The organism is Saccharicrinis sp. 156 (genome assembly GCF_050589685.1).
Classification (GTDB): Bacteria; Bacteroidota; Bacteroidia; order Bacteroidales; family Marinilabiliaceae; genus Saccharicrinis.
Map to the genome: position 1 here is coordinate 1 of NZ_JBNGOS010000009.1, position 57,671 is coordinate 57,671.

The window sequence follows — 57,671 nt, forward strand, 5'->3', positions numbered from 1 at the left end:
TTTTTTTGACGCTTTTTTGACAATTTATGAGCCTGAGGACAAACCGTTTTTTGGGTGGGTAAACTCCGTTTTATCTAGTAAATATTTTTGGGTAAATAGGGATCAGTTCACCTCGCTGGATAGACATCGTCAAATGAATCCGAAAATAAGTGTATATCCCAATCCTGTAAATCAGGATTATATATACATTAAAACAAGCACTAACATTAAAGGCAAAGCGACGGCTCAGGTTTTTGATACTAAAGGTAAATTATTTTTATATCAAAATCTTGAATTGTTAAACAATGGCTTGCCTACCAAACTATTAATGAATGATATTTCAAATGGAATATACATCCTGAATATTAAAGGTCGAGGTTTTAATGTTAATACGAAACTTGTAATTAATTAGTGTATGTAAACTTTAATCTTATTTAATTTTCAGAAACGGCTCCTTATTGTTGATGATAAATGATAAACATTTGGGAATACGTTGTTTTGCGCCTATAGAAGGAGCCAAACCATTGAACAAAGGGGCTTTATTTGTTTAGTTGTTGTGTGCTTGTTTTAATGATTTTTTATACTGAAGAGGTAATACTCCTTTTGCTTTTCTAAAAGAATTAGAAAAAATGGTTTGACTGCTAAAACCACACATGAAGCTAATTTCGCCCAGACTTTCGTATCCTTTATGGATTAACTCTAATGATTTGTTGATTCTGAAATTTGTGATATAATCTTTTGGAGGGGTTTCTGTGATATTCATAAACTTTCGATAGAAACTTGTGCGGCTCATGTTCATTTTTTCGGCTAATAGATGAACATTAAATTCTACAGATTTATAGTTTTCTTCAACTACAGAATTAATCTTTTTCATAAAGTTAACTTCAAATTGATTTACTGTATCTGTTTTATATTCAACCGGCATTGCATTTTTATAATATTCTTGAAGTGCACTTCTTTGTTTTATTAAATTTTGAATGCGGGCTTTTAAAATATTCAAATCAAAAGGTTTGGTAATGTATTCATCTGCACCATAATCAAAGCCTAATATTTTATTTTCAATTTCAGCTTTAGCTGTTAGCAAAACTATGGGAATGTGCGATATTAAATTGTCTTCTCTGATTGATTTACACAAAGTAATGCCATCCATCTCGGGCATCATAACATCAGATATTATAATATCAGGAAGTGATTTTTTTGCCAGTTTAAGCGCATCTTTTCCATCATAGGTGGGAATAACTTGAAACATTCCCGACAATGCTTTTTGAATAAACTTGTTTAGCTCAATGTCATCTTCAGCTAATAAAATCACTTTTTCGGGTTTATTTACTTTGTGCAAATCAGGTACAAGCTCTTCAGTGAATATTGATGTTTGTTCTCTTTCTTTTACCGCCATATCTTTCAATGCATAAACATGTGCATCTATTGGTAAAATAAAACGCATGCAAGTCAACACATTTTTTTCACTGGTAACCGCAATAGCTCCATGATGGAGTTCAATAAGTCGTTTGGTAAAATTTAACCCTATCCCAGTACTTGAGTAGTCCGGTTTGCTGTTGTTATTGTTATATTGAATGTATCTGTCAAAAATATGGGGTAACTGATCGGGTGATATACCTTTGCCATTGTCAATAACAGAAACCTTAATAAAGTTATTTATGGTATTGTCAACTTTAAATTCATGGGCAAGGTCTTTTGCGTTTAGTTTTTCAATGACAACTTTAATTTGACCGTTTTTTTTCGAAAACTTAAGAGAATTGGACAGTAGGTTGTTTAATATCTTCTCGTATTTGTCTTTATCAACAGGAATAATTAAGTCTTTGACTTTTGTATCAATTTCTATAGAAATATGTTTAAGCTTAGCCGTGTATTGAAACGATATAACCAGCTCTTTTGTTATTTCTATAATATCCTGATTTTTAATTTCTAAATCAAGCGCATCGTTTTCCAATTGGCGGAAAGAAAGTAGTTGGTTGATTAGTTTTAATAATCTGTCGGTACTGTTACTTAAACTACCAATAGAATTTAATGTCATTTTCTTCTCATTTAATTCTGATTTAAGATAATCGACATTTCCTTTTATTAAAGTTACCGGAGTCCTTATCTCGTGGGATATGTTGGTGAAGAATCTCAGCTTCATTTGTGAAACTTCATTTTCTCGAATTCGTTCGTTTTGTTCAACTTCAAGTTCTTTTTTGTAGTGTTTTATGTATAAAACAAACTTAAATGCACCCAGTATTAATAGAGCTAAAAACAAAATGTAGCCTGCTAAAGCCCATATTGTAAGCCAAGGGGCTGGTTTAATTTTAATATTTAGTGTTGCTAAGTTACTTGACCAGTTTCCGTTGTCGTTTTGAACTCTTGCTTTAAAAATATAATCACCGGGTTTTAAATTCTGATAACTGGCAAAAGTCCTGTTGTCCACATAGTTCCAATCCGTGTCAGAACCTTCCAGTATGTAGGCATATTTCATGTTTTTGGCGGAAACATAGTCAAAGCCTTTATATTCGATGCTAAAACTGGGATAATGATGTGATAAGGTTATTTCAGATGTAAGTGCCAGGCTTTTAGTTAAAATATTAGTGTCGTCATCGGGTGTTACCTGGCGGTTGGAAACTTTCAATGTTTCAAGTCGTATTTTGGGTGCTTGTTTGTTTTCAAAGTCAAAAACTTTGGGATTAAAGAAAGTAAGGCCAAAGTTTCCACCAAAGAATAGTGTGCCAAATTCATCTTTCAAGGTGGCTTTTTGGTGAAATTGAATATTCTCAAGTCCTTCGTTGTAGGAGTAGTTTATAAATTCACTTTTCTTGTTTAGCATAGACAAACCATAGGCAGTACTAATCCACATGTTTCCTTTTTCATCTTCAATGATACCCGTAATATCATTGCTGGGAAGTCCATTTTTCATGGTATAAATTGTTACCTCTTTTTTATCCTTCGATATTCGGTACAAACCAAATTTAAAATTACCTATCCATAGGTTCTCTTTCGAATCCAAATAAATGGTAACTATCTGTCCTAAATTTTTTAGGGTCGGTGCGATTATTTTTTGGATATTTTCACTCTGATTGTTTTTATAGTCATAAATAAAACATCCAACAGAATGTGCAGCAACAATTAGCTTACCATCTTTTTGCTGTAATATTTGAGTAACATTTTTATTAAACTTAGTTATTGTATCCAGTAGTTTACCATCAATGGAGAAAACAAGTAACCCTTGTTTGTCAGAACCTGCAAATATTTGATGGTCTGTTTCACAAAAGTTAACCAGACCATTGTTGGGTTTCGGAATTTCGATATTCCTGTGCTTACCGTTTTTTAGGTTTAAAATATGCAATTGTTTTTCTGAGCTTATCCACAGTTCGTTGTTGGAGCTCAATAATAAGCTTCTAATATTATTGTCTTTAATAAAACTGTTTTTCTCGTTTAAAACGGATGTTTTTTTTGTTTTTGTATTATATGTAAAAAGTCCGCTTAATCTGGTTCCTATATAATAATTGCCTTTGTAGTCGGTGCATATCGAAGTCACAAATTTGTCCTTTGTAAAATCCTGTAAGGTTAAATCAAAATTAAAGTTTTTACGACTTTCAAAAGCTATTTCTACCCCTCTGTCAAATGTACCTAACCAAATGTTATTGTTAATATCCTTGAAAAAGCAAGTCAGGTGATTCGAATTTAGTGTGTTTGAATCTTTTGTTTTGTGATAGTTTTTAAGCGATTGACTTATTGTATTGTATACGTAAAGCCCATGCGATTTTGTACCTATCCATAAAATGTTTTTTTCTACTTGCTTTATAAAACTAATTGTTGGTTTTGAATAGCAACTAAGCCACCATAGTTCTCATGTAAATCTTCAAATTGTTCTTTCTCTATATTAAATATTGAGATGTTTGTATTTGTAGTTATTATTAAGTGCTTTTGAATAAGTGAAAGGGTGCCACCAACTATAAGTGTGTCAGAATCAGGAAGGAAATACTTTTTGTAATCTGAAGTTTTAGGATTATAGTTTATGATGAATTGATTATTGATAGATTTCCCCCAGATTCCAGTCATTTCTTCACTTAGGAGTTCGTCTATAAGGTCATTCTTTGGGAAGTTTTCTACTTGTTTAATTTGTTTGTGATCGGTATTGTATTGATAAAGTCCTTTGGATTGTTTGGTTGAGTAAACCACAGAATCATAGTTGGTGAAGGACTTATGCCAGGAAACGATAGATTTCTTTTTTATTAGCTTTTCCTTTTCAATGCTATATATATTAATGCCTGAGCTTGTTCTGCAAAAAATATCTCCATTGGGAGCTTTGTGCAGCTCAATGATATTATCATGGAATAATGAATTTTCATCATCGTTGTAATAATAGTGTTTAAACGAAATCCCATCATATCTATTAAGTCCCCTGGCAGTACCAATCCAAATATATCCCAAATTATCCTGACAAATTGAATGTATAGCCAGGTTAGATAATCCATCTTTTAAAGATAGGTTTTGAAATTTTGGGGGGAGGTAAGTAAAATCATCTTGCGAATATAATAATGCAGTAGTAAATAAAGACAATGCAAATAGACACTTTTTTAAGCTTGTATTTATGATTTTAAAACTAATTGCATTAAGAAAGAAATAGTTCAGCATTTATGGATTGTCTTAAGTTTCAATTTGTCAATTGCAGAAGTAACGCAAAGTTAAATAAATATACTTTTTAAAGTTATAAAATAAGGCAAATATGAATCAAGAAAGTAAAGAAACTATTCGGTATGCTTTCTTGGTGTTTCAAAAGTGATAAAAGCTGAAACAAAAACGATAAAACAGACTTGTTACCGTTTCAAGCGGATGTGTTAAAGGTGGTGGTTTCTAAATAAATTAGACTTAATGAGGTCGGGATATTAATGTTTTTGCCTGTCGATGTATCTTTTCTGGTGGATGGATATGGGACAGTGATATTTCAAGGGTAACTGACGATTGCAACTTATTTTAACGAAAAATCGATTTATGGAGATGTTGGAACGGAATAAAGAAAACGAAGTGTAAATGTGAGAAAAATGCGATTGCACATCTAATACTTTAGCGGTGTTTTAAGTCTAATTAATAAAAATAATTTATGAAAAAATCATTGCTAATGTTTCTCTTATGCTTCATGTCGGTTTGGGGTATGTCGCAGCAACATTTGGTGACAGGACGTGTTACTGATGAAGCTATGGAGCCGGTTGTGGGGGCCAGCATAATAATAAAGGGAACAACACAAGGAACAATAACGAATTTTGAAGGAGTATATTCTCTTCAGCTAAGCGATTCCAATGCGAAGCTAGTGTTTTCTTTTATCGGGATGGAATCTCAGGAAATTGATCTGGATGGAAGAAAAAAGTTAGATGTACAATTAAAACCTGAATTTTCTGATATTGAAGAAGTGGTTGTAGTGGGATATGGTACACAGAAAAAAGAAAGTGTGGTGGCTGCAATATCTACTATAAGTAGTACTGATATTGTAAGATCGCCAGCAGCGAATTTATCTGTAGGATTGGCAGGTAAAATGCCTGGTCTAACTATCATGCAAACAAGTGGTGAGCTAGGAGCTGAGAATGTTAACTTATATATTCGTGGTCAGGCTTCTATGAATAGCACTAATCCTTTAATATTAGTGGATGGTATTGAGCGTGGAATAAACAATATCGATCCTTATGATATTGAATCTATTTCTATATTAAAAGATGCATCAGCAACAGCTGTTTATGGTGTACGTGGTGCAAATGGTGTTATTTTGGTTACAACCAGGCAAGGTGAGGTAGGGAAGGCCAGAGTTACTGCTAATGTGAATTATTCTATGCAAACCCTAACCAGGTTGCCGGATCCGTTGAATGCGATTGATTATATGAATGTGCGTAATGAAGTTGTTGCACTTGATAATCCGAACAACCCTGTTCCATACCCGGAAGAGGTGATAGATCATTACCGCAACGGTGATTTTCCTGAATATTACAGAGATAGAAACTGGTATGAGGAATTTGTGAACAAATATACACCCATGGTTAAAGGAAACGTAAACATGAGTGGAGGAACAAAAAAAACCAAGTATTTTGCCAGTTTAGGATATACCCGTCAGGGAGGGCCTTTTAAAACAGAACGATGGGATGAATATAATTATGATAATGAGCAACGATTAGACAGGTTTACTTACCGTGCTAACTTTAGTACACAAATTACACCTACGTTAAAAGGTTGGATGAATCTTTCTGGTTCGTTACAAGATAAAAATGACCCTATTATTAGAGGTGACCAGCCAAGTGCAGCCACCACTGCATCGTGGTACTATGTTCTATTGGCAGGTTTTGCCGACCGTGCCTCTATATTAAAAGGACCTAATGTAGATCCTGATGGTAATGTTGTGGATGGAATTTATGGTCAATTAAACAGAACCGGATATCGTGTAACAACAAATAATGATATTCAGAATACAGTAGGTTTTGAACAAGACCTGAAAATGATAACTAAAGGCCTAAAGGCTAAAGTAGTTGCGTCGTACGATACAAAAGATACACACATCAGAGGGTTTAGAAGAACCTATAGTTCATTTCGGGCAGAGATGCTAAAGGATGCAGCAGGGCAAGATTCAGCTGTTGTATACAACCAAACAGGTACACGTGAAGATTCTGAACTGATACCGGTATTAACACAAAGCAATTCTACACGTTTTAATTTGGATGCTTCATTGAATTATAATAATTCTTTTGGAGATCATAACGTTACCGGGTTGTTTCTGTATAACCAAACTCAAAGAATAGTAAATGGTGCAGTTCCGTATAAATATGTTGGTATTGTAGGTCGCGCAACCTATGGATACAAACAACGTTACCTCGGAGAATTTAACTTTGGTATGAACGGGTCGGAACAATTTGCTAAAGGACGACGATTTGGATTTTTCCCCTCGGTTTCATTAGGTTGGGTTATCAGCGAAGAAAATTTCATGAAAAACTCAAGCGCCATTAGCTTTATGAAACTTCGAGGATCATTTGGACAAGTCGGTAACGACAGAATGGGAGGAAGCCGATTTGCATATTTGGATAACTGGACACAAGGATCAAGTGATTTCTTTAGAGGATTAGGTGGTTATTCTGGTTTACCGACTCCTGTGTATGAAAAGTCTATGCCAAATACTTTGGTGACTTGGGAGGTAGCTAACAAAAGCAATATTGGTCTGGAAACAAACTTTATCAATGGGTTTGAATTAGATGTGGACGTGTTCTACGAAAAAAGGAGTTCCATCCTAATGAGTCAGGTACCAATTCCTGTGTATATGTTCGGACAAACAGCATTACCTAAAAGAAATGATGGGGTAATGACAAACCAAGGTATTGAAGCCTCGTTAACTTATAATAAAAAATTAAGCGATGATTTAAGGGTTTCTACTACATTGGGCGGTTCCTTTGCTCGGAACAAAATTATAAATGCAAACGAAGTTTCTTTGGGAGATGACTTTGCCTACCCATACCGCGTAGAAGGTTTTTCCAGAGGATCTATCTATGGTTATGACTGTTTAGGGTATTTTAAAGATGAAGAAGAAATAGCAGGATGGGCGTCTTATGAGAGTTTAGGAGCAGTACTTCCGGGAGATTTAAAATACAAGGATCAAAATGACGATGGAATTATTGATGAAAGAGATAAGATTAGAATGAACTACACAAAGGTGCCAGAATTAAACTTATCTTATTCACTTAAAGTAAATTATAAGGGATTTGATTTTAGTGCATTATTACAAGGAGTCACCAATTATACTTTTGATTTCTCTCAACGAGGAATTTGGGATTGGCATGGTAATAATATCGATGGACTTAAAAACTATTTTGGATTGCATAAATATGCCTGGACTCCTGAAAAACAAGCTAATAGTGGTGATATCCGTTATCCAAGAATGCATATCGATGGATCTTCAGTAAGCAAGCTACCTAGTAATTATTGGTTAATCGACATGTGGTATGTTAGATTAAAAAATGTGGAGCTAGGTTATACTTTTCCTAAAAGTATGATGAAGTCTATAGGATTAAGCAATGTTAGGATTTATTTGAATGGTTTAAATCTATTAACCTTTGATAATATGCCATTTAAATATTTGGATCCTGAGCTTACTAATTCTTTAAATCACCCATTATATGCAAATTATAATGCGGGTATTAACATTACTTTCTAGTAAAATAGACTTGTAAATCATTAAAATTTTAACGAATGAAAAAACGAAATAAAATATTTTGCATTATACCTTTTGTATTGTTATTGCTGCTCACAACAACAGGGTGCGAAGACGCTTTTGACAACGCTTTAGCAAGAGAAGCAGATTCAAGAGAATCAATTGAAGGAATGCTTGGGGATGCAACGAAAGTTAAAGGGATGTTTCATGCTTGTTACCAGGGCATACCCAAAAGTAGGGTTTATCTTTATTTCTGGACAACCGAAGAAGCACTAACTGACAACTGTTTTGATCAGCAAGCCCAGAGTATGGGAAATTGGCGTAACGGTAATCTGAGTCCATCCAATGGTGCAGTATGGGCCGGAGAAAGAAGTAATACCTATAGCCAACCCAATACCGGATCATGGTGGGGCAGATATTGGGGAGGTATTCATTTTTGTAATGTTTTTCTTGAAAATCTGCCCCAGGTTACTGTCTCCGATGAAGAATTGCCTCAGGCAGAAAGAGACCTTATGAGAGAAGAGGTCATAGCGCTTAGAGCTTATTTTCATTTTAAGTTAATCAGTATGTATGGCCCTCTACCGTTTATCGACTTTGTATTTCCATTGGAATATGATGGATGGAAAGATATGACACGGCCTACATACGATGAGGTAGCCAACAGGATTGCTGAGGAGCTGCAAGGCGTGATAGACCGAGGTATCCTTCCTATGAAACGCGATCCTTCTAATGTTACCGATAAATATCGTATGCCATTAGGTTTTGTATATGGGCTGAAATCACGTGTGTTATTATATAATGCCAGTCCGCTTAATAACCCTGATGGAGATGTAAATAAATATGAAAAAGCTGCAGCAGCAGCCAAACAGTTTCTTGATCTGGGAGCCTATTCATTAGAGCCCTGGGAGAATACTAAAAAGATGTATATCTCCGAATATTCTGTAAACCTGGAAGCAACAGAAGTGATTTGGAGGGCAAGAGATAGGGTGGCGCAACTGAGTAATGTACAGGGTATTAACCTGGGTAAGGCCGTGCCTAAAAAGTCTAATTTTACCATTGTTAAGTGCGGTGAAACTCCGACCCAGGAGATGGTAGACTGTTATGAGCTGAAGAACGGGGCCATGGTAGTACAGGAATATGATGCAACCCATGCCAATCCTACCTTTACACCTGAAGCGCTTGCCGCAGGTTACGATGATTATAATGCTCCTTACGAAAACAGGGACGACCGACTTTCCAGGGATATCATGTACAATGGAAACAATTTTGGACAATCCTATCAAATGGGGGCCATTACAGTTTGGACTTATAAAGGAGCGCCGGGTACTGGAACCAATGGTAATGTAACATCAGGCAGTCAAAGACAAACTTATACCGGTTATTATTATGGTAAAGACAGAGACCCATTGTTTTATGGGAAGGGATCAAAGGGTGCAGCTTTCGGACGCGTTAACCATCATAGCATGATGATGCGTTATGCAGAAATATACTTGAATTATGCCGAGGCACTTTGTGGGGCAGGTCATTTTGATGAAGCTTGTTACGCTTTAGATATGACTCGTGTAAGAGCCAACCAGCCTCCAATAAGCTCGGTGCCGGATTATCAAAGTGGCAATACAGATTGGTTGATGAGAAGAATCAGAAACGAACGTCGCGTGGAATTGGTGTTAGAAGATCACCGTTTCTATGATGTACGCAGGTGGGATATCATCAGCAATACACAAAACAACACTGTTAGTGGAATGTTAGTGGAGAAAGTTGGTGCTGCTTATACGCATACCCGTTATCAGACACCTTGGGTTTGGGCCTGCCATAACGAAAAATATAAGGTGCTCCCTATTCCTCTGGTCGACGGAAAATATTTACCAAACCTGGAACAGCCGGAAGCTTGGCAATAGCTAATATTCAAGAATTAATTCAAATTAAAACATATGAAAAACATATTTAAAAGATATATACTAATTGTCTGTGGAGTTTTTCTGGCCTCACTGGTTACCCATGCAGCTGCGGTAATTAAAGGTACAGTGGCAGATTCTAAGGGGGTGGTATTGCCCGGTGTAGTTGTTTCTGAAAAAGGAAACAACAATAAGGCGTTTACAGATATCGACGGTAAGTTTTCAATAGAGGTGGCAGAACTTCCGACTACGTTAATTTTTAAAAAGGCCGATTTCAAAAGGTTGCTTCAGGTTATTGACAAGACAACCGATGATGTTGAAATTAAGCTTGTAAAAGAAGATATGGAATATGTGGCATACGGTAAAAAAGCAAAGCATAGTATTACCAGCTCCATTTTTTCCATATCAGGTGAGGAATTATTAAGGAGCCGGTCTACTAATCTGATGATTGCATTGCAAGGCAGGTTGCCGGGATTAACTATTATCCAAAAGGATGGTGAACCAGGAAAAGAAACTTTTAACACACAAATCAGAGGGTTTGATTCTCCTAATTCTAATGGGGTAATGTTTGTTGTGGATGGAGTTGAGCGTTCGGCTGCAGGTATTGATATTTACGAAATAGAGAGAGTAACGGTGCTTAAAGATGCGGCAGCTACTGCAATCTATGGTATGCGTGGTGCCGGTGGTGTGTTGTTAATTAACACCAAGAGTGGTTTTGTAGGTAAATCAAAAATTTCGGTATCTCTGGATCATTCAATGCAAGCACCAACACGACTACCCTCTTTTGTTTCGGCTTATGATTATGCTCATTTGTATAATCAGCGACTGGAAAATGATTTTCTTTATAATGGTTCAGGAGGAGAACCTTATACTGAGCGAGAAATAGAAAGGTACATGCTGGCAGATTCAACAGGTTTTTATCCAGTGAGGGATATGGCAGACGAATTTATGAAGGATTATGCCAAGCAAACCAGGGTTAATGTAAACTTCCAGGGGGGATCAAAGCAGATGCGTTACTTTACTTCTTTAGGGTATAGTCAGCAAGGTTCTATTTTTGAACATGAACCATTTGATAAATACAGCTATGATGCTGAATCAAAATCAACCCTGTTTAATTTTCGTACCAATCTGGATATCACACTCAACCCACAGCTGGATGTTTGGTTGAATATTGGGGGAAGTATGGGTAAAATGAATGCGCCTTACGCTGGCGGATTAGGATGGAATAGTTTAATAGAAAAATTATATAAAACACCCAATAATGCTTATCAGGATCTTACCCCTGATGGTGAAGTAATCATTAAAAAGGACAAGTTGACTTTTAGAAACAACAATTCCATTTATGGTGATTTATACCGCACAGGATCTACCTTAGGTACGAACCTGAGACTTAACAATACTTTTGGAGCCAGACAAAAATTAGAATCAATAATACCTGGGCTTTCAGCCACAGCCCAATTGGCATTTGATGTTAACTCAAACAATTCACAAATCCGTAAGAGAACCTATGAAGGATATGAAGTACAGACTTTGTTAGATGTAAATGGATTGGACTCATTGGGCTATGTTAAAAATGTAGGTACAAAAAATTCAACACTCTCAGATTCTCGTACGAACTATTTCTATTATATGTACAATATGCGTGCTTCGTTAGATTATGATCAAACCTTTGGTCAAAAACATCATGTAACTGCCATGTTGATGGCTCAAAGGCAAATGCAGCAGAAAGAGATTTATCTTCCTACCAATTATATGGGATTGGCTGGGCGAATGTCGTACGCATATAATAACCGTTATTTTATGGATGCCAGCTTTGCGTACCAGGGATCTGAGCAATTCGCAAAAAGTAACCGATTTGGCTTTTTCCCATCATTCGCTTTGGGCTGGGTAGTATCCAACGAAGGATTCTTAGAGAATAATTCAACAGTAACATTTTTAAAGTTACGCGCATCGGCTGGTCAAGTAGGTAATAATGCGTACGCATATGGTAAGGATAACCAGTATCTATACCTTACGTCATGGAACTCAAATTCTACCGAAAATCAATTAGGAAATGAAAATATCCAGTGGGAAACGTCAACAAAATATAATGTAGGTATTGAAACAGAATTGTTTAATTCCTTATATGTAGGAGCCGATTTCTTTTATCATGATAATTCTGATTTAATCATCAAAGATATTGCGATACTTCCTGATGGAATGATGGGATTAGGGGGTGCTTCTTTACCACCTGCCAACCTTGGTGAATCAATAAATAAAGGATTTGAATTGGTAATTGGATACAACAAAGAAATTAATGAAGATTTCTTCGTGAATTTGAATGGTAATGTTTCTTATAACCAAAATGAAAAAACGTTTACAGCAGAAATGCCTTATGATCAAACCTATGCATATGCCTACAGAAGCCAAGGATATGCAGGGGGGTATCATTGGGGATATAAAACGGATGGCCTGTTCAGCTCAGACGAGGAAATCGAGGGTTGGGCAGACCAAACAGCACTGGGAGGGTCTCCAATACCGGGCGATATAAAATATATGGATTTGACAGGAGATGGTGTTGTGGATGAGAAAGATAAAGCACCGTTAGGCATAGGGCAAACTCCTGAAATAACCTATGGTGCTCAGCTGGCTGTAAATTATAAATGGTTCGACTTAACAGCTTTTGTTCATGGGACTGCAAATCGTAATATTTACATGAGCGGACTAGGGGTATCATCTAACCAGGATAATTTCACTGAAGTGATGAAAAAATCATGGACTGCTGAAAAGTTTGCTGCAGGCGAGGATATTAGTTATCCCCGGTTAGGTAAAGAATCAAGTAACTACATCAAGAGTGATTATTGGATGGTCAATGCTTCATATGTCCGATTAAGAAATATAGAGCTTGGATTTACCTTGCCAGATAAGTTATGTAATTTAATAAAAGCAAGCTCGATAAGGATATATGCGAATGGGTTAAACTTATTGACATGGGATCACTTGTCAAGTGATTACTTTGATCCGGAGTCGGGTAATGCTTCGCTGACAAATTATCCAATCCAAAAAGCCTATAACTTTGGAATTAATTTGAAGTTTTAAAGACGAAGAGTTAACGTTTTGAGAACGTCGAATCAAACCATTTTAAAAAAAAGAAAATGAAGAGAAAAAATATTTTTCATATAAATCTAGGGATCATCCTTTTTCTTTTATTGCTTAATTCTTGCGAAGAAGTATTGGAAGTAACACCTTCAGACAAGGTTAGTATAGATAGGTTATTAAATAAGGAAGACCCTCTAAGAGATTTCAGAGATAATTGTTACTTAAAGTTAAATAAGTCATTTACCGTACATAGTGATGGTGCTCCTCTTGAAGTATATAGTGATGATGCTTTTATGGCCGGTACGGGGAGTACTTTTGATTGGCATAATGCACAATTGAGTACCACTAAAACATTTATGGGTGTAAAAATATGGAACGATTGCTGGGAAGGGATCAGAAAGTGTAATTTGGCTATTACTTATATACCGAAATCAACAGTTCCTAAGGATAAACTGGATGATGAGACTTTAAATATGTGGGTGGCAGAAGCAAAACTGCTAAGAGCATGGTATCATTTTGAATTAATCAAAAATTTTGGTGCCGTACCATTTGTAGACAAGCCATTGGAGCCGGGTTTTGCCGGTTGGGCTGATCTTAAAAGACCTTCGTTTGAGGAGATTGCGTCGCGTATTGCCCAAGAGTGTGATGAGGTGATTGAAGATGATCACTTACCTTTAAGATATCAGGTGGCTGGTGAATATGGTTTGGTTAATAAAGCCGTAGCATATGCCTTAAAATCCAGGGTGCTTTTATATAATGCCAGTACCTTGAATAACCCAAATGAGGATGCCGAAAAGTGGCAAAGGGCAGCTACTGCAGCGCAGGAATGTTTGAGTGCTATAGGTAACGATTATGGTTTATTGTCCATGAGTGACTATGGTTTACTGTTTAGTGATTCATACACTACACAAAATAATGAAATAATCCTCGCTTCCAATACCAATAGTGCAGCTACATTAAACGAAAACAATGGAGTTGATTTAAAAGCATTAGGTACGGTAAAACAAAGTAGTAACTGCGGCGCAGTACCGACTCAAGAGTTGGTGGATTGTTTCGAGTTGACGGATGGTACCTTGCCGATAAGCGCTTATAATACTGCGGAGCATACAGACGTAACCTTTGCTGAAGGTTACAATGAAACAACCGGTGCGGATATCTATGCTAATAGAGATATGAGGTTAAGTGCCGCTATTGCCTATAATGGAATCAATTATGGCAGGTATCCGGGACAGCCTGCTGCTTCTTCAGACCTAGTCATTTATACCTATGAAGGAAAAGACGGCACGGGATATAACCCTAGTTTTACTTCGCAGGATGAGTTGGACAAAAGACGCAGTACAACGGGGTATTATAGTAAAAAGTTCCGCTCTGCTTCATATTGGGGTTCAACACCCGGTGGCACCAACTCATTTAAAATTTATTTCAGATTAGCAGAGATATATTTGAATTTGGCGGAAGCTCAATGTGAGGCAGGGAATTTAGATGCTGCAAAAATAGCATTAAATATGGTGAGACAAAGAGCTGGCCAGCCTGCTATTGCTGATGTTCCTGGCTTTCAGAATACCAAAGCGTTTATCATCAAAAGAATACGTAACGAAAGACGAGTTGAGTTTTGTTTTGAGGGACATCGCTTTTACGATCAACGAAGATGGAAAGTTCTTGCTCAAACCAATGAAGTTATTAGTGGTATGAAAATTACAAGCACAGGAGGTGATAATGGTCCTTTTTCTTATGAGAGGGTTAAAATCGATGTGCCTCGAAATGCAACATCTGACAGGTATCTGGTGCTCCCAATACATTTTGAGGAAGCAAGAAGATTAACAGGTATGGGGCAACCTGATGCATGGAATTAGAGATAGGCAAATACGGTAAGTAAAATTGTTTCTTTTTTCAGAAGGTCCATATCTAGGCATTAAGTTATGGACCTTGTTTCTTCAATAAATCATTAAAAAATGAAAGCATATATAAAGATTGAAAAAAGTACGCTATTTATCTTGAGCATACTGTTTTACAGTGTAGGTCTATATGGCCAGCAATACTTGTCATTGGATAATGACACTTTGCATTTAAAACTTGATTTAACCCGCGGAGGTGCCATTTGTTATATTTCCAAATCAGGAGGTGATAGAAATATAGTCAATATTCATGATGAAGGGCGATATATTCAGCAATCATATTATGCAGGCAAAAAGGTTAACCGACAGTCCGAAGGTCAAAAGTCAGCTTGGTCACCATGGTCATGGAACCCCATTCAGGTAGGGGACTGTTACAGGAACAGGGCTAAGATTCTGGAACAGAAACAGAGTGTGAATACCTTATATGTAAAATGCGTACCCATGTTATGGGATATGGATAATAAAGCTGCAGAGGCTGTGATGGAACAGTGGACTACTTTAAGCGGAAATGTAATAAAAGTACGCAATAAGTTAAGTTGTCATCGTACTGATAGCATTTATGGAGAAGAAGCCAATAATAACCAAGAGTTGCCTGCCGTATATCCCATATCCTCCTTGAAAAACTTGTATACTTATTTTGGAGATAAACCTTTTACGGGAGAACCATTAAGTAATCCGCATGTGAAAAATTTGAGGGATGGTTTTTGGGGGAAGTATAAAAACCAAATGGTTGCCGAAAACTGGATGGCTTTTGTTGATGATGATCTTTGGGGCATGGCAGTATATACGCCTATTTGTTCCAATTTTTTAGCCGGTATGGCAGGTAATCCCGGTTTTGAAGCCAACGATGCCGCAACCTCATACATTGCACCGGTTAAAAAGGCTATACTTGGCAAAAAATCGGTGTACGAATACGATTATTATTTGATTGTTGATGATTTGGAAAAAATAAGATCATCAATATATGAAATCCGTAAGAACATTCCTTAAACTGGCGAAAAATCAGTAATAAAACACGAAATCAATAAAAAGTAAAACAGAATAAATAAATTAAAGGAGTGCGATATAACATATTTGTAATGTTAATAATAAAAATTAGATATCTGTTTTATCTAAAATCTAACGATCTATTAATTAGGATAATGAAGAAATACTTTGTCGCGTTTAAAATAAGAAGTTTATCATTTCTTTTATTGGTGTTGATATCATGTACCAATACACCTGTAAAGCAAAAACCAAACCTGCTGTTCGTTTTTAGCGATCAGCAAGCCTTTGACATGGTAGGGTGTTATGGTAACAAGCAGATAATTACACCAAATATTGATAAACTGGCTACAGAAGGTCTGCGTTTCACCAATTGTTTTTCGAATAGTCCAATTTGTACTCCTTATAGAGGAATGTTGATGAGCGGGCAATATTCCCTTTATAATGGTTGTTTTACTAACGATCGGCCTCTTCTTCCGGGTAATGGTAAAAAGTTTGCCGAAGTGCTGCGTGATGATGGCTATTATACCGGGTATGTCGGGAAGTGGCATTTGTTGGGGGGGGATAGGAATCGCCCTATTCCGGAAGGGCCAATGCGCTACGGTTTCGACGATGTATTTTATTCCAATAACTGTCATGTTGATTTTAGACCGGGGAAATGCTTTTTCTGGAACGAAAACGATAAAAAGGAATACTTTAACGAATGGGAAGTGTATGGCCAAACCAATCAGGCCATCGATTTTTTAGAAAGTGTAAAAGACAGCGAAAGTCCTTTTGCACTATTTGTTTCGTGGCATCCTCCTCACGATTGGGGTAAGTTTAAAGGTGAAGATGGGAAAATGCATTACCGTTATGATGCCCCTCAGGAATTGATGTCCTATTATAATCGCGACAGCATTAAAGTACGCCCTGGCATTGAATCAACACCCGACTTGCGGCACATGTATCATGGACATATGGCCATGACCACTGGTGTTGATATTGCATTTGGGAATCTAATGAATAAATTAAAGGAAATTGGTGCCGATGAAAATACCATTGTTATTTTTACTTCGGATCATGGGGATATGTTAGAATATCAGAACGCTATTTATCCTAAACAATATCCGCACGACTATTCATTGCAAGTTCCGTTTATTATCAGCTATCCTCATAAAATTATTAAAGAAACAACCACCAGTTTGCTTTTTAGCGCGCTTGATATTATGCCAACCATACTTGGTTTAATGGAGCAGGAAGTTCCTAAGGAATGTCAAGGTAAGAATCTTTCCGAAGCAATTCTTTCGGGTAATGAGGATGCAGTAGATTTTCTGCCCATCTGGTTACACAACGAGAATGGCTATAGGGGCGTGATTACAAAAGAATATACCTATGCACGTTCAAAAGCGGGAGATAGCAAGTTGCATAACGTGCTTTTTGATAGAGTAAATGACCCATATCAACTTTCAAATAATTTTGATGATTCAAGCACCAATGTTATTAAAAATGAGTTATGGGGAATAACGCAGGGGTGGATGGAGAGTATAGGGGATGAGTTCTATCAGAAATCACAGATCGATTCGCTGGTGGCATTGACTGATTCTGCTAGTTATCAACAAAAAAGGCCTGTTGGGTTGTTTAACTGATCTTAAAAATTAACATTAATAAAAAATGATGATTAACCATATAAAAGTGCACCTTGTTAAGAATATTTTCTTTGTCTGTCTCTTGTTAGGTATAAGCGTGTTTTTTCAAGGGTGCAAAGGAGAGGAAAGTCAATTTGAAATCACATCTATCCAAACACAGTTTATTACAAATATAGATAACCATCCAGTTTTTTCATGGCAAACAAAAAGTAATGTAAGCGATTTTATGGAGTCTTCAGTTCAGGTAATTATTGCCAACAACAGGGATGACATTGAAAGGAATGTTGGTAATGTATGGGATTCAGGGAAAATAGAAACTAGAAATAATTCACGCCTAAAGTATAATGGACCGAAACTGGATAATGGTAGTTTGTTTTATGCCAAAATGAAAGTTTGTGATAATAAAGGCAATGAGTGTGCATGGAGTAAATCGCAACAATTTTGTATCCCAATAGAGTATCCTAAAGATTGGAACGCCAAATGGATAACATATGATTATAATATAGGAGATACTTTACCTGTTTTTAAACGAATAATAGAAATTCCTAATAAGAAGGAAGTTAACTGTGTTAAGTTATATATAGCTGCACCGGGCTTTTATGAGGCGTTTTTGAACGGAAATAAGGTTGGTGAGAATGTTCTTGATCCCGGGCAAACCAATTATGAAGATTATACCTATTACACGGTGTACGATTTAGATATAGATGTACATAAAAAGTATGACGTGCTAGGCGTTATGTTAGGTAATGGTTGGTATAACCAAAATGTTGTTTGGGGTAAAGGAATGAGGTATGGGCAGCCTGTTTTTGTAGCTCAAGTAGTTATTCATTATAAAAATGGAGTTAAAATAATAATAGGTAGTGATGAAAGCTGGACATGGAAAAATGGGCCTATTATTTTTTCGAATATTTATGCAGGTGAAACCTATGACGCGAATTCAGAAGTAAATGATTGGTTTGCTACCGAAAGTAGTGATGATGCCTGGAAGAAAGCTTCTTTGTCTGAAATACATCCAACTAAATTGTATGAACAGTTTGCAGAAACTATACAAAGAATGGATAGTATTCAAGCGAAGGGGGTTATAGCCAAAAACGATGGGAAGTATATTTTCGATTTTGGACAGAATTTTGCCGGTTGGGTAAAATTAGATATCGAAGGAAAAAAAGGGCAAGAGATAACTATGCGATGTGTAGAAGAGTTGGACGAAAATGGCGAAATAGATCCACGCTCTACCGGAATACGCGCAACAAAAGTTATCCAGACGCAAAAATATATCTGTAATGGCCAGGGGAATGAAGTGTGGGAACCCAAATTCACTTATTTCGGATTTCGGTTTGTAGAAGTTGAAGGATTAACTACGAAACCATCAAAAGATTTATTAAAAGGAATTGTGGTATACTCCTCCCTGCCGGTAAGCGGACAGTTTAATTGTTCAGAGATGAATATAAATAAACTTCACAACCTGGCTACATGGACTTTAAAAAGTAACATACATGGTATACCAACCGATTGTCCGCATCGTGAAAAATGCGGGTGGACTGGTGATGCGCATGCTTTGATTAATGCCCTTGCCTATAATTACGATTGTCAGAAGTTTATTAGCAAGTACATTTTTGATATGCGTTCTTCTGCTCGGCGAACAAATAATGAATTGTACTTTGGAACCAGCTTTCACGATCGCAGTATGATGAATAAACCTGTTGGTGTGCCTACAATGATTGTCCCTGGGAAACGCACCAGTGGAACAGCATCACCAGATTGGGGAACAGCCATGACACAGTTACCGTGGGCTATGTATATGTACTATGGCGACATGGTTATTTTGAATAATTTTTATCCGGATATGAAAGTTTGGGTGGATTATGTGAATGCAAAAAATGAAAACGGAATAATAACGCATGGTTTGGGAGATTGGTGTCCACCGGGAGGAAATCAAAATATAGATTGTCCGGTTCCTATAAGTTCGACGGCTTATCATATTCTCGATTTAAATATTATGGCTCAAACGGCTAAAATATTAGGTGTAACTAAAGATTATGAGCATTATAAGCAATTGCACAAAAGCTCAGTTGAAAGTTTCAACAAGCAATTTCTCGATACAACCAACTATACTTATGGCAGCCAAACTGCCAATGTTATGGCTTTAAGTATTGGTATTGTGCCTGAAAATAGCAAGCAAAAAGTTGCTGCTTCCATTGTGAGAAGTTTAAATGCTGAAAATAATGGTTTTATAAAAACGGGAATATTTGGATTTTCAAGATTATTTCAGGTATTAGCAGAAAATGGTTTTGAGGATGAAGTATATCGTCTAATTCATAAAAAAGGAGAAAATAGTTTTGCTTTTATGTGGGATAATTTTGATGCAACAACACTTTGGGAGGTTTTGCCAATTCGGTCATTGGATTCTGAGGAATTGTTTTATCGATCGCACAGCCATCCAATGCAAGCAGGTTATGATGCCTGGTTTTATAATGGTATTGGAGGGATTAATCCATCACAGGAGAAACCCGGCTTTAAGAAAATTGTGTTTAAACCATACTTAACAAAATATTTAAAAAATGCTGAGGCATCGTATAAATCTGCTTTTGGAATAATCAAAAGTGTCTGGTCAAGAAATAGCGGGAATTTTTCGTGGGAAATACAAATACCGGACAATTCAACAGGAGAAATATTTGTACCTAATTATCAGGAAAAAGTAGATGTAAGTATAAATGGCGAAGCGGTACAAATAAATGATTACTCTTCAGATTTTACTTCGCTTGGTGAGATGGGCTCGGGAAGTTATTTAATTAAAATGTCGGAACATTAAGAATAATAGAATATGATATTTAGAAAATTAAATTTATTATTAATAGCCGTAATAATTGTTGTTGCTTGTGTAAACGCAACAGCTAAAACAAAATCAAAAAAACAGAATGTAGTATTTATACTTGCTGATGATTTGGGTTGGAAGGATTTAGCTTGTTATGGATCCGATTTTTATGAAACGCCCAACATAGATGCTTTTGCTAAAACTGGAATGTCATTTACCAATGCATATACAGCCAGCCCACTTTGTTCTCCAACCCGAGCCAGTATATTAACCGGGCAAGAGCCGGGTCGTTTGCGTCTTACAGTGCCTGCTTGTCACCAACTAAAGGTAGTTCTTGATCCGAAGGAACAGTTTAATGCTGCACCACATTATAAAACGGCCATCCCTCAAACACGCACGCGTCTTCCGAATGAAGAGTACCTGACATTTGCCGAAGTTTTAAAGGATAAGGGTTACTCCACTGCCTTTATGGGAAAATGGCATTTAGGACGAAAACCTTATTTGCCGGAAAATCAAGGATTCGACCTTGTTGTGGGAGGTCGGGAGCATCCAGGCCCTCCGGGGCCAGGCAGGTTTTTTGCTCCCTGGGATTGTGAAACGCTTCCTGTTGTGCCTGACGGAACGCATGTGTCGGATGTATTAACGGATGAGGCTGTTAAATTTATGACATCCAATAAAGAGAATCCATTTCTTTTATGCTTATGGTATTATGATGTTCATGCCCCTTATCAGGCAAAAGAGGAACTTATAAAAAAATATAAGGCCAAACTAAACCCGAATCATATTCAACGTTGTCCTACTATGGGAGCTATGATTGAAACTATGGATATAAATATTGGCAGAATATTGAAGTCAATAAAAGATCTAAAATTGGAAGATGAAACCATCGTTATTTTTACTTCTGATAATGGGGGGAATATGTATGATGGCCCTGACGGAACCAACCCTACAAACAACTATCCATTGCGCGCAGGTAAGGGTAATAACTACGAAGGAGGGGTACGCGTTCCTTTGATTGTTCGGGTTCCGGGTGTGACTAAAGCAGGCCAAAAGTCACAAGTCGTTACTTCAACGGTCGATCATTATGCATCTTTATTGGAGTTGTTAAATATCCCATTTCCTGAAGAAGTTGTAACCGATGGTGTTAGTTATGTAAAAGCGTTAAAAGGTAAAGATTATGAACGAGCACCAATTTACTCTACTTTTTGCCATAATGTAATAGCTACAGGTAATCGTGCTAATATTTCAATGCGACAAGGCCCCTGGCGTTTTTACAAGTTTTATTATGATGGCCCAAACCAGGAACATCGCTACGAGTTGTATAACTTAGATATTGATATTAGTGAGACAAATAATTTAGCCTCGCAAATGCCAGAGAAAGTACAGTTAATGGAAAAAATGCTAGATGCCCATGCGAAGGAGACTGGAATTTTGTTGGCACAGAAGAATAAAAAATATGCTGGCAATACTGCAGATGCATGGATAGGTTCTGCAGATGCTAAAATAAGTGTTTTGGGAAATAGTTTACAGGTGGTTTCTTCAGGACCATTACCATGTATTGAAACTTATTACACCCCAAACATTTCAAATGAAACTTTTAAAATTGAATTTGAAATGAAATCTACAAGTAATGGAGATGGGAAATTGACATGGAAATGTGCAGGAGATAAGGTATACAAGGAAAGTAATTCAACTTCGATTAATGCTATACATGATGACGAATGGCATCATTATTCTATGGATATGAATTTAGGTAAGACTTTAAAAGTATTGAGAATTCAGCCTTCTTCATCTAAAGGTATCATGCAAATCCGTAATGTCAAATTAGTAACAAAGGATGGGTACTTAATTCGGGATTGGCCTATTAATTAGGCATTAAACATTCACATAAAAGTAGTTTGTAATTTTTTAATATCAAGTGAAAGAAATGAATTGGAGCTTCAGAGTTAAACAAAGTTGTATTAACCGGGTAGTACCTGTTATATTAGTGTTGTATATTGGTTTGCTGGGGTTCATTACGTTTGCCATACTAGTATCCTGGAAACCTCAAGAGCAGGTTCAGGTTAAAACATATGCACGTTTTGTGCCCGAACGGGCTGATGATTTTGCATGGGAAAATGATAAAGTCGCTTTTCGGGTTTATGGACCGGCTATGCGCAACAGGCCCGAAGATAGCGGGATCGATTGTTGGCTTAAGCGCGTGGACTATCCGATTATTGACAAGTGGTATTTAGGAAATGTAAATAAAAAGTCATACCACCGCGATCATGGAGAAGGCTACGACCCTTATCATGTAGGTTCATCCAGAGGATGCGGCGGTTTAGGCTTATGGATCAACGACAGTCTGATAACCTCGGATACTTATACAGAATGGAAGGTAATTAAAAGTGATATAACAGAAACTGTTTTTGTATTGACCTACGAGTGGAAATACGACGGTGATAATTATAAAGAAGAAAAACAGATAACGATAAGGTTAGGCGAACTTTTTTTTAGGTTGGAGTCTACATTCTGGAAAAACGAAAAGATAGCAACCAATCTTCCTATTGCAATTGGTGTAACTACGCATGATGGAAAAGCTAGTGCTTCAAAAGATTTATCTAAAGGATGGATGTCCTGTTGGGAAGATATCGATGGTTTTGGCCTGGGAACAGGTGTTTTGATAAAGCCATCCAGAATAAAACAATACAAACTTATTGATACTGATCAAAAAGATGATGGGCATGCTCTGTTTATCACTTCTACGGACAAATATGGGAAAATAGATTATATAGCTGGTTATGGATGGGAAAAAGCTGGCATAATAAAAACATCTAACAGCTGGAATACATATCTGGCAAATCAATTAAAACTTTAAGTAGATTAAAGAAAACACCATGAATAGAATTTATATATACTTTATTGGATGGATGTTATTAGGATTTAGCAGCCTTTATGCCGGTGTTTTTGATACGACAGAAATAGAAAACCGTATGATAAAGGCTGCGGATTGGCAATTAGAAAATCCAACCCGTTTTGGAGTTTTAGAATGGCATTGTGCACCGTTTTATATGGGATTGTCTGATCTGTATGAAATTACAGGTGATGAAAAATACCTGGATGCTGTAAAAAATACAGGAGCAAAACATCATTGGAATATTGGAAATCGCCGTTATCATGCCGATGATCATGCAGTAGGCTTGTCGTACGTTAAGATGTATCAGAATTTTAACGATAAAAATATGATTTCACAAATTCAGAAGGAATTTGATTGGATATTGGCTAATCCACCCGAGAAAACAATTGTAGGTGAAGATGGCAAAGTGAGGTTGCGATATAATCGGGAACGTTGGAATTGGTGCGATGCACTTTATATGGCAGCTCCAGTATGGGCTGGTTTAGGTGCCGTTACGGGTCAGGAAAAATATATAGACTATATGGTGCAAGAGTGGAAACAGGCGCACGATTGGTATTGGTGTGAAGAAGAAAGCCTATATTTTCATGATAGGCGCGATATAACAAAAGTTTCATTAAACGGTAATAAAGTTTTTTGGGCTAGAGGAGATGGGTGGGTAATTGCAGCATTAGTAGAAGTTCTTCAATTCTTGCCCAAAGATCATCCCGAGCGTAATTATTTTGAATCTATTTATAAAAAGATGAGCGCTAAGCTATTGGAGATTCAAAAGGTTAATGGAACATGGGCACCCAACTTATTAGATGAAAAGGATCCTGCTCAGGATGATATAAGTGGTTCTGTTTTTTATGTTTATGGTTTGGCATGGGGAATTAACAATGGAATTTTGGATAAAGAAAAATATGAGTCTTCAGTACTCAATGGTTGGAAGGCATTGTGCGATAGACAAAAAGAAGATGGGCGCTTAATCAATATTCAACCTGTTGGAGGATATCCGGTAGCTTTTGACCCTGATCATACTGTCATCTTTGGCATAGGTGGTTTTTTAAGTGCTGGATCAGAAGTTTGGAAATTGGTTAAAGTGGGCTACTAGTCTAATAATACTTTTAATCGTTGGAATTAACAAACCAATTTTATAAACAATAAATACCGAATAAAACCTGGCTAATTTCTGATATATCCAATTTGACCTATGCCTCTCTACTATAAGCGTGCTTTTGTCTATACTTTTTATAATGCAGTGCCGAGAACATAAGGGTTAAATTGGACGTATTTTACAAATATCAGCATAGGATAAAATATTACAGTAAATCCTTTAAAGATCAATATAAGACCAACTAAATGAAAAATCTGCGACTTTATATTTTAATATTTGGATGCCTTTTAATCCACAAGGAAATGCACGCTTTTAGAGTGTATCCTACAAGTGCACAAAACGAGTTAATGTTAGATAAAGCCAATTATCCCTTTATTGCTGAAAACGCAGATGGATTTAATTTGCAACACGATAGTTTTGCTCCCTTTTCCAGTTCACAGGTAGCCACCATTTTTAACCAGTTTACCAATAAAAATTTCATCAACCACGGCGTTTATCATGGAACTGATATTTATACGATGTCAACCATGACCAAAACTCCGAATTTTGCCAACGTTACGGCTTTTATGTTGTATAACGAAGCTCCCGCAATGGATGCAGATGAATGGACGGATGCATTAGGTCAGAATGTTACCTGGCCATTGATAACACACTGTCGCAGTTATAATGAAACTTCTACCCACGCTGAAATAAGAAGCCAAATCATGCGTACATCAGGTATTATGATGGAGTTTAAGGTAACAGATCCTGGTAAATATGATGATGCAGCCAAACTCATGAAATATTGTGTTGATAATGACCGTATGGTTGTGTTTCTAACTACATTTCAGGAAACGCCAGAGATTTTCATCTCTGCATATAAGGAATTCTATTATTATTTAAAAGAAAATCTGGATCCAAGCTACCTAAGTTCCGATCATGTCATATTTGTTCCTAATACTTATTCCGATGATCAGGTTTTTCCAGAAACACTTGGATATGGAAGTACATTTGGTGTAGCGCATTGGCTCATCGATCAGAAAAGCAAAATAAATGATGGTTATATTCAGCCAAAGATATCTTTTTCAACACCCTGCCATGGCGATTATTTTGAAAATCATAGTAATATAGATGTAAGTATAACTGTAACAGAAGCAACAGTTAGTAGCGCAAAGTTGTATATAAACGATGTTTTGGTTGGAGAGGATACCTCTGCGCCCTATAGTTGGAGTGGGGCAGAATTGACTGACCTTACTACGGGATATCATGAATTACGCGCTGTTGTGACAGATATTTCAGGTGTGGAGACACATAAATCCATAAGAGTTAAGGTTCTAAAAGATCCACCAGCAATACCTGGTTTCTTTTGGGCAGATAATTTAACGAGTTATCAGTTAAGGAATGATCCTCACCCTGATGGATATATTCGTCATGTGTATGGAAAAGAGTGGGTTGATTATAAGGTGGATGTGGCTCATACTGGTATGTATGATGTGGATGTTGACTTGTTTGTACAGCGCTCTAAGCAGTTTGGTGGAACTATTATTATTAAAAAAGGAACCCAGGAACTAGGACGTTTCACGACGGTGTTAAATGATCCGGCACAGGCTCCGATTAATGGTTTTACAGAAACACCGGTAGCTCTAATTAAGGATATTCCATTGTCGGAAGGATTGCAAACATTAAGGGTGGAATTTAAACACCCAAACGGAATAATAAAGCCTCAGTTTTACTTAAATAGTTTCAACTTTATGATTCAGGGAGCACCAGAGATTAATTTCATAACTCCACAAAAGAATGAAGCTGATGAGTATAATTATTACGATGCGCCTGCAGCAATCGAGATTGAAGCGGGTATTACTTCACCCAGAAGCAATGGGACAATAGCAAACGCTAAATTATACATCAACGATGTTGAAGTTAGTACTTTAACTGAAGCCCCATTTATATGGAATAACAATCAGGACGTAGAAGCTTTGTTAAACTTGCCAGAAGGCAGCTACACTATAAAAATAGAAGCAACAGACGATTTGGGTTATCGCTCCTTTAACGAAATTGACCTAAAAGTAATTGCCCGACAGCCTTTCAATACAAATCTTACTATTCCCGGTGTTATAAAGGCCTATGAGTTCGATTTAGGTAAAGAGGGTATCGCTTATCACGATTTTAACGAAGGCATTGAGCGAGGATTGGGTGGTGCTCAAAATCCACGATATACTAAAGCTGGCAACGAGGATGTTGAGATAGAGATGAGTGCTGGCAGTTATAGTGTTAGTGCGGTTAGAAATGGTGAGTGGCTAAGTTATACCATGTCAAGTGTTGAAAAAGGGATATACGCTATTTCTTTGAACACCTCAGCAAATGCCGGTAAAAGTGCAGATGTAAGGGTTTGGTTAAATAATAAGATAATTACCACAGTACCTATTTCAGAAACCGCAAATAGTGGATTTACTACCTATAAAAATTTTACCGTTTCATATATTGAGATTCTTGAAGATTTGGAGAAGGCAAATATACGGTTAGAGTTTATTAATCCTTCTATTAGTAATTATCTTTGCTTTTTTAAGGAGTTTGAATTTAAGAAGATAGCTGATGATCCGAAATCAAGTGATGGCACGGTTCAGGTAAATCTGACAAAACCAGGAGGTGATATAACTCGTGAGAAAGGTTATACCTTAGATGTTGCCGTAAATGCAAGCAGCTCAGCTGGAAATATCTCAGAGGTTATTCTATTCATTGATGGAGAAGAGGTAAGAAGAGATAATTCAGCACCATATGAATGGGGGCATGCAGATTCTCCAAATCCGCAGGAATTAAATGGTTTATCTCCTGGAGAGCATGAGATAAAGATTGTAGCCCTTGATGTAAACAATAATTTTGGAATAAGCAGTTTTAAGCTAATGGTTGAAGCCTCAACAAGTGCAGGATCTAACGTAAAAGCTACAGATATGTTCTCTGTATATCCTAATCCGATGAGTACGCATTTAACTGTGCAATTAAAACAATTGTCACAGGCCGATGTTTTTGTTTATAACATAGCCGGAAATTTAGTTTATCAACGGAAGAATGTAGTCTCACAATGTGTTATTGATAGAAATAAATTTTTAAACTCAGGCACCTATTTTATTCGCATCTATAATCATAAATATGGGTATCATACGCAAAAAATGATTGTTCATTAATTATCTTTAGAGGCTATTATAAATATATAGGTTTAAATAATTAAATGTGAAAAATGGATGGTATGATAATATAAGTACAATCCATTTTTATCATCCTTGTTCAAAGATCCATTCAACTCACAATATTCAAAAACGAAGTACTACTTTAAATACGATTTTTCTTTCTAAATTGTACTGGGGTTATTCCTACCTTATCTTTAAATAAACGATTAAAATAATAGTCGGACTCGAAACCCAAAGAAAAAGCGATTTCTTTTTGTGTTTTGTCAGTTTGTATCAAAAGCTCTTTTGCTTTCTCTATTTTAAGCTGTAGATAGTATTGCAATGGTGAGCTACCTGTTTGTTTTTTAAAATCGATACGAAACTTTGAGTAGCTAACGCCAAAGTCGTGGGCTATTTTCTGGAGGTCAATCGATTTATCAATTTTTTTATACATTAAATGTTTGGCATAGGCTACCATTGAGTTGAAGTAATCATCGTTGTTATTGCTTTGTTGAATATTGTATGCTTCTGCAACCAGTTGCATGCAAATGCCTGATGCCAGACGCTGATAACCGAAAGGCTCATTTTTGAATAACTTAAAAAGGGTATCGAAATAATTTAGAACAGATGCCCTGTTGCATTTGTGAATAATTGGTTGGTTGGGTTTGAAGAAGCCATTGTTCATTAGGTTTTTAGCCACATCTCCGGAAAAACCTACCCATTGTTCGTCCCACCCTGTTTTTTTAAAGGGTTTGTAGCGATGCCAAACGCCAGGAAATAAAATAAAGCCATCACCTGCCGATATCTTTTTAACACCAGTTTCCTTACTCTCAAAAACACCTTCTCCCTTGGTAATCAGTACAAAATGATACTCGTTAAGTATACGGCCTTTTTTCCATGAAAACATATAACTGCCTGGATGCCCTTTGGTTGGATAATCTGATCCTTTTTCAATTTTGTTGGCACCAATGTCATTTATATAAAAGCCCCACTTTTTGTCATTCTCAAATATCATCATGTACCTATGGTAGCTATTGTCTTTCATCTGTTTAAAAATTGGCAAAACCTTTATAATCAGTATGTATATTAATCTCCGAATCAGGTTCGGAGTAGGCTCTTGAGACTAGTTCGAAACAAGTTATAGGAGCTAAAACTGTGGGAAAAGTTTGGAGCTTGTTAATAGTGCCCCCAACAATGAATATTATAAATTTATTCATAGTGTTTTCATAATTCTTATGGCGAAACAGATCTATATTATAAACACTTCCACACCAGTTTTTATTAGCTTGCCAATCCATGTCTTGCACACTTATGTCTTGGTTTTCAAGTCTTTTTTCTTTTCAATTTAGGTTGTAGCCTCTTTCTCTTTTCTATACTTTGTTTAGAAGTGGTTCAACAATGCTTTAGTTCCGGCGCCCCTTAGATACGCCATAAAGTATAGTTATTCAGATAGTTTTATAGAGTCTTTAAAGTCCCAATGGTAACCCCAGTCTTTCATATACTCCGCTCCATCTAAAAACTGATCACCTCTTTTGTCTAGCATCTTTTGTAATTTAGCATCTAAATCTTCTTGCAAAGTTTTATACTCTATGTTTCCAACTAAATTATCTAACTGATAAGGATCGTTTAAATTATCATACAGTAACCATGGGCCGTTGAGGTCTTTGGCATAGGTGTATTTTTCAGTTCTGATTCCTCTGAATTCTTTGCCTCCTTTTTTATAATTCCATTGGTGAAAGGGTACCGGACATGTAATAAACGCACCATCAATATCCAGTTCTTCTTTTCCAAGTAGCTGTCCGGTATAATCGACACCTTCAACAGATTCCGGAATATGTAAATTACACATGCCTAATAAAGTGGGCATAATATCAGGGAAAGAGAACATTTTTGTCAGTTTTTCACCGCCTTTTAATTTTGCAGGGTATTTTAACATAAAGGGGACAAGGATTGATTCTTCCCAGGGTTTTTGCTTTTTTGTTTGATCGTGAGAATATAGCATATCGCCATGATCGGAAGTAAACACAAAAATGGTTTTTTCATCTAACCCTAATCTTTTAATCTCTGCTTGCAATTCAGCAACGCAATAGTCAAGTGCTGACATGTGTGCATAGTATCCACGAATAGCTTCTTTGGCTGTTTCTGATTTATCTTCTGGTACATTAGGGCGAAGTGAGATATCCATGTCCTTGTACATTTCTCTGTATTTTATAGGCGCTGAATTGTAAGGTGCGTGCGGAGGGCCAAATGAAAGGAACAAAACAAATGGATTTTCTTTATGGGCCTGCATATACCTGATACCATCTTTGGTTTGCGCAATGGCATCGTAACCGTCCCATTTATGTTTTGTGTCTTGTTCATCGAAATAAACCGAGTTATTATAATTATGCGTACACTCATGAACTTTCCAATAGTCAAAACCTTGACGACGATCAGAAGGTACTGGCTTAGAACGTCCATCACGATGACTCTCTCCTGGAGCATGACCGTTAATATGCCATTTACCTATGTATGCTGTCTGGTAACCATTCTCTTTGTATACTTCCGCAATACAAACTTCTTCTGACTTTAATGGTTTGTCGTTATAAAAAACGCCATGACTAAGCGGATATTTTCCAGTCATTAAAGATGCTCTGGCCGGAGTACATACGGGTATGTTAGAAATGGCATTGGTAAATACCACTGACTCTTTTGCTAGTTGGTCTATGGCCGGAGTTTTGACTTGTTCGTTGCCAACAAAACCTAAGTCCTGGGCTCTCCACTGATCAGTTAAAACAAAAACGACATTGGGTTTTTGAATTTCTTTATTGTTTTGTTGGCTACATGACATGAATGAAAGAGTCAGCAAAGCTAAAAATATTTTATGCATCAGTTTAATATTTTAATAATGTGTATGCTATTTTATTTACAACATTAAAAATGCCTAAGATTTGGATAATAGCAATGAAGTTTTTTGTCATTTTTTTGAATATATAACCCACAAATGAATTATTGTGTCATGGAGGTTCGTAAGTTCATGTGTTATATACAAGCTCCTAAAATGTCATAAATTATCTGATAATCCGGGCTAACTTTAAATTGATTTATTTGTGTTGTTCAAAATAACGATTAGATAAGATATTTGTATGCTTCAGAAGTTCATTTTTTTATTTGTCAACGGAAAGAAAACCAAAGTATATCGTATAGGATAATGGTTGAATCATAAGGAACAGATGACTTATCTTGACCTATTAGTTCAAGTTTTGTGTAAAATTTAAATGTTTTGCAACATAAGTTCTGTTGCGTCATGTATATAATTCCTTTTTTAACTCCAAAAGTTTACAATGCCTTAAGCAATGTAAAAATAGAATATGATTTTAAGGATATTGCTATTTTCAAAAGTAGTGTAACGCTTTAAAGAATTAAAAAATGAAGGATTCTAACTGTAAGACTTTTTTATGGCTAATGATTATTAGCCTTTCTATACCAACTATCGTTGCACAACGAAAAGTATTTTTATCTGGGCAAGATGCCGCAACAGCGATCGACTGGGAATTTAAAATCAGTGATGGACGTAATAGCGGTTTCTGGACCACCATACCAGTGCCATCCAATTGGGAAACGGAAGGCTTTGGTTACTACCTCTACGGGATGGATAAAATGGAGAAACGAACACCTCCTTTAGGTTATTACCGTCATTCGTTTTCTTTTTCCAAGCAAAAGGCTAAGCGTTACTTTATCACTTTCCAAGGGGCGATGACCGATACCAAAGTCACCTTAAATAATAAAGAAGTAGGCTTTCATCAGGGCGGATTTACTGAATTTAAGTATGAAGTGAGCGATGCACTGAAAGATGGCGAAAACCGATTGGAAGTAGAAGTGAACAGTACATCTACTGACGCTTCTCTTGCAGCTGCTGAGCGCTATGCCGATTTCTGGCTATTTAGTGGTATTTTTCGCCCCGTATTTATTGATGAGGTTCCTGATGAGTTTATAGAAAACGTTGCCATTGATGCCCAAATGACAGGCGATTTCAAAATGTGGGTGTATACCAATGGTGTAGAAGAAGCCAATACGATTTCGGCACAGGTCTATGATGCTAAAGGTCATAAAGTAGGTAAGTCATTTTCGGCAAAAATTCAAGGTGAGAAAACAGGGTTAGTTTCTGGTTTTGATGATGTTGGCCTTTGGTCGCATGAGTTTCCTCAACTGTATTCTGTCGAAGTTCAATTGAAGAATAAGAATAAAGTGCTGCATACTTATACCCAGAAGTTTGGTTTTCGAACCTTTGAGGTACGCGATCACGATGGTTTTTATCTGAACGGGAAACGCATTTTATTGAAAGCGGCTAATATGCACAGTTTTAGTCCTGAGACGGGCCGTACACTTGCTAAAGCTGATATGGAGGAAAACATCCGTATCATGCAGAATTTAAATATGAACTGTGTACGCCCATGTCATTATCCACCGGATACCTATTTATTTGATTTATGTGATTCTTTAGGTTTGCTTTGTATGGATGAAACAACGGGTTGGGTTAAACCGCTTGCTACGCCAATCGGAACACAAATCGTTAAAGAAATTGTGACGAGGGATGTGAACCATCCGTCCATCATCTTATGGAGTAACGGTAATCACAATGCACATAATCCTGAACTTGACCTGGTATTTCATCAATGGGACATTCAGAAACGTCGTCCGTTAAAAAATGCACCTAAAAATGGCGATATTTTCAGAGGGTATACTCCTGAATGGGACATTGTGAATACAACCTATTATCCTAATTACGAAACCGTAAAGTGTGCCTTGTTTGAGCAAGATCATATTTATCTGCCCAACGAAACTTTACATGCGCTATACGACGGTGGTGGTGGTGCCAACCTGAAAACCTATTGGGATATGTTTGAGGCCTCAGAAGTTGGGGGCGGTTTAACCATCTGGGCGCTGTTTGATGAAGGATTGATGCGCACAGATATGGGCTACATTGTCGATAACCAGGGAGCAAAAGCTGCAGATGGTATCATTGGGCCACATGGCGAATGGGATGGTAGCTCTTATGCGGTTAGAGAAATTTGGTCGCCCGTTGTGATTGGTAATAAAAATATCGGCGTTGACTTCGATGGTACCTTAGAGGTGCACAATAAATTCTCGTTTACCAACCTGAACCAATGCCACATAGAATGGAAACTGATTAATTTTGCCAACCCCGATGGTACACCCAACGGACACAGGACTGTGGCATCCGGAAAAATAGATGCAAATGTGGCAGCAGGAGAGAAGGGAACGCTTTCGTTCGAAATACCCGAATCGTATGTGAATAACGATGCGCTTGGCATCCAGGTGTATGATACCAAAGGGATCCAGGTGTATGATAAGCGTATGCCTATCACCACCTCAAAGCGACCTGACTTTAGAGGGTCATTTAACGCCGGCTACAAGCAGTCAAAGGTTGATGCCTTTACTTTCCAACGCTATAAAACGACCTTGAAGTTTGATCGTAATAGTGGGATTTTGTTATCGGTGTTGGATAATGGTAAGCTTACCAGTTTGGCCAACTTTCCATTCTTGACATTTGGTGAAGCCGATACTACGCTCGTCAATAGTTCTGTCAAAATATCACATGTCAGTGTGAATCAAGAGGGCAATGATTGGATTATTGAAGCTAAAGATACCAAAGGTTTCGACTATCTTAAGTGGACGCTGAAAGCCAACGGAGAAATAGCCTTGGACTACGCCTACACCCTTGATGAAGGCAAGTACCACTACGCCGGTATTGGTATCGAAGTGAGGGCTGAGGATGTCTTGCGTAAGCGCTTTCTTGGTCAAGGCCCTGAGCGTATCTGGAGCAACCGTAAAGAAGGAGGTGTCCTCGATGTGTATTCGGTAGAAAAACGAGTAAATATTCCAGGTCAAGTCTATAATGCACCTGCTTTTGAAGGCTGTTTTGCACCTTGGAATTGGGCCGTGTTTTATTTGGATAATCATCTAAATCTTGGCTTTAAAAATCAATCGGATGTGATTTTAGGTGTACTCAACCCGACCAATGCCAAAGATCCCAAACAAGCCCAATGGACTTATCCGACAAGAGAAGGTTTTTTCTTTTTCGATTATATCTCAGCTGTTGGTTCCAAATGGAAGAAGCCAACAGAGTTTGGGCCAGATGCACAACCTCATATGATTAACCAGCAGGTGAAAGGTTCCGTTTCTATGTTCATCAACTGGAATAAACCTACTGTAAAAGCGAAACGTGTGGATATGGAGCTGGAGTAAATTTAATATAGGATAAGTACTTATGAATAGTAGATTATTATATCGAAGCTTTGTCTTGCCTATTGCTACCTTTTCGTTGGCGATGAATGCCCAGCGCAAAATATATCTTTCAGGCGAAGATGCTGCCACTGCTGTCAACCGGGATTTTAAAATCGATCATGGCGGCAGTGGTGTTTCCCGGACAACCATTCCTGTACCCTCTAACTGGGAGGCCGTAGGTTTTGGGTTTTTATGAAGATTGAAGATTAGTAATGAAATTAAAAGTTAATATTTATGTTTATGAATTATTTGAAGATGAAGTTTATACGAGCATTAATGTTAATGCTAAGCTTTTCCGCTTTCTTTGTTAAGGCGCAAGAAGCAAATTTAACAAATGCGATTGTCGGTGAAGATGTCGTTTTTGAAGAAAAAGCAGGTCTGGTAGCAGTGGAGGCCGAGTATTTTTATAAACAAAGCCGTACGGATATCAGGCAGTGGTACCGTTCCTCAAAATTCGAAGAGCCAAAAGCAGGCCGTGATGAGGATACCTTGCATGTCTACGGTTCTAGTAAAAATGCTTATATCGAAATTTTACCTGATACCCGCGTGACTCACGACGACCCGCTGGTAAGAGGTGAAAACTTTAGTGATATTCCTGGTATGATGGCTACAGTTCACTATAAGATTAAATTCACAAACCCCGGACGTTATTATGTTTGGGCACGGGCGATGAGCACAGGAGGCGAAGACAATGGTGTACATGTTGGCTTGAATGGACAATGGCCGGAGCATGGACAACGCTTACAATGGTGCATAGGCCGAAACCGCTGGACCTGGAGTAGCAAGCAACGGACGAAAGAAGTACATTGTGGTATTCCTTATGCCATTTACCTGGATATTGAAAAGCCAGGTGTACATGATGTGCAATTTAGTATGCGCGAAGATGGTTTTGAGTTTGATAAGTTCCTGTTAACAAAGGATAAGTATTACAAACCTGAAGGTAAAGGCCCTGAGGTGCTTGCCAATGCTATGCTCCCCGCTGCATATGCTTCTGTACCTGCACCCGTCATCCGAAAAAATTATTTCCAGTTGGTAGCGGAGGCATTGCCTGAGAATAAATCCATAGCAGCACAGAAATTTCCATCAGTCGGTACCGACTTTTATACCCATGGTAAAAACTGGATGGCCATTAACCCCAATACCCATAAAGAAGCCACTACCAGCACTGCATTCAACTTTGAAAGCGGGAAATACGATATTGTATTTATTGGTGTTGGAGAGAATGATGGACGTTCGACCTTTCAACTATTGGTGAATGGTAAAGAAGTGGGTACCTACCATCCACAGCCGACCGAAAACATGTTTGAAGAAGGTAAAGATTTTAATGCACTCTGGAAAAACATTGAATTAAAAAAAGGTGACAAGCTTACGGTACATGCCAAAGTAGGTACAGATGGAAAGGAATTTTGTCGTGCACGATGGGCCGGCTTGGTGTTTGCGCCCGTGGGAAAAGGGGAAAAAATCCAGAATTTTCCTTCAACCTTCGATCCTAACTAACATTTGATATTACAGAAAAACAAAGCATTATGAATAAAATAGCTCTATTAATAATCGTCCTTTTTACTGTTTCAACAACAGGTTCAGCTACTGATATTAACCCACCTGCCGGTCGTATTGCCATTGTGGCCGATGGTAACTCTCCGGATCCGGATGATCTGGGAGGGACTGCCGTAACCATAGCCTTGTTAAGGGCTGCAGGTCTTGAAGATAGATTGGTGCACTATTCCCACAGTTGTGATATTGTTAGAAGTAATAGGATATCGGAAGAAGCGGAGAAAGAGCGCCATTTAATGATGCAATTAACCTGCGACGGAACAGCAAGACGCTGGGGAGGTTTTGAGCACATCGACTTTATTGACGCAAAGCGGAACTTAGATCTTGCCATCAAGGATTTGGCCAGTGCTATTAATGCATCAAGTGCCGACAATCCATTGTGGATTGTCGAAGCAGGAGAACCTGATTTAATTGGTTTTGCATTGGATGCATCATTAAGGGAGAGACACGAATTTGTAAAAGTGATAACCCACCATCCGGCCAATGACCAAACGGGCGAGTTTTATATGTGGGAGGAGATTTTGGAATTTAACGTTGAAGAGGTGCGTATTCCAGATCAGAACATCCTGCTAAAAGTAGATGAAGAAAAATGGGATTGGGCAAAGGACCATCCAGATCATCGTATGCAGTGGGTGTGGCTGATGGGAAAAATGGCCGAGGTGGATGATGTTGTTAAATTCCAAAAAGGGAAGTGGGACTGCTCTGATGCCGGTATGGTGTATTACTGGATAACAGGTGCAAATGTTAACAAAGGAGAGATTCAGCCTGCAGTATATGATATAAAAGCAATGCTACTAAATTATCTTGAAAAAGAAGTAAGATTGAATCATTAGTAGAGCGTTCTAAAAATTCTATGGAACGGTTTTGTACCCAAAGGTCTTTATGCAGAATCGTTCCGTAATCCCTCAAAATAAAAGATCCCATTAGATCACTAATTCTTTTGTTTTCTATTTCTTTCATACTTTCTATATCAAAGTATCCACTAGAGAAAACATTATATGGTTCAACCTATGAAATTATTACTGAAACAGAAATTCGTTTAGCGCAATATAGAGCAGGAATGTATTTGTTGGAAGTCACTACAGAACAAGCTAGATCTGTCAGGAAAATTATTCTTCAGTAAAGTAGATATTCATTTTAAGTACAGGAGCATCACAAGATCGGCGAAGTCAATGATTGGAATTTTTGAAGAGTTACATCAGGTAGCTTAAAATCATTAAATCAACTGATTCGATTGAGATAATTGATAGAAGTAAAAACCAACCTAACGTTCAGCTCAACCTGTCTTTTTGTGGGGTTTATATCTGTGCTAAACCCCATAAATAAGTATAAAACCATCCTCGTTTAAAATTCTCTTTTTATCGGTTTTCTTCGTCTCAAAAACACCTCCACTTTCGGTAAATGGAACAAACTGAAGTTCTTTTAGCACGCACACTTTTTCCCACGCAAACATATAGCTCCCCGGATGACCTTTGATAAGATTAGAATCACCCTTATTGATTTTTGCACTTCCTAAGCTGTTGACACAGAAATCCCACTTCATGTCGTGTTCAAATGATATTAAGTACTTCCGGTGATTATCCTACAAACCCATGTCATTTCATATAATAAAAATATCAGATTGTCAATATTAAATGGTGTAATTTTTAATGAACTTCATATCCGTAAATTCAGAAAGCAAAGATTAATGTTTTCATAAAAAGGGAGTTTGTGATCTAAATAATATTCTCAACAAGAAAAAAAGAATGTTGGTTGTTCAATGCTAACACTTCTTTTTTAAGTTAAAATGTGCTTTTATTGATATTATATAAATAATAAATAAGTTAAATAAAACCATGGTCATGAATAAAGCTAAAGAAGATAGTTTTATAACGATGCAATTTGTTTTAAGTGTTTGTTTGGCAGTTGTGCTTTTTTCAGCATGTAGTCAATATCAAGGGGATAATTCATTAAAACAAACTTTTTTCAATCCACCCGATGCTGCAAAACCAGGGGTGTACTGGTATTTTATGGATGGGAATTTGTCGCGCAAAGAGATGACAAATGACCTGGAGTCGATGAAGGAAGCAGGAATAAGCCACCTTATTTTTTTGGAAGTAGGGATTGGTGTACCACGCGGCTCGGTCGACTTTATGAGTGAGGAATGGCAGGATTTATATGTACATGCTGTGAGAGAGGCTGAACGTCTTGGGATTAAAATTTTGTTGGGTGCCGGTCCCGGTTGGTGTGGCAGTGGTGGTCCGTGGGTTAAGCCCGATGAATCGATGAAGCATTTGGTATTTAGCGAAACCGAAGTGATTGGAGGAAAACAAATAGAAGTAAAACTTCCCAAACCGAAACAACGCAGTACCACCTGGCATAAAACCAAAGATTCATATTATGAAGATGTAGCGGTTTATGCCATTCCAAAAACAGCGGTTCCGGTGATCGAAGCTATTAATGAAAAAGCGCTGTTTGAAAGAGATCCCTATTCTTCAAAACCAAATGTAAAGCCATATTTACCTGCTTTATCTAGTTATGATGAGCCAGAAAGAAAGAAAATACTTGCTTCTTCTCAAATGTTAAACGTAAGCCAATTTTTAAAAGCTAACGGACATTTTGCATGGGATGCACCAAAGGGCAAATGGACCATCATACGCATGGGTAAAAGAGTAACAGGGGCAGGAACGCGTCCTGCACCTGAACCTGCACTTGGTTTGGAAAGCAATAAAATGGATACCTCTGCATTCCGAAATCACCTGAGAAATTATACCGATATCCTGCTTAAAAAAACCACACCGCGTAAAGAAGGTGTTGGGTGGACTGGTTTTCACATGGATAGTTGGGAAAGCGGTGCTCAAAACTGGACCGATGGAATTGTTGAGGAGTTTAAGAAGCGGAGGGGCTACGATCCCGAACCTTATTTTTTGGCATATACCGGACGCGCCATTAACAGCGTAGAACTTACCGAACGCTTTTTATGGGACTTACGCCAAACATGCAAAGAATTGGTGCTAGAATATCATGTGGAATACGGGAAAGAGTATGCGCATAAAAATGGGCTAGAACTAACCATCGAACCTTACGATATGAACCCGGCAGGCGATTTGGATTTAGGTGCCATTGCTGATGTAATAATGGCTGAGTTTTGGAGCAATGGTTTTGGATTTCATACCATTTATGCAGTATTGCAGGCCTCTTCAATAGCACACATCAAAGGACATCCTGTGGTTGGAGCTGAGGTATTTACCTCACAACCAAAGGAAGCATGGAGCCTTTTTCCCGGGAATATGAAAAACCAAAGCGACTGGGCATTGGCGCACGGAATTAACCGATTTGTTTACCACACTTTTGCCCACAAACCACTGGGTGAAGAACACCGCCCCGGAATGACCATGGGACGATACGGCGTGCATTGGGACCGTGGGCAAACCTGGTGGCCAATGGTGGGTGCCTACCACGATTATATCAGTCGTTGTTCGCATATGATGCAACAAGGGCAGGCAGTGGCCGATATTCTTTATTTAACGCCCGAAGGTGCACCTATGATTTTTACCCCTCCGGCCGATGCATTGGTGGAAAATAATATGATACCGGATAAAAAAAACTACGGATTTGATGGCTGTTCACCCAAAATGCTCATGGAATGGGCAAGGGTTGAAAGTGGAAAAATTGTTTTTCCGGGTGCCACTTCTTACGAGCTTATGGTTTTGCCAAATTTTGAAACCATGACGCCTGACTTGTTAAAAAAGATTATCTCCTTGGTCGAAAAAGGGGCTAAAGTAGTTGGTGCGCCGCCTCTTAAATCCCCAAGTTTGGTTAATTATCCGGCTTGCGATATTGAAGTGAAAAACCTGGCCGAAAAACTTTGGGGCGCACTTCAAACTCCCAACACATTTAGCGAAATAAGTTTTGGAGAAGGTTTTGTTTTTTGGGGAGGAAATCTGGTCTCGGAAGAACTTTACCCAACCTATAAAAGTACTGCTGAACTCTTAACAAAATTAAATATTGCAGAAGATTTTAAATCGGATAACAATAGCATTCGGTTTGGACATCGTCAAACCGCCGACAAGGATATTTATTTTATTGCCAATAGAACAAAGGACTTTCAGAAAACGGTTTGTACTTTCCGTGCAACTGGTCAGCCTGAATTATGGATAGGAACCACGGGAGAAACCAGAAAGTTGACCAATTATACGGTTGAAAACGGTTTAACTAGCATTCCAATGGAATTCTTCCCGCACGAAAGCTTCTTTATTACTTTCTCAGGCAAAGCCGAGCCATCAGTTTCAACTAAAAATGCTGGCAATTTCCCTGCTTTTACTGAGCTTAAAACGCTAGAAGGTGCCTGGGATGTTTCCTTCAATTCAAAATTTGGAGGTCCTGAAAATATTGTTTTCGATAAACTTCAGGATTGGACGACACACAATATGCGCGGCATCAAATATTATTCAGGCATTGCGACCTATAAACAGACCTTTGAGATGGATAATGTGCCTGATAATGTAAGCTACATCGATCTTGGCGTAGTCAACGATATTGCCCGTGTTAAATTGAATGGGAAAGACCTGGGCGTAGTTTGGTGTGCCCCATGGCGTATCGATATTTCAAAGGCTTTACAACATGGAACGAACGAATTGGAGATAGAGGTGGCCAACCGTTGGGTGAATCGTTTGTTGGGCGACCGACAAGAACCCGATGCCAATGTGAGAACCATTAAGTTCAATAACGGATTATTGGGCGGACAGGAATATCGTACAGGTAGGTACACATTCACTACAAAACTGTCGATGAGTGCTTTTCACTATACAGAACCGCTTTCTTCCGGATTACTGGGGCCAGTGCGAATCATGAATGTTGATAATTAGAAATACAAATCCAAAATAAAATATAAATGTCAAAAATAGGATTGTTCGGAATTGGTCTGGATACATACTGGGATCAATTCGATGGATTATTAGAACGGTTAAAAGGCTACCAAAATCAAATTGCCGGTAAAATGATGGAATTTGGTGCCGAGGTGGTTGATGCAGGCTTGGTCGACTCACCTGAAAAAGCACAGTTAGCTGGAGATTTCTTAAAGACTAGCGATGTAGATGTTGTATTTCTATATGTTTCGACCTATGCCTTGTCGTCAACGGTATTGCCCGTAGCACAAAAGTTGAAATGCCCAATTATCATTTTAAACATACAACCGGTTGCAGCCATCGATTACGAAAGATTTAACAAACTGGGTGACCGTGGCGTAATGACCGGAGAATGGTTAGCGCATTGTCAGGCATGCTCTGCGCCCGAGTTGGCAAATGTGTTTAATCGTGCCGGAATTGGCTACGAGTTTATAACCGGCTATCTGGGCGAGGAGGCTGTTTGGGATGAAATGCAATCGTGGATTGAAGCTGCAAATGTTGCTGCCGCCATCCGCACAAATCGTTTGGGCGTATTGGGGCATTATTACTGTGGTATGTTGGATGTATATACCGACCTCACTAAACAAGCGGCTGCATTTGGTACCCACATTGAGTTGGTTGAAATGTGTGAGGTGAAAAAACACCGCGATGCTGCAACTTATGACGAGGTTGAAGCCAAAATCACTGAATTCAAAAGTACTTTCGAAGTAGTTGATGCCTGCGAACAGGACGAGATTGAGCGCGCTGCTCGTACTTCGGTGGCGCTCGATAAATTGGTTGAAGCGCACAACCTGGGTTCGATGGCTTATTACTACGAAGGCGAAGCTGGCAACGATTACGAGAACATTGTAACCTCGGTTATTGCTGGAAATACTTTACTTACCGGTAAAAATGTTCCGGTGGCAGGGGAATGCGAAGTGAAAAATGCACAGGCCATGAAAATTATGGACTTGTTTGGCGTTGGTGGATCATTTTCAGAATTCTATGCCATGGATTTTAACGACGACATTGTAATGTTGGGTCATGATGGCCCAGCTCATTTTGCCATTGCCCAAGGAAACGTGCAACTAGTTCCGCTTCCCATTTATCATGGAAAGCCGGGTAAAGGGTTATCGATACAGATGACCGTGAAACATGGCCCTGTTACCATTCTTTCGGTGGTTGAAGGGAAAGACAAAGTGTTTTTATTGGTGGCTGAAGGAGAGTCAGTTAAAGGTCCTATCCTGCAAATTGGAAATACAAACAGTCGTTACCGTTTTTCGATTGGCGCAAAAGCGTTTATGAATCAATGGTCGAAACAAGGCCCTGCCCACCATTGTGCCATCGGCGTTGGACATATTGCTGATAAGATTGAAAAGTTAGGGCATTTAATGCAAATAAAAGTGGTTAAAATTTGCTGACATAGAAATAAGGAATAAAGCAAGAATAATAAAATTGTTGATTAATATAAAGCCTATGTGATGAGACTGTTAAAGAAAGAGAGGAACTGTTCTACCATTTCCTCCAGAATAGAAGTGTAACTAATACTTTTAATCTTAATTAAATTCAAATTTATGAAAAAAAAGAAAATCATTTATTCATGGATACAGAATGATCCATGGAACAAAACAGTTAAAGTAACGAATGTATTATTCATCCTGTTAGCGATGAGCATGATTTCATTTGCTGCCGATGGCTATTCAGTTAGCAACACAAACCCAGAGTCCGTTTTCCAACAACAAAAATCCGTTACAGGAACAGTAAACGACAATGCCGGTCAGCCACTACCAGGAGTTACGGTGGTATTAAAAGGTACTACCCAAGGAACAATTACCGACATCGACGGCAACTTTCAGATACTTAATATTAAAGCTGGTGATGTGTTGGTGTTTTCCTTTGTAGGGATGGTATCCCAGGAAATAACCGTTGGTAGCCAAACCGTGATTAACGTTACCATGGCAGCTGATGCCATTGGCCTAGATGAGGTTGTGGCTATTGGGTATGGAGCGGTAAGAAAATCAGATCTTACAGGTGCTGTTTCAACTGTTGATGCAAAAGCTCTTGAACGTAATCCTGTTGCACGTGTTGACCAGGCGTTGCAAGGTAGGGCTGCAGGTGTGCAAATTACCCAAACAAGTGGTGCGCCAGGAGCAGGTACAGTTATCAGGGTACGTGGTGGTAACTCAATTCAGGGAACCAACGAACCATTGTGGGTTATTGATGGAATTATAGTTGGTCAGGATTTCAACCTTAACAACCTAAACGCGAACGACATTAAATCGATCGAAATCCTTAAAGATGCCTCGTCAATTGCCATTTATGGCTCGAGGGGAGCCAATGGAGTTGTATTGGTTAACACCAAGAGTGGTGGTGCTACCGGAGGTAAACCACAGATAAATTTGGGTGTTTATGCAGGTACACAACTGGTTCCCGAACGACCTAAATATTTGAGCCAGGTGCAACAAATAGCATATACGAATGAAGACGCACTGTTCAGATCAGCATCGGTGCCATTCCCGAATGATCCTTCAACCTACCCGGATAACGATTGGTTTCACTTGCTATTGGATCCATCTCCTATTTATAATGCCGATCTTTCAATTGCAGGTTCATCAGAGAATGGAAATGTAAAATATTATACTTCGCTAAACTATTTCGAACAGGATGGATTGATTAAAAGCACCGGAATTGAGAAATATATCTTCAGATCCAATCTCGATATTAAATTAAGTGAAAAATTAAGCGCGGGTTTCCGTCTTAATTATTCCAGAATCCATCAGGACAATGGATCATTTGGATACACCAATTTGATTGGAGGTATTTTGCCAACCCAACCAATTTATAATGAAGATGGGACCTACAATGGTTTTAATGAGGTAATTGGCTCACCTTTCTCAAACCCGGTGGCCAAAGCGGCATTAAATACAAACGAAACCTACACAAATAATTTTCTGACAACTGCTTATTTGGAATTTAGGCCAACTGAAAAATGGGTCATTCGTTCTACGTTTAGTCCGGAAATAAATAATACCAAAACGAATGTTTTTAATTCCAGTCAGCAGCCAGACTTATTGGAGGTAGGTGATACCGGTAGCGCAGAGGTGAGAGCCCTGTCAAGTATGGGATGGAATAACGAAAATACCGCTCAATACCAAACGGATTTAGGAGAGAACCACCGCATTACAGCGCTGGCGGGTGCTTCATTTCAGAAATTTAGTGCAGAAAGTGTGTTTGCTGAAGCCTATGGTATCACATCTGACGCAACAAAGTTTAATAATCTGGCCCTTGGATCTGATCCAACGCGGAATATCATCGGAAGCGATTACGATGCATTTCAGATTGTTTCCTTTTTTGGCCGTTTAAACTATTCATACAAGGATAAGTATTTATTGACTTTGGTTGGTCGATCTGATGGTTCGTCACGCTTTGCCCCAGGTAATAAATTCGAGTTTTATCCTTCTATAGCTGGTGCATGGAGGGTGTCGGAAGAAGAATTCATGCAGGACGTAAATTTCGTCGATAATCTTAAGCTAAGAGCTAGTTATGGACGTTCAGGTAGTCAGGGTATTGATTCGTACAGAACTTTAGCACTGATGACTGCAGCCAGTACAACCTTTGGTGGCAGTCAAAACCCGGGCGTAACTTTAGGACGGCCAGCAAACCCAGCTTTGAAATGGGAAACTACCAATCAGCTCGATTTAGCAGTGGAAGCAACGTTTTTTGGTGGACGTATTTTCACAGAGCTAAACTACTATCGTAAGGAAACCAATGACTTATTATTAGAAGTTGTTGTTCCTCGTCAGACGGGATTTACAGGGCAGCTGCAGAATATAGGTTCGCTGGAAAACAAAGGTTGGGAGTTTATTATGAAAACCATTAATGTTAGTAATAAGGATTTTAGTTGGAAATCAACCTTGACATTGTCAGCCAATAAAAATAAAGTTTTAGATCTTGGGGGACAGGAGTATATTGATGTTGTCGTAGATGAAATTTTAGGATCAGGCAATACCCGTATCATTGTAGGTGAACCAACACCCGTGTTTACAGGTGTCCGTTACCTGGGAACATGGAAGAGCCAGGACGAAATTGACGCTTCCGGATTAAACCCTGCTTCTCAGGTAGTTGGAGGTCCTCGTTTTGAGGACAAAAACAAAGACGGAATAATATCTACAGAGGATTATGTCGTGCTCGGTAGCCCGCAGGCTGACTTGGTTTTTGGTTTTGATAATTCAATTACCTACAAGAATTTTGATTTGAATTTCTTCTTTCAGGGGACTCTTGGTAACGAAGTATATAACTTAAGAAGCCAAAATAGCTTGCTTACACGTGGTGAAGCGCCTAAATACATTGATTTAGCAAACAGGTGGACACCAGATAACCCAACTTCGGATATTCCAAGAGCTGGAGCAGATGCCGTTACCCAAATTGTTAGTAACTCGTTGTTTGTAGAGGATGGCTCACATCTCCGTTTAAAAACGGTGCGATTGAACTATAATCTACCGGTTCGTAAGTTAGGTTGGAGTGGAGTGGAAAGGATGTCGGTTTACGCTTCCGGTACAAACCTGTTCCTGAAATCTAAGTTCAGATTAATAGATCCGGAAACAAGTAAATACGGAAAAGATGGCGTGGGAAATATTGCTCAGGGTTTTTCAAGTGGAGAATACCCCGCCGCCAAGGTGCTGACACTGGGTGTAAATGTAACTTTTTAAGAATTGTGCAAATAAAAAAATGTAGATATGAAACGAGCCATGAGTGTAGCTCCTCACACAACTTGTTCTGCCCTAGCAGAATCTTGTCCCGCCTAGCGGGAGGGGAAGCATGATTGGCGTGTTCCATGGAATACCATATATGAACAAATAATTTTAATGAGATGAAAAAGAAACTATATATATATTCTTTATTGATGCTTTTTGCATTTGCAGGATGTGAAAGTTTCCTGGAAGAAGTACCAAGAGATATTATTGCCCCCGAAAACTTCTTTAGTTCAGAAGCTGATGCACGACAAGCTGTAACCGGTATTTATGCGATATTAAAGAATAACTCACTATATGGACAGGTGGGACTGGATCATTTTTATGATAACGGAGCGGATATTATTGAGCCCAACCGTATCGCTGATTTCGTAGCACCAATTGGAAATTATGTAATAGATGAGGCTGTTGCAGATCGGTCTATTCAAAAAATGAGTGTTTCTGACAGCTGGAAGGATCTTTATAAAATAATTCTCAATGCAAATGTGATTTTAGATCGGATCGAAGGGAACGATGCTCTTACAGAGGCTGTACAAACCGATATCAAGGCCGAGGTTTTGTTCCTGCGTTCGTTGTGTTACTGGCATATTACAAACCTGTGGGGCGATGCGCCTTATTACATAGAGGCCTTAACTATCAATGAAATTAAAGTTTTAGGTAGATCCGATAAGCAAATTATTTTGGACGGTATTATGCAGGATTTGCAATACGCGCAGGATAACATGCCCCGAAGAAACCAAATTACTGAATCACAGAGAGGACGAGCATCAAAATGGTGTGCTGCAATGATTATGGCAAAGATTTATATGCAAGAACATGAATGGCAAAAAGGCCTAAGTAAATGTCTTGAGATTATAAACCAATCTTCACATCAATTGCTGCCCACTTATGATGAGGTTTTTGATCCTGAAAATGAATATAACGATGAGATTATCTGGTCATTGGATTTTGCAAAAGACATTGTTGGGCAGTTTGAAGTTGGCGTCCCTGTATTACCAGGGAATGGAAACTGGAGACCAAGTCTGTTTAATCCCCGGTTGAGGGATGAACCTAAAAATTCAGTAGACAGGGCTGCATTGTCTGCAGCGCTTACCGCAAGGGGAGAATCTTTTAATGGTACCGGACTGCAAGTTGCTTCAAAGGATTTTGCTGAAAAATTCCCGTTGAATGATTTGAGAAGACCTTTGAATATAATGGATAGTTATTTAGGTTACGAACTAAATTATCCCTATATGCTAAAATTCATGAACCTGGATTTGGAGACTTCTCCTCGTTTTAACCACTCCGATAACAGGTTGGTATTCCGTTTGGCCGATGTTTATTTGATGGCTGCTGAGTGTGAAAACGAAGCAAATGGTCCTGCCAATGCTTATCAGTATATCGAACCGATTCGGAAAAGAGCTTATGCCACCGAGCCCGAGTGGAAATTATCTGGTCTGTCTCAACAAGAGTTTAGAGAAGCAATTTACGATGAGCGTAAATGGGAGTTAGCCGGAGAATGTATGAGAAGATATGACCTGATCAGATGGGGCATTTTATTGGATGTAGTTCAAAATCTGGAATATCGTTTTTGGACACCTAATTTGAATATTAAGCCTCATCATGTCCTGCTGCCGATACCGTTGCAGGAGTTGCAAACAAATCCTGTCTTATTGGAATCTGATCCTACAAATAATGGATACAGATAAACAGGTTGTGAACGTTAAAAGCAGAATAAATTTTTGGAATTGAAATAGTTTAATAGTTTAAAAATTACAAAAACCGTTGAGGATATACTCAACGGTTTTTATACCCATCAATTTTGATCTTCTTCCAACATTAACAAGGATGGTATTTCTAAATGTAAAAGTGAACTGTGGAATATCATTTCGTACCAAACAATAGCTTGGTTGGCCAATAAAACCGAAACCGATATAAACGGATTTACTTTTATGAAAAGATTTAATTTTGGAATTTTTATCGGTGTGCGCTTTGTTTATGCTTTGTGTGTCAAACAAAACCGTTAGTACAATATGATGTGAGCTTATTTCGAGCAACCTTTAAGTTCTGCAGAGCCCGGCATTTACTGGTATTTTATGGAAGGTTATCAGGATAAACAGGAAATGACTACCGACCCGGAATCCATGAAAAAAGCAGGAATTGGCTACAAACTTTTTCTCGAAGTAAACGGGGTTGTACCTAGGGCCTGTGAAACTTCTTAGTGATGAGTAGCAGAATAATTTTGTTCATGCCGTTAAGGAATTTGAGCGTTTGGGAATTCCACTTACCCTGGGCTCCGTGACGGGTTGGACTGACAGTGGTGGCAATTCGTTAAGCTGATGTGCTGTTAATGTTGGCAGAAGCTATAAATGAAGAGTCTGGTCCTAACGCCGAAAGTTATGAATATGTCAATTCATTACGCTTAAGAGCCGGACTTGCTCCATTAAGTGGTCTTAACAAAGATTCTTTCCGTGTAGCAGTACTAAAAGAAAGAAGAGTTGAATTGGCGTTTTAAAATCATCGCTGGTACGACCTGATAAGAACTATGAGTACTATTGAGTTGGCAGAATTTATGAATGCACATGGTGCCAGAGAGCAAAATGAGCAAACAACTGATAGGGGAGGAGTTACATTTACTACTGGTGATTACAAATTTGATGCCTTTGAGGCATTGTTCCCAATACCCGAATCTGAAAGATTGATAAACAGTAAATTAACGCAAAATGATGGGTATTGCGTTTAAAAGGGTGAAACATTAGTTTGTGTACCTGTCTGGTGATTTAGTCTGGTAAGTTAGATTTTAAATGGGAGTTCAGACTTTAAAAGCTAGCTTCCATTTTTCGGAGTTATTTTTGTTGATATTGGCTTTTTCTTCTGTGTCATTTTATGCAGTGAAAATATCAGTTTGTCAATTGATTTTCGTTTTATAAAAAGTGTCATTTAGCTTTTATCCAATGTTACTATTTGTGCATTATGGCAAATAATGAGGCATTGGTACAAAAGTCAAAAAATTAGCACAATAATGAAAAAAAATAGCCCGACAGTATTGTACGTTTAAAACAAACTAAATGCAATTTCAAACTTTTTATAAAGAGTAAAACAAAAATAACGAAATAATGATTATACCAAACTATAGAAAGTCAAATTTGGCTATTCTGCTAATGGGGGTTTTCATCCTGTTTAGCGCCTGCACATCGAAAGTTAATAAAAAGAAACACGAGCGCCCCAACATTATTTTCTTAATGGACGACCAACACCGTTGGGATGCTTTGGGAGTAGAAAATGGAGAAATAATAACGCCAACTTTGGATAAGTTGGCAAAGAATGGTGTTCGTTTTACCCAGGCGGTTTGTCAGGCTCCCATGTGCGTTCCCAGTCGAAATTCAATGATGTTAGGATTATATGCCAATCAAACCGGCGTATTACAAAATGCGCGTGGTATTCCGGATGATAAATTACCCACAAAGCCACTTGCACAGGTTTTTCAGGATGCCGGTTACGAAACAGTCGGTTTTGGAAAAACACATTGGGGCGTGCGTTGCAACACCCGTGGATTTGAAACACGATATATAGCAGAATGCTTTGAAGAGGGCGCAGTAATGATGAAAGACCTTGACCCCGATAAAAAACAACGTTACCTGGATGAAACCATTGGTTACGGGCCTGGTGAGGAAGATCCATCGGGTTATATCGGCGAAACCAGCAAGCTTCCCGAAGGCGATCACCGTGATGGCTGGGTGACTGAAAAATGCCTGGATTACATTAAGAACAGACAAGATGAAAGACCTCTGTTTTTGTATCTCTCATTTCTAAAACCACATGCAGGACATAACGTTCCGGTCGGTTTTGAGGATAATTATAATTTGGACGAAACGGTATATGCCGAACAACCTCCATGGGAAAAAGACAACTCGCCTCACGCTGAAGGAGTAAACCGCCGCGAATTGTACGAAGGGTTTTGGAAAGAGGCCTCAGAACAACAATGGAAAGAAATGACCATGCGTTATTATGCCAACTGCACATGGATTGATGATATGTTCGGACGCGCTATGAAGGCTTTGGAAGAAAAAGGCTTGCTCGAAAACTCAATCATCATTTACGTTTCCGACCATGGCGAAATGTTGGGCGAACGGTATTACCGATTTAACAAATATTGTTTGTACGATGCCAGTGTACGCGTTCCAATTATCATCTCCGGAGCTGCTTTGCCCGAAGATTGGAAAGGTAAAGAAGATGCTCGTCCGGCTGAGCTGGTGGACATTTATCCGACCTTGTTAAAAGCTGCAGGAATTGAAGTGCCAGAAAAATCTGCCGGAATGAATCTCTTGGAGAAAAATGCAACTCGTAAAGCTTCATTTTGTGCCCTGCACGAACGAAAGGACGAAGCTTCCTTTATGGTGAGAACTCAAAACCATAAGTTGATTTTATGTTTTGCCCGAAAAGAAGATGCTTCAACATATACCGAAGCTGATATTGTGGGTGGCGAATTTTATGATTTGCAGAAAGATCCCAAGGAGTGGAATAATCTCTATGATGAAAAAGCCATCGAAAAGCATAGAATTGAGATGACTGAAATAATGATGGGGAAATTAGGAACAATGAGTTGTTTGGTATCCAATGCCAAATCGGAAATACAATCGAATTAACTGAAGATAACTAAGTATGGGATATAATATTTGACACAATTTTGTTCATATTACAATCAATTCAAAATGAAAAATATATTTGTAACGGTATTAATATTAGGTATTCTAATCGGCTGCAATCGACCATATTCCAAACAGACAGAGGCTGAGGAGCATTCATATAAAATTGAACGCACCTACATTACACCAACCCGGATCGTGTGGCAGTCCGGTGATGTTAAAAATACAAAACAACTCCTAAAAGAAGGACGGCATCAGGCAACAACCAAAAAAAATGATCTTGTTGAGTTTAATAATGGTGAAAGTACGGCTGCTATTCTATTGGATTTTGGAAAAGAGATGCATGGAGGATTGGAGATCGTTACAGGAATGTTTAAAGGTAAAAAGCCAATTCAAGTGCGTGTTCGTTTTGGTGAATCGGTATCAGAAGCAATGTCTGACGTTGGCGAAGATGGTGCAACAAATGACCATGCAGTGAGAGATATGACCTTACAGTTGCCTTGGTGCGGTAAAATCGAAGTAGGTAATACCGGGTTTCGCTTTGTTCGAATTGATTTACTGGATAAAGACAGAGTATTATTACTAAAGGAAATGAGTGCTATTTCTGTGATGCGTGATATTCCTTACCTGGGTTCTTTTCAATCAAACGACGAACGACTAAATAAAGTATGGCAAACAGGCGCTTATACCGTTCATCTTAATATGCAAGAATATTTATGGGATGGTATCAAACGTGACCGTCTGGTTTGGGTGGGAGATATGCACCCCGAAGTCATGACTATTCTTGCTGCTTTTGGCGCAAATGAGGTCGTCACTAAATCCTTGGATTTAATGGAAGAAATTACACCACTCCCTGGTTGGATGAATGGTAATTTTAGTTCTTATTCTATGTGGTGGTTGCTTATTCAACACCAATGGTACATGAATACAGGCGATGTCGGTTATTTGCAAAAACACAAAGAATACATCTATGGCTTATTAGAAGTTTTAGAAGAAAATATTGATAGTGATGGAAAAGAAAGCTTTGAAGGAAGGTGTTTCCTGGATTGGCCTACCAGAAGTGACCAGATTGAAGTGAGAAAGGGTATGCAGGCTTTGCTGGCCATGTCTTTCGATGCAGGAGAAGATATTGCTCTCACATTCGGGAACGAAGAGAAAGCCAAACACTATAAGGCAGTCTCTGAAAAGTTGAAAAGCTACCAGCACGAGTTTCCCAAAAGAAAATCACCAGGTGCATTATTAGCTATGGCAGGCATTTTAGATCCCAAAGAGGTCAATGATGATTTGCTGGTGAAAGATGGCGTTAAAGACATTTCTACATTCTACGGGTATTACGTGCTTAATGCCATGGCAATGGCAGGTAACCATCAAGGGGCAATCGATGTCATAAGAGAGTATTGGGGCGGAATGCTTGATCTAGGAGCCACCTCGTTTTGGGAGGATTTTGACATTGATTGGATGGATAATGCCGGGCGTATTGACGAGATCGTTCCCGATGATAAAGTGGATGTCCATAGAACGTATGGTAATTATTGCTATGTAGGCCTCAGGCATAGCTTTTGTCATGGCTGGGCATCAGGACCAACAGCATGGTTGTCGCAATACGTACTTGGTGTAAACATAGTGGCTCCCGGCTGTAAAAAAATAAGAATCGAACCACACTTGGGAGATCTGGAATGGGTAGAAGGTACCTACCCCACACCTTATGGCTTAGTGCATATTAAACACACAAAGGACAGTAAGGGGAATGTAAAATCAGAAATAAAAGCGCCCAAGGAAATAGAGATAATAAAAATCAAATAATATGGAGCTTTCTTTCTGAATACTTGATGCATAACTGGTGTTGATTGAAATTTCATGCCCCTTCTATCTGACCTATGAAAATAAATATAAACATGAAAAGAATTATTGTAATTACACTACTTTCTCAATTGTTAGTTATAAGCACTTTCTCACAAAAGAAAAGTGAGGCTCAAAACATTGTAAATAAAGCAATGCCAAGCGAGCAATGGTTAAATGAAGAATGGCAAGCCCAATGGATTACGCACCCTAATATTACAGGTGATGAAGTGGGTGTTTACTTGTTTAAGAAAGTTCTTTCGCTTGAAGCTGTACCACAAGAGTACGTGATCAATATTTCGGCGGACAATAGGTACGTGTTTTACATTAATGGAACTGTGGTGGCGCGTGGTCCAGCGCGTAGCGATCTTAACCGTTGGCAATTTGCGACCCTAGATATTGCCCCTTATCTTAAAGAGGGGGAGAATCATATCGCAGCTAAAGTGTGGAATATGGCGGACTTGAAACCCACGGCTCAAATGAGCTATATTACGGGTTTAATTATCCAGGGAAATACCTCAAAGGAAAAGGAAATTAATACCGATAAATCGTGGCGCGTAGTTATTGATGAGGCCTATTCATTTTACATGATAAAACACCTGAGACGCTTTTATGTCGCAGGTCCAGGCGAAAAGTTTAGCGGGGAATTGCACCCTTGGGATTGGAAAACATCGGACAAAGAAATTGCTTGGAAGCAGGCCAAAGCCGGCAAAAATGGGATGCCTACAAAATACTATTCCGTTACTGGAAAAACAGATGCGCGTGTATTGCATCCGCGTTCGATAGCTATGATGGATGCCAAGCCTCAAAGCTTTGCCAAAGTACGAAAGTCTGAAGGTATAACTGATGCAGAAGGCTTAATCACGGGAGATGCTCCAGTTGAAATACCTGCGAATAGTACAGTGAAAATATTGCTTGATCAAGGGCACCTGACCAATGCTTATCCACAGTTGCAATATAGCAAAGGTGCTAAGAGTAATATCCAAATCACTTATGCCGAAAGTCTTTTTATTCCAAAGGATGGTATGCCTACCTTTGATAAGGGTAACCGCGATGAGGTTGATGGAAAAGTGATGTGGGGCAATTATGATATCATACTACCTGATGGCGGTGATGATCGCCTCTTTGAGCCCCTATGGTGGCGTTGTTTTCGTTATGTGGAACTAGAAATAACAACTGACGATGAGCCTTTGGCGTTAAATGCGTTTAACAGTGAGTTTACGGCTTATCCTTTGGATTTGAAAGCAAATTTTAAATGTGACGACCCTCGTTTGAGCGACATCTTTGAGGTGGCTTGGCGCACCCAACGTTTGTGTGCGGGTGAAGTCTTTTTTGATTGTCCCTACTACGAGCAATTGCAATATACGGGCGATACCCGCATACAAGGACTCAATACGGCCTATGCCTCAGGCGATACCGTGCTATGGAAAGATGCGATTCAGGATTACTACGATTCTCAGTTGCCTTTTGGTCTGACGCAGTCGCGTTATCCGAGCAGTCAGCAGCAAATAATAGCGCCGTTTTCTTTGGTATGGATCACTATGGTACATGACTATATGATGCATTGCAACGATCAAGCTTTCATCGAAAAGATGATTCCTACTATGCTTGGCATCCTAAATTGGTTCGATGAGCGAGTAGAGGAGAATGGGATGTTGGGCCAATTGGAAAGCTGGTTGTTTGTGGATTGGGTGGACCAGTGGAAGACGGGTTATCCACCATTAAATGAGGATAAAAAATACTCATCTGTTATTGGGATGCAATATGTGTATACCATACATAAAGCGATGGACATTTTTGAGTCTTACGGTATGTCTGGGCTAAGGCAAAAGTGGGAGCAAAAGGCAAATTTGACTCAGCAATCTATTATTGATAATTGTTGGGATGAGGACAAACAATTACTCGCCGATACGCCAGATAAAGATGTATTTAGTCAGCACGCCAATATATTAGCGGTACTTAGTCATTCGTTCCCTGCAGAGAAGCAAAAAGAATTGATGCAACGCGTAGTTAATAACAAAGAGATTGCACCGGCCTCTTACTATTTTGATTTTTACAAAGTAGCGGCATTGAAGCAAGTGGGCTTAGGCAATTTATATTTTTCCGGATTAAGCGTTTTAAGCGATTTGATCGATAATGGCTTCACAACTTTTCCCGAAAAATTTGATCCTTCACGCTCCGATTGTCATGCCTGGAGTGCTTCGCCTTTGTTTTATTATTATGCCTCAATAGCAGGTATAGCGCCTACTGAGAGCGGTTTTAAACGTTTCGAGATGCGCCCATCACTAGGTGAGTTAGACTATATTGAAGGGAAAATGCCATTAAGAGATGGTTTTATTTCTTTTAATCTTAAGAAAAAGGGAAAGAGCGGTATTAGAGGCAAAGTCATCGTGCCTAATAACTTGGGTGGTGTTTTCAATTGGAATGGTCAGAGTATTGAATTGAAGAGTGGTGAGAATAGTATTGGTTTGTAATTAAGATTTTAGATATGTTAAATAATAAAAGAAGATATGGCTTTCTTATTCTGTTAGTGACACTAATGAATATTAGTCATGTGTTTAGTCAAACACCAAGTAATAAAGAATTCGTAGAAATCTTTGATGGCCAAACGCTGGATAATTGGAAAGGTGATTCGACCTATTGGCACGTTGAGAATGGATGTATACAAGGAACGATTACTCCTGAAACTATCTTAAAAAGCAACACCTTTATTGTTTGGCAAGGTGGACAACCTAGCGATTTTGAATTACAATTGGAGTATCGTATTTCTGAATCGGGAAATAGTGGCATCAATTACCGGAGCACCTATGTAAAAGATAAACCTTACGCTTTGCGCGGCTACCAATGTGACATAGATGGCAAGAATAAATATACAGGTCAGAATTACGAAGAGAAAAAACGTACAACTCTGGCTTATAGGGGGGAGAAGGTACTATTATCCACACCTGAAGATCCCGAAGTAATTGAAAATATACGTAACAATGTGAACAAGAATTGTTGGCAAACCCGGGAGGTACTACGTCAGCTAGGCGAAAGCGAGACTTTAAACTCAAAAATTAAGAAGAATGACTGGAATCAGGTTCATCTGATCATCAAGGGAAACCGTTTATTGCACTATATCAATGGTACTTTAATGAGTGATGTGACAGATAATGATAGCATTCACAAAGTTATAAATGGATACATAGGTGTACAGGTACATGTGGGCCCTCCTATGAAGGTGGAGTATAGAAATATTCGATTGAAGGAGTTATAAATAATGATACAAGCGCAATAATAAAGACTAGGAGAAATTCCCTAAAATTATTATCATGCAAAAACTACTAATGCTGCTATCAGCTATCATCATGATGGCTTGCAGCTCTAAAAGCAAAACCGAGTCAATCCCACCCAACGTGGTCTACATACTTACCGACCAATGGCGTGCACAAGCCTTGGGCTATGCCGGCGATCCTAACGTTAAAACGCCACGATTGGGTGAATTCGCCAAAGAGGCGGTGAATTTTGCGAATGCTGTGTCGGTAGCGCCTGTGTGCACGCCACACCGCGCTGCACTGATGACGGGGCGTTACCCTACAAGTACTGGTATGATTTTTAACGACCTTTACTTGCCTAGCGATGAACTGTGTATGGCAGAGATATTCAAAGCACAAGGGTATAATACCGCACATATTGGGGGCAAGTGGCACCTTGATGGTCACGGACGGTTGAATAATGCGGCACCGGAAAGACGCCAAGGTTTCGACTTTTGGTTGGGTAGCGAGTGTTCGCATGATTATGCCAATGAACACTATTACGAGAATGATGACCCTGAGGTGAAGTACTATAATGGCTATTCGCCTTATGCCATTGCTAATGCTGCCAATGATTATATGACCGAGAGCAAAGCAAGCGATAAGCCCTTTTTACTCTTTATCTCTATTGGTACGCCTCATTTTCCTCACCATTCTGCTCCTAAGGAGATGATGGCGATGTATCCAAAAGAGGATTTGATTCTGTCGCCTAATGTGCCCAAAAGGTTGGAGAAAAAAACACGCGAAGAATTACTAGGCTATTATGGGCACTGCACGTCTACAGACATAGCTATAGGTGATATTTTGGATAAAATGAAAGAATTGGAATTGATGGAAAACACTATTTTTGTTTTCACCTCTGATCACGGAGAAATGATGGGGTCGCACGGGGAAAGACCTTACAAAAAACAGGTGGGATGGGATGAATCCATTAAAGTACCTTTCCTTATTAGCTATCCATCCATCGGAAAAAATAAAGGCGCTGTAGTCAATGCCCCCATCAATACACCCGATATTTTACCATCATTACTAGGCTTAGCCAATCTTGATATTCCCGAAACGATAGAGAGAGAAGATATCTCTGAATTAATACAAAATCCTGACCCCAATGCTGACCGAGCAGCTTTAGTTATGGGAGTTGCTCCCTTTGCTGATAATGCCAGAGGGCCTGAATATCGCCTAATACGTACCAAGCAATATACCTACCAACGTACCTTAGAAGGCCCAAGTAGGCTTTTTGATAATATAAAAGACCCTTACCAGATGAATAACCTTGTTGGGAATCCTGAGTTTGCTGAACTCCAAAAAATCCTAGATGATAAACTGAACATGTCACTCGAAGCTGTTGGTGACGATTTTAAACCGCGTGATTACTACATTAAAAAATGGGATTATATCTTGGATGAAAAGAAGAACTGTATTGATCATTGGAGTTTTGTCGATGGTAAAGGTGTAGTTCAATCGCCAAAGAAACTATAGCTAAAACTGCGTGGTGGTACCAATAAATTAAACATGAAAAACACCAACAGTCGTTATCGTACAATTGGGGAAGAGCATTTATAACTCATATTCTATGCAAGGGGCTTCTTTTATTTTAAAATATTTACAAAATGACACGAATAATACCAATAATTTCATTTTTAATATTGCTATTTTTTGGTGATTGTACCAATAAACAAGATTCAGCAGTTCCAAACGTCATCATTATAAATATTGATGATATGGGGTGGAAAGATGTTGGTTTTATGGGTAGCGAATACTACGAAACACTTAATATAGACTATCTGTCCGGTTTAGGTATGGTATTTACAAATGGCTATGCAGCAGCATCGAATTGCGCACCCAGCAGAGCCTGTTTAATGACAGGGCAATGGACACCACGCCATGGCGTTTATACGGTTAGTCCTTCCGCACGAGGAAAATCGGAAGACAGAAAATTAATTCCTACAAAAAACACACATACACTGCCTTCGAACCATACCATTCTGCCACAGGTTTTGCAGGTTAATGGCTGTCAAACCTGCCATGCAGGAAAGTGGCATTTAAGCCATAACCCTTTAGAGTTCGGTTTTGATGTGAATATTGGAGGCGGTCATAATGGTATGCCGCTAAGTCAGGCACCAACGACCTAGAGGTGAAGGTAACTAATAATTGGGTCAACCAATTGCTATGGCAAACAAAAAAAACTGTAGAAAAACGGGACACCTGGCAACTGGTACACGCCCTTGAAAAAATGCCAAACCATGGTATTTTGCCATCGGGTATTTGGGGGGAAGTCACGATATCAACTGTGAATGATAAATAAACTGTACAATGAATAATCGAATAATGAAGGAAATATTAAAAAGCTTGCTAAGCAAAACCATCTTTATAGCTTTACTACTGAATTTGATTCTATCTAATGTAGAAGCTCAAAACACGTCACTCGAGTATAATTTTCAGAACCCACCATCATCGGCAAGAGCCCTTGTGATGTGGTTTTGGATTAATGGCAACGTCACCAAAATTGGCATTACTGCCGATTTGGAAGCGATGAAAGATGTGGGTATTCAAGGTGCTCTCATTTTCAACGCTAGTTTGGGGCAACCCCAAGGATACGTGTCTTATTTGAGTCCCGAATGGCTCGATCTTTTCAACTATGCCGCTTTGGAAGCGCAACGTTTGGGACTTGAATTGAGTTTTCATAATGGAGCAGGCTGGTCATCATCGGGCAGCCCTATTGTTACGCCAGAATATGCCATGCAGACAGTAGTGTATTCAGAAACGCTACATTTAGGTGGTCAGGAATTCAATGGTCAGCTAGCACAACCGGAAACAAACCTTGGCTACTACAAAGACATTGCGGTACTAGCCTTTCCAAAGCCACAAAGCGAAGAACGCATC

The 57,671-nt window shown here is 38.6% G+C and carries 33 protein-coding genes and 1 pseudogene (1 of these 34 running past the window's edge); 29 read left to right on the forward strand and 5 right to left on the reverse strand.

What is annotated here, in order from left to right:
- A partial coding sequence (locus tag ACRD64_RS07015; protein WP_430932562.1) for a T9SS type A sorting domain-containing protein occupies nucleotides 1–391 on the forward strand: 391 nt, incomplete at its 5' end.
- 135 nt (nucleotides 392–526) lie between these two features.
- Here ACRD64_RS07015 and ACRD64_RS07020 read toward each other — a convergent pair.
- Complete coding sequence (locus ACRD64_RS07020; protein WP_430932563.1) at nucleotides 527–3,508, reverse strand: response regulator; 2,982 nt, start codon at nucleotides 3,506–3,508, stop codon at nucleotides 527–529.
- A 263-nt stretch (nucleotides 3,509–3,771) separates the two neighbouring features.
- Nucleotides 3,772–4,608: a two-component regulator propeller domain-containing protein gene (locus ACRD64_RS07025; RefSeq protein ID WP_430932564.1), complete on the reverse strand. Its 837-nt coding sequence runs from the start codon at nucleotides 4,606–4,608 to the stop codon at nucleotides 3,772–3,774.
- 466 nt (nucleotides 4,609–5,074) lie between these two features.
- Here ACRD64_RS07025 and ACRD64_RS07030 point away from each other — a divergent pair, with 466 nt between their 5' ends.
- From ACRD64_RS07030 to ACRD64_RS07080, 11 genes are all read left to right on the forward strand, one after another.
- Nucleotides 5,075–8,155, forward strand: coding sequence for a SusC/RagA family TonB-linked outer membrane protein (locus tag ACRD64_RS07030; protein WP_430932566.1), 3,081 nt, complete (start codon nucleotides 5,075–5,077; stop codon nucleotides 8,153–8,155).
- A gap of 35 nt (nucleotides 8,156–8,190) precedes the next feature.
- Nucleotides 8,191–10,050 (forward strand): RagB/SusD family nutrient uptake outer membrane protein, encoded by a 1,860-nt coding sequence (locus tag ACRD64_RS07035; protein WP_430932567.1) that lies wholly within the window; start codon nucleotides 8,191–8,193, stop codon nucleotides 10,048–10,050.
- 33 nt (nucleotides 10,051–10,083) lie between these two features.
- A complete protein-coding gene (locus tag ACRD64_RS07040; RefSeq protein WP_430932569.1) occupies nucleotides 10,084–13,125 on the forward strand; it encodes a SusC/RagA family TonB-linked outer membrane protein in 3,042 nt (1,013 codons plus the stop codon).
- A gap of 56 nt (nucleotides 13,126–13,181) precedes the next feature.
- On the forward strand, nucleotides 13,182–14,978 hold the full coding sequence (locus ACRD64_RS07045; RefSeq protein ID WP_430932570.1) for a RagB/SusD family nutrient uptake outer membrane protein: 1,797 nt from the start codon (nucleotides 13,182–13,184) through the stop codon (nucleotides 14,976–14,978).
- 99 nt (nucleotides 14,979–15,077) lie between these two features.
- On the forward strand, nucleotides 15,078–16,010 hold the full coding sequence (locus tag ACRD64_RS07050; RefSeq protein ID WP_430932571.1) for a hypothetical protein: 933 nt from the start codon (nucleotides 15,078–15,080) through the stop codon (nucleotides 16,008–16,010).
- Between the two features lie 152 nt (nucleotides 16,011–16,162).
- A complete protein-coding gene (locus ACRD64_RS07055; protein ID WP_430932572.1) occupies nucleotides 16,163–17,629 on the forward strand; it encodes a sulfatase family protein in 1,467 nt (488 codons plus the stop codon).
- Between the two features lie 25 nt (nucleotides 17,630–17,654).
- Entirely contained in the window at nucleotides 17,655–20,438 is a 2,784-nt protein-coding gene (locus ACRD64_RS07060) for a family 78 glycoside hydrolase catalytic domain (RefSeq protein WP_430932573.1), read from the forward strand.
- Nucleotides 20,439–20,450: 12 nt separating this feature from the next.
- Nucleotides 20,451–22,313 (forward strand): sulfatase, encoded by a 1,863-nt coding sequence (locus ACRD64_RS07065; protein WP_430932574.1) that lies wholly within the window; start codon nucleotides 20,451–20,453, stop codon nucleotides 22,311–22,313.
- Between the two features lie 55 nt (nucleotides 22,314–22,368).
- Nucleotides 22,369–23,298 carry a DUF4861 family protein gene (locus tag ACRD64_RS07070; protein WP_430932575.1) on the forward strand — a complete coding sequence of 310 codons (930 nt, stop codon included), beginning with the start codon at nucleotides 22,369–22,371 and terminating at the stop codon, nucleotides 23,296–23,298.
- Nucleotides 23,299–23,317: 19 nt separating this feature from the next.
- Nucleotides 23,318–24,427 (forward strand): glycoside hydrolase family 88/105 protein, encoded by a 1,110-nt coding sequence (locus tag ACRD64_RS07075; protein ID WP_430932576.1) that lies wholly within the window; start codon nucleotides 23,318–23,320, stop codon nucleotides 24,425–24,427.
- A gap of 305 nt (nucleotides 24,428–24,732) precedes the next feature.
- The gene (locus ACRD64_RS07080) at nucleotides 24,733–27,591 is read left to right on the forward strand and encodes an Ig-like domain-containing protein (protein ID WP_430932577.1); all 2,859 of its coding nucleotides are present in this window, start codon (nucleotides 24,733–24,735) and stop codon (nucleotides 27,589–27,591) included.
- Between the two features lie 145 nt (nucleotides 27,592–27,736).
- Here ACRD64_RS07080 and ACRD64_RS07085 read toward each other — a convergent pair whose 3' ends face one another.
- Nucleotides 27,737–28,618, reverse strand: coding sequence for an AraC family transcriptional regulator (locus tag ACRD64_RS07085; RefSeq protein WP_430932578.1), 882 nt, complete (start codon nucleotides 28,616–28,618; stop codon nucleotides 27,737–27,739).
- A 396-nt stretch (nucleotides 28,619–29,014) separates the two neighbouring features.
- Nucleotides 29,015–30,442, reverse strand: coding sequence for a sulfatase family protein (locus tag ACRD64_RS07090; protein ID WP_430932579.1), 1,428 nt, complete (start codon nucleotides 30,440–30,442; stop codon nucleotides 29,015–29,017).
- Nucleotides 30,443–30,981: 539 nt separating this feature from the next.
- Here ACRD64_RS07090 and ACRD64_RS07095 point away from each other — a divergent pair.
- The 4 genes from ACRD64_RS07095 to ACRD64_RS07110 are packed head-to-tail and all read left to right on the forward strand — an operon-like array spanning nucleotide 30,982 to nucleotide 36,248.
- Nucleotides 30,982–33,822: a glycoside hydrolase family 2 TIM barrel-domain containing protein gene (locus tag ACRD64_RS07095; protein ID WP_430932580.1), complete on the forward strand. Its 2,841-nt coding sequence runs from the start codon at nucleotides 30,982–30,984 to the stop codon at nucleotides 33,820–33,822.
- 22 nt (nucleotides 33,823–33,844) lie between these two features.
- Nucleotides 33,845–34,057 carry a hypothetical protein gene (locus ACRD64_RS07100; protein ID WP_430932581.1) on the forward strand — a complete coding sequence of 71 codons (213 nt, stop codon included), beginning with the start codon at nucleotides 33,845–33,847 and terminating at the stop codon, nucleotides 34,055–34,057.
- Nucleotides 34,058–34,101: 44 nt separating this feature from the next.
- Entirely contained in the window at nucleotides 34,102–35,358 is a 1,257-nt protein-coding gene (locus ACRD64_RS07105; RefSeq protein WP_430932582.1) for a hypothetical protein, read from the forward strand.
- Nucleotides 35,359–35,387: 29 nt separating this feature from the next.
- Nucleotides 35,388–36,248 (forward strand): hypothetical protein, encoded by an 861-nt coding sequence (locus ACRD64_RS07110; RefSeq protein ID WP_430932583.1) that lies wholly within the window; start codon nucleotides 35,388–35,390, stop codon nucleotides 36,246–36,248.
- A 476-nt stretch (nucleotides 36,249–36,724) separates the two neighbouring features.
- On the opposite strand, the gene ACRD64_RS07115 is transcribed toward ACRD64_RS07110, so the two are convergent.
- On the reverse strand, nucleotides 36,725–36,958 hold the full coding sequence (locus ACRD64_RS07115; RefSeq protein WP_430932584.1) for a hypothetical protein: 234 nt from the start codon (nucleotides 36,956–36,958) through the stop codon (nucleotides 36,725–36,727).
- A 298-nt stretch (nucleotides 36,959–37,256) separates the two neighbouring features.
- Here ACRD64_RS07115 and ACRD64_RS07120 point away from each other — a divergent pair, with 298 nt between their 5' ends.
- The 13 genes and pseudogenes from ACRD64_RS07120 to ACRD64_RS07180 form a co-directional block, all read left to right on the forward strand.
- Nucleotides 37,257–40,262, forward strand: coding sequence for a glycosyl hydrolase (locus ACRD64_RS07120; protein ID WP_430932585.1), 3,006 nt, complete (start codon nucleotides 37,257–37,259; stop codon nucleotides 40,260–40,262).
- Between the two features lie 26 nt (nucleotides 40,263–40,288).
- Nucleotides 40,289–41,701 carry a hypothetical protein gene (locus ACRD64_RS07125; RefSeq protein WP_430932586.1) on the forward strand — a complete coding sequence of 471 codons (1,413 nt, stop codon included), beginning with the start codon at nucleotides 40,289–40,291 and terminating at the stop codon, nucleotides 41,699–41,701.
- Between the two features lie 153 nt (nucleotides 41,702–41,854).
- Nucleotides 41,855–44,989, forward strand: a complete 3,135-nt coding sequence (locus ACRD64_RS07130; RefSeq protein WP_430932587.1) for a SusC/RagA family TonB-linked outer membrane protein — start codon at nucleotides 41,855–41,857, stop codon at nucleotides 44,987–44,989.
- A gap of 161 nt (nucleotides 44,990–45,150) precedes the next feature.
- Nucleotides 45,151–46,719 (forward strand): RagB/SusD family nutrient uptake outer membrane protein, encoded by a 1,569-nt coding sequence (locus ACRD64_RS07135; protein WP_430932588.1) that lies wholly within the window; start codon nucleotides 45,151–45,153, stop codon nucleotides 46,717–46,719.
- A 387-nt stretch (nucleotides 46,720–47,106) separates the two neighbouring features.
- Nucleotides 47,107–47,232 carry a hypothetical protein gene (locus tag ACRD64_RS07140; protein WP_430932589.1) on the forward strand — a complete coding sequence of 42 codons (126 nt, stop codon included), beginning with the start codon at nucleotides 47,107–47,109 and terminating at the stop codon, nucleotides 47,230–47,232.
- Between the two features lie 119 nt (nucleotides 47,233–47,351).
- A pseudogene (locus ACRD64_RS07145) lies at nucleotides 47,352–47,753 on the forward strand (RagB/SusD family nutrient uptake outer membrane protein).
- 373 nt (nucleotides 47,754–48,126) lie between these two features.
- A complete protein-coding gene (locus tag ACRD64_RS07150) occupies nucleotides 48,127–49,656 on the forward strand; it encodes a sulfatase family protein (protein ID WP_430932590.1) in 1,530 nt (509 codons plus the stop codon).
- 66 nt (nucleotides 49,657–49,722) lie between these two features.
- On the forward strand, nucleotides 49,723–51,459 hold the full coding sequence (locus ACRD64_RS07155) for an alpha-L-rhamnosidase C-terminal domain-containing protein (RefSeq protein WP_430932591.1): 1,737 nt from the start codon (nucleotides 49,723–49,725) through the stop codon (nucleotides 51,457–51,459).
- 92 nt (nucleotides 51,460–51,551) lie between these two features.
- Complete coding sequence (locus tag ACRD64_RS07160) at nucleotides 51,552–53,969, forward strand: hypothetical protein (RefSeq protein WP_430932592.1); 2,418 nt, start codon at nucleotides 51,552–51,554, stop codon at nucleotides 53,967–53,969.
- Between the two features lie 14 nt (nucleotides 53,970–53,983).
- Nucleotides 53,984–54,751, forward strand: a complete 768-nt coding sequence (locus ACRD64_RS07165) for a 3-keto-disaccharide hydrolase (protein ID WP_430932593.1) — start codon at nucleotides 53,984–53,986, stop codon at nucleotides 54,749–54,751.
- A gap of 55 nt (nucleotides 54,752–54,806) precedes the next feature.
- On the forward strand, nucleotides 54,807–56,267 hold the full coding sequence (locus tag ACRD64_RS07170) for a sulfatase family protein (RefSeq protein WP_430932594.1): 1,461 nt from the start codon (nucleotides 54,807–54,809) through the stop codon (nucleotides 56,265–56,267).
- A 131-nt stretch (nucleotides 56,268–56,398) separates the two neighbouring features.
- Nucleotides 56,399–56,920, forward strand: a complete 522-nt coding sequence (locus ACRD64_RS07175; RefSeq protein ID WP_430932595.1) for a sulfatase-like hydrolase/transferase — start codon at nucleotides 56,399–56,401, stop codon at nucleotides 56,918–56,920.
- 181 nt (nucleotides 56,921–57,101) lie between these two features.
- Nucleotides 57,102–57,671, forward strand: partial view of a glycosyl hydrolase gene (locus tag ACRD64_RS07180; protein WP_430932596.1) — the 5' end (the start) only. 2,946 nt of this gene lie beyond the right edge of the window; 570 of the gene's 3,516 nt are visible here — the first part of the coding sequence; its start codon is at nucleotides 57,102–57,104; its stop codon lies off the right edge, out of view.

Excerpts from the sequence above, each read along its gene's own strand:
- ACRD64_RS07025 (WP_430932564.1), bottom strand. The coding sequence starts at position 4,608 with ATGCTGAACTATTTCTTTCTTAATGCAATTAGTTTTAAAATCATAAAT.
- ACRD64_RS07030 (WP_430932566.1), top strand. The coding sequence starts at position 5,075 with ATGAAAAAATCATTGCTAATGTTTCTCTTATGCTTCATGTCGGTTTGG.
- ACRD64_RS07035 (WP_430932567.1), top strand. The coding sequence starts at position 8,191 with ATGAAAAAACGAAATAAAATATTTTGCATTATACCTTTTGTATTGTTA.
- ACRD64_RS07040 (WP_430932569.1), top strand. The coding sequence starts at position 10,084 with ATGAAAAACATATTTAAAAGATATATACTAATTGTCTGTGGAGTTTTT.
- ACRD64_RS07045 (WP_430932570.1), top strand. The coding sequence starts at position 13,182 with ATGAAGAGAAAAAATATTTTTCATATAAATCTAGGGATCATCCTTTTT.
- ACRD64_RS07050 (WP_430932571.1), top strand. The coding sequence starts at position 15,078 with ATGAAAGCATATATAAAGATTGAAAAAAGTACGCTATTTATCTTGAGC.
- ACRD64_RS07055 (WP_430932572.1), top strand. The coding sequence starts at position 16,163 with ATGAAGAAATACTTTGTCGCGTTTAAAATAAGAAGTTTATCATTTCTT.
- ACRD64_RS07060 (WP_430932573.1), top strand. The coding sequence starts at position 17,655 with ATGATGATTAACCATATAAAAGTGCACCTTGTTAAGAATATTTTCTTT.
- ACRD64_RS07065 (WP_430932574.1), top strand. The coding sequence starts at position 20,451 with ATGATATTTAGAAAATTAAATTTATTATTAATAGCCGTAATAATTGTT.
- ACRD64_RS07070 (WP_430932575.1), top strand. The coding sequence starts at position 22,369 with ATGAATTGGAGCTTCAGAGTTAAACAAAGTTGTATTAACCGGGTAGTA.
- ACRD64_RS07075 (WP_430932576.1), top strand. The coding sequence starts at position 23,318 with ATGAATAGAATTTATATATACTTTATTGGATGGATGTTATTAGGATTT.
- ACRD64_RS07080 (WP_430932577.1), top strand. The coding sequence starts at position 24,733 with ATGCACGCTTTTAGAGTGTATCCTACAAGTGCACAAAACGAGTTAATG.
- ACRD64_RS07085 (WP_430932578.1), bottom strand. The coding sequence starts at position 28,618 with ATGAAAGACAATAGCTACCATAGGTACATGATGATATTTGAGAATGAC.
- ACRD64_RS07090 (WP_430932579.1), bottom strand. The coding sequence starts at position 30,442 with ATGCATAAAATATTTTTAGCTTTGCTGACTCTTTCATTCATGTCATGT.
- ACRD64_RS07095 (WP_430932580.1), top strand. The coding sequence starts at position 30,982 with ATGAAGGATTCTAACTGTAAGACTTTTTTATGGCTAATGATTATTAGC.
- ACRD64_RS07100 (WP_430932581.1), top strand. The coding sequence starts at position 33,845 with ATGAATAGTAGATTATTATATCGAAGCTTTGTCTTGCCTATTGCTACC.
- ACRD64_RS07105 (WP_430932582.1), top strand. The coding sequence starts at position 34,102 with ATGAATTATTTGAAGATGAAGTTTATACGAGCATTAATGTTAATGCTA.
- ACRD64_RS07110 (WP_430932583.1), top strand. The coding sequence starts at position 35,388 with ATGAATAAAATAGCTCTATTAATAATCGTCCTTTTTACTGTTTCAACA.
- ACRD64_RS07115 (WP_430932584.1), bottom strand. The coding sequence starts at position 36,958 with ATGAAGTGGGATTTCTGTGTCAACAGCTTAGGAAGTGCAAAAATCAAT.
- ACRD64_RS07120 (WP_430932585.1), top strand. The coding sequence starts at position 37,257 with ATGAATAAAGCTAAAGAAGATAGTTTTATAACGATGCAATTTGTTTTA.
- ACRD64_RS07125 (WP_430932586.1), top strand. The coding sequence starts at position 40,289 with ATGTCAAAAATAGGATTGTTCGGAATTGGTCTGGATACATACTGGGAT.
- ACRD64_RS07130 (WP_430932587.1), top strand. The coding sequence starts at position 41,855 with ATGAAAAAAAAGAAAATCATTTATTCATGGATACAGAATGATCCATGG.
- ACRD64_RS07135 (WP_430932588.1), top strand. The coding sequence starts at position 45,151 with ATGAAAAAGAAACTATATATATATTCTTTATTGATGCTTTTTGCATTT.
- ACRD64_RS07140 (WP_430932589.1), top strand. The coding sequence starts at position 47,107 with ATGGAAGGTTATCAGGATAAACAGGAAATGACTACCGACCCGGAATCC.
- ACRD64_RS07150 (WP_430932590.1), top strand. The coding sequence starts at position 48,127 with ATGATTATACCAAACTATAGAAAGTCAAATTTGGCTATTCTGCTAATG.
- ACRD64_RS07155 (WP_430932591.1), top strand. The coding sequence starts at position 49,723 with ATGAAAAATATATTTGTAACGGTATTAATATTAGGTATTCTAATCGGC.
- ACRD64_RS07160 (WP_430932592.1), top strand. The coding sequence starts at position 51,552 with ATGAAAAGAATTATTGTAATTACACTACTTTCTCAATTGTTAGTTATA.
- ACRD64_RS07165 (WP_430932593.1), top strand. The coding sequence starts at position 53,984 with ATGTTAAATAATAAAAGAAGATATGGCTTTCTTATTCTGTTAGTGACA.
- ACRD64_RS07170 (WP_430932594.1), top strand. The coding sequence starts at position 54,807 with ATGCAAAAACTACTAATGCTGCTATCAGCTATCATCATGATGGCTTGC.
- ACRD64_RS07175 (WP_430932595.1), top strand. The coding sequence starts at position 56,399 with ATGACACGAATAATACCAATAATTTCATTTTTAATATTGCTATTTTTT.